The sequence below is a fragment of the Methanosarcina sp. 1.H.A.2.2 genome, assembly GCF_000979975.1.
In the GTDB taxonomy this organism is placed as follows: domain Archaea; phylum Halobacteriota; class Methanosarcinia; order Methanosarcinales; family Methanosarcinaceae; genus Methanosarcina.
In genome coordinates this window covers 1-42,457 of the sequence record NZ_JJQL01000015.1, presented here as the reverse complement: position 1 = coordinate 42,457, position 42,457 = coordinate 1, and the positions used below count along the sequence as shown (strand labels likewise).

Annotated in this window: 42 protein-coding genes, 1 tRNA gene and 1 pseudogene; 16 read left to right on the top strand and 28 right to left on the bottom strand. The window is 40.5% G+C overall.

Annotation, left to right across the window (positions count from 1 at the left end):
• The first annotated feature begins 809 nt into the window (after positions 1–809).
• The 6 genes and pseudogenes from EO93_RS02655 to EO93_RS02635 all read left to right on the top strand — a co-directional run bounded on the left by EO93_RS02655 (position 810) and on the right by EO93_RS02635 (position 7,557).
• Positions 810–1,733, top strand: a complete 924-nt coding sequence (locus EO93_RS02655) for an S-layer protein domain-containing protein (RefSeq protein WP_052735370.1) — start codon at positions 810–812, stop codon at positions 1,731–1,733.
• A gap of 48 nt (positions 1,734–1,781) precedes the next feature.
• Positions 1,782–2,021: a hypothetical protein gene (locus EO93_RS02650; protein WP_048161037.1), complete on the top strand. Its 240-nt coding sequence runs from the start codon at positions 1,782–1,784 to the stop codon at positions 2,019–2,021.
• A 1,054-nt stretch (positions 2,022–3,075) separates the two neighbouring features.
• Positions 3,076–3,255, top strand: a pseudogene (locus EO93_RS16705) (IS1634 family transposase); the annotation flags it as partial.
• A gap of 444 nt (positions 3,256–3,699) precedes the next feature.
• Positions 3,700–4,506 carry a winged helix-turn-helix domain-containing protein gene (locus tag EO93_RS02645; protein WP_052735369.1) on the top strand — a complete coding sequence of 269 codons (807 nt, stop codon included), beginning with the start codon at positions 3,700–3,702 and terminating at the stop codon, positions 4,504–4,506.
• 1,486 nt (positions 4,507–5,992) lie between these two features.
• Complete coding sequence (locus EO93_RS02640) at positions 5,993–6,184, top strand: hypothetical protein (RefSeq protein ID WP_048135965.1); 192 nt, start codon at positions 5,993–5,995, stop codon at positions 6,182–6,184.
• 965 nt (positions 6,185–7,149) lie between these two features.
• Positions 7,150–7,557: a DUF1699 family protein gene (locus tag EO93_RS02635; protein WP_048135963.1), complete on the top strand. Its 408-nt coding sequence runs from the start codon at positions 7,150–7,152 to the stop codon at positions 7,555–7,557.
• Between the two features lie 387 nt (positions 7,558–7,944).
• On the opposite strand, the gene EO93_RS17860 is transcribed toward EO93_RS02635, so the two are convergent.
• The 3 genes from EO93_RS17860 to EO93_RS02615 form a co-directional block, all read right to left on the bottom strand.
• Positions 7,945–8,154: a hypothetical protein gene (locus EO93_RS17860; protein ID WP_200898074.1), complete on the bottom strand. Its 210-nt coding sequence runs from the start codon at positions 8,152–8,154 to the stop codon at positions 7,945–7,947.
• A 111-nt stretch (positions 8,155–8,265) separates the two neighbouring features.
• Complete coding sequence (locus EO93_RS16445) at positions 8,266–9,300, bottom strand: ribonuclease HIII (protein WP_052735368.1); 1,035 nt, start codon at positions 9,298–9,300, stop codon at positions 8,266–8,268.
• A gap of 1,365 nt (positions 9,301–10,665) precedes the next feature.
• Positions 10,666–10,989, bottom strand: a complete 324-nt coding sequence (locus tag EO93_RS02615) for a hypothetical protein (protein ID WP_048161034.1) — start codon at positions 10,987–10,989, stop codon at positions 10,666–10,668.
• A gap of 327 nt (positions 10,990–11,316) precedes the next feature.
• On the opposite strand from EO93_RS02615, the gene EO93_RS02610 reads away from it, so the two are divergent.
• Positions 11,317–11,991: a hypothetical protein gene (locus EO93_RS02610; protein ID WP_048161033.1), complete on the top strand. Its 675-nt coding sequence runs from the start codon at positions 11,317–11,319 to the stop codon at positions 11,989–11,991.
• Positions 11,992–12,498: 507 nt separating this feature from the next.
• On the opposite strand, the gene EO93_RS02605 is transcribed toward EO93_RS02610, so the two are convergent.
• Positions 12,499–12,999, bottom strand: a complete 501-nt coding sequence (locus EO93_RS02605; RefSeq protein WP_048161032.1) for a DUF4352 domain-containing protein — start codon at positions 12,997–12,999, stop codon at positions 12,499–12,501.
• 375 nt (positions 13,000–13,374) lie between these two features.
• Between EO93_RS02605 and EO93_RS02600 the strand changes: the two genes are divergently transcribed.
• Positions 13,375–14,649: a hypothetical protein gene (locus EO93_RS02600; RefSeq protein WP_048161031.1), complete on the top strand. Its 1,275-nt coding sequence runs from the start codon at positions 13,375–13,377 to the stop codon at positions 14,647–14,649.
• A gap of 157 nt (positions 14,650–14,806) precedes the next feature.
• The gene (locus EO93_RS17855; RefSeq protein ID WP_200898073.1) at positions 14,807–15,700 is read left to right on the top strand and encodes an HNH endonuclease; all 894 of its coding nucleotides are present in this window, start codon (positions 14,807–14,809) and stop codon (positions 15,698–15,700) included.
• 61 nt (positions 15,701–15,761) lie between these two features.
• Here the strand turns inward: EO93_RS17855 and EO93_RS02590 are convergent, their stop codons facing one another.
• The gene (locus EO93_RS02590) at positions 15,762–16,547 is read right to left on the bottom strand and encodes an endonuclease/exonuclease/phosphatase family protein (RefSeq protein ID WP_048161030.1); all 786 of its coding nucleotides are present in this window, start codon (positions 16,545–16,547) and stop codon (positions 15,762–15,764) included.
• Between the two features lie 141 nt (positions 16,548–16,688).
• Here EO93_RS02590 and EO93_RS02585 point away from each other — a divergent pair, with 141 nt between their 5' ends.
• Together EO93_RS02585 and EO93_RS02580 are read left to right on the top strand one after the other, a co-directional pair.
• Positions 16,689–17,258, top strand: a complete 570-nt coding sequence (locus EO93_RS02585; RefSeq protein WP_048161029.1) for a tyrosine-type recombinase/integrase — start codon at positions 16,689–16,691, stop codon at positions 17,256–17,258.
• 438 nt (positions 17,259–17,696) lie between these two features.
• Positions 17,697–18,275: a hypothetical protein gene (locus tag EO93_RS02580; protein WP_048161028.1), complete on the top strand. Its 579-nt coding sequence runs from the start codon at positions 17,697–17,699 to the stop codon at positions 18,273–18,275.
• Positions 18,276–18,875: 600 nt separating this feature from the next.
• Here the strand turns inward: EO93_RS02580 and EO93_RS02575 are convergent.
• The 10 genes from EO93_RS02575 to EO93_RS02530 form a co-directional block, all read right to left on the bottom strand.
• Positions 18,876–19,124: a hypothetical protein gene (locus EO93_RS02575; RefSeq protein ID WP_048161027.1), complete on the bottom strand. Its 249-nt coding sequence runs from the start codon at positions 19,122–19,124 to the stop codon at positions 18,876–18,878.
• 10 nt (positions 19,125–19,134) lie between these two features.
• Positions 19,135–19,608 (bottom strand): hypothetical protein, encoded by a 474-nt coding sequence (locus EO93_RS02570; protein ID WP_048161026.1) that lies wholly within the window; start codon positions 19,606–19,608, stop codon positions 19,135–19,137.
• A 491-nt stretch (positions 19,609–20,099) separates the two neighbouring features.
• Positions 20,100–21,560, bottom strand: coding sequence for a PGF-pre-PGF domain-containing protein (locus EO93_RS16440; RefSeq protein ID WP_052735367.1), 1,461 nt, complete (start codon positions 21,558–21,560; stop codon positions 20,100–20,102).
• Positions 21,561–22,868: 1,308 nt separating this feature from the next.
• Positions 22,869–24,353, bottom strand: a complete 1,485-nt coding sequence (locus EO93_RS02555; protein WP_048161024.1) for a phage/plasmid primase, P4 family — start codon at positions 24,351–24,353, stop codon at positions 22,869–22,871.
• 1,102 nt (positions 24,354–25,455) lie between these two features.
• Positions 25,456–25,617 carry a hypothetical protein gene (locus EO93_RS17190; protein WP_156161214.1) on the bottom strand — a complete coding sequence of 54 codons (162 nt, stop codon included), beginning with the start codon at positions 25,615–25,617 and terminating at the stop codon, positions 25,456–25,458.
• 55 nt (positions 25,618–25,672) lie between these two features.
• Positions 25,673–25,972: a hypothetical protein gene (locus EO93_RS02550; RefSeq protein WP_048161023.1), complete on the bottom strand. Its 300-nt coding sequence runs from the start codon at positions 25,970–25,972 to the stop codon at positions 25,673–25,675.
• A 365-nt stretch (positions 25,973–26,337) separates the two neighbouring features.
• Entirely contained in the window at positions 26,338–27,405 is a 1,068-nt protein-coding gene (locus EO93_RS16435) for a tyrosine-type recombinase/integrase (RefSeq protein WP_052735366.1), read from the bottom strand.
• A gap of 67 nt (positions 27,406–27,472) precedes the next feature.
• Positions 27,473–27,544: transfer RNA gene (locus tag EO93_RS02540), tRNA-Thr, on the bottom strand.
• A gap of 185 nt (positions 27,545–27,729) precedes the next feature.
• Positions 27,730–28,203 carry a chorismate pyruvate-lyase family protein gene (locus EO93_RS02535; RefSeq protein ID WP_311135566.1) on the bottom strand — a complete coding sequence of 158 codons (474 nt, stop codon included), beginning with the start codon at positions 28,201–28,203 and terminating at the stop codon, positions 27,730–27,732.
• A gap of 108 nt (positions 28,204–28,311) precedes the next feature.
• Complete coding sequence (locus EO93_RS02530) at positions 28,312–28,626, bottom strand: DUF5611 family protein (RefSeq protein ID WP_048135960.1); 315 nt, start codon at positions 28,624–28,626, stop codon at positions 28,312–28,314.
• Between the two features lie 439 nt (positions 28,627–29,065).
• On the opposite strand from EO93_RS02530, the gene EO93_RS18045 reads away from it, so the two are divergent.
• A complete protein-coding gene (locus EO93_RS18045) occupies positions 29,066–29,230 on the top strand; it encodes a hypothetical protein (protein ID WP_235284082.1) in 165 nt (54 codons plus the stop codon).
• 198 nt (positions 29,231–29,428) lie between these two features.
• On the opposite strand, the gene EO93_RS16430 is transcribed toward EO93_RS18045, so the two are convergent.
• The 5 genes from EO93_RS16430 to EO93_RS02500 all read right to left on the bottom strand — a co-directional run bounded on the left by EO93_RS16430 (position 29,429) and on the right by EO93_RS02500 (position 33,399).
• A complete protein-coding gene (locus tag EO93_RS16430) occupies positions 29,429–30,844 on the bottom strand; it encodes an ATP-binding protein (protein WP_156161213.1) in 1,416 nt (471 codons plus the stop codon).
• Between the two features lie 8 nt (positions 30,845–30,852).
• A complete protein-coding gene (locus tag EO93_RS02515) occupies positions 30,853–31,467 on the bottom strand; it encodes a SpoIIE family protein phosphatase (RefSeq protein ID WP_156161212.1) in 615 nt (204 codons plus the stop codon).
• Between the two features lie 172 nt (positions 31,468–31,639).
• Complete coding sequence (locus tag EO93_RS02510; protein WP_048135956.1) at positions 31,640–32,038, bottom strand: anti-sigma regulatory factor; 399 nt, start codon at positions 32,036–32,038, stop codon at positions 31,640–31,642.
• Between the two features lie 172 nt (positions 32,039–32,210).
• Complete coding sequence (locus tag EO93_RS02505; protein ID WP_048161021.1) at positions 32,211–32,585, bottom strand: STAS domain-containing protein; 375 nt, start codon at positions 32,583–32,585, stop codon at positions 32,211–32,213.
• Between the two features lie 7 nt (positions 32,586–32,592).
• Positions 32,593–33,399: a PAS domain-containing protein gene (locus EO93_RS02500; RefSeq protein ID WP_048161020.1), complete on the bottom strand. Its 807-nt coding sequence runs from the start codon at positions 33,397–33,399 to the stop codon at positions 32,593–32,595.
• Between the two features lie 432 nt (positions 33,400–33,831).
• Between EO93_RS02500 and EO93_RS02495 the strand changes: the two genes are divergently transcribed.
• Positions 33,832–34,134, top strand: coding sequence for a hypothetical protein (locus EO93_RS02495; RefSeq protein WP_048161019.1), 303 nt, complete (start codon positions 33,832–33,834; stop codon positions 34,132–34,134).
• Positions 34,135–34,261: 127 nt separating this feature from the next.
• Here the strand turns inward: EO93_RS02495 and EO93_RS02490 are convergent, their stop codons facing one another.
• Complete coding sequence (locus EO93_RS02490) at positions 34,262–35,242, bottom strand: methanogenesis marker 2 protein (RefSeq protein ID WP_048161018.1); 981 nt, start codon at positions 35,240–35,242, stop codon at positions 34,262–34,264.
• A 382-nt stretch (positions 35,243–35,624) separates the two neighbouring features.
• Between EO93_RS02490 and EO93_RS02485 the strand changes: the two genes are divergently transcribed.
• Positions 35,625–35,801, top strand: coding sequence for a 4Fe-4S binding protein (locus tag EO93_RS02485; RefSeq protein WP_048161017.1), 177 nt, complete (start codon positions 35,625–35,627; stop codon positions 35,799–35,801).
• Between the two features lie 100 nt (positions 35,802–35,901).
• Here the strand turns inward: EO93_RS02485 and nifB are convergent, their stop codons facing one another.
• The 5 genes from nifB to queC all read right to left on the bottom strand — a co-directional run bounded on the left by nifB (position 35,902) and on the right by queC (position 39,652).
• On the bottom strand, positions 35,902–36,873 hold the full coding sequence (gene nifB / locus EO93_RS02480) for a nitrogenase cofactor biosynthesis protein NifB (protein ID WP_048161016.1): 972 nt from the start codon (positions 36,871–36,873) through the stop codon (positions 35,902–35,904).
• A gap of 197 nt (positions 36,874–37,070) precedes the next feature.
• Positions 37,071–37,424 carry a 6-carboxytetrahydropterin synthase QueD gene (gene queD / locus EO93_RS02475; RefSeq protein WP_048161015.1) on the bottom strand — a complete coding sequence of 118 codons (354 nt, stop codon included), beginning with the start codon at positions 37,422–37,424 and terminating at the stop codon, positions 37,071–37,073.
• A 114-nt stretch (positions 37,425–37,538) separates the two neighbouring features.
• Positions 37,539–38,306 (bottom strand): 7-carboxy-7-deazaguanine synthase QueE, encoded by a 768-nt coding sequence (locus tag EO93_RS02470; RefSeq protein ID WP_048161014.1) that lies wholly within the window; start codon positions 38,304–38,306, stop codon positions 37,539–37,541.
• Positions 38,307–38,867: a DUF366 family protein gene (locus EO93_RS02465; RefSeq protein WP_048161013.1), complete on the bottom strand. Its 561-nt coding sequence runs from the start codon at positions 38,865–38,867 to the stop codon at positions 38,307–38,309.
• Positions 38,868–38,956: 89 nt separating this feature from the next.
• Complete coding sequence (gene queC / locus EO93_RS02460; protein ID WP_048161012.1) at positions 38,957–39,652, bottom strand: 7-cyano-7-deazaguanine synthase QueC; 696 nt, start codon at positions 39,650–39,652, stop codon at positions 38,957–38,959.
• Between the two features lie 211 nt (positions 39,653–39,863).
• Between queC and EO93_RS02455 the strand changes: the two genes are divergently transcribed.
• Together EO93_RS02455 and EO93_RS02450 are read left to right on the top strand one after the other, a co-directional pair.
• The gene (locus EO93_RS02455) at positions 39,864–40,364 is read left to right on the top strand and encodes a metallophosphoesterase (protein WP_048161011.1); all 501 of its coding nucleotides are present in this window, start codon (positions 39,864–39,866) and stop codon (positions 40,362–40,364) included.
• A gap of 265 nt (positions 40,365–40,629) precedes the next feature.
• Positions 40,630–41,028 carry a putative zinc-binding protein gene (locus tag EO93_RS02450; RefSeq protein WP_235284081.1) on the top strand — a complete coding sequence of 133 codons (399 nt, stop codon included), beginning with the start codon at positions 40,630–40,632 and terminating at the stop codon, positions 41,026–41,028.
• Positions 41,029–41,039: 11 nt separating this feature from the next.
• Here EO93_RS02450 and EO93_RS02445 read toward each other — a convergent pair whose 3' ends face one another.
• Together EO93_RS02445 and EO93_RS02440 are read right to left on the bottom strand one after the other, a co-directional pair.
• Complete coding sequence (locus tag EO93_RS02445) at positions 41,040–41,741, bottom strand: metallophosphoesterase (protein ID WP_048161009.1); 702 nt, start codon at positions 41,739–41,741, stop codon at positions 41,040–41,042.
• 166 nt (positions 41,742–41,907) lie between these two features.
• Complete coding sequence (locus EO93_RS02440) at positions 41,908–42,372, bottom strand: hypothetical protein (protein WP_048161008.1); 465 nt, start codon at positions 42,370–42,372, stop codon at positions 41,908–41,910.
• Positions 42,373–42,457 lie beyond the last annotated feature (85 nt).

Genomic DNA, 42,457 nt, shown 5'->3' with positions numbered 1-42,457 from the left:
CGTCCTACAAAACTAATTGAAAAACGTCCTAAAAAACTAATTGAAAAACGTCCTAAAAAACTAATTGAAAAACGTCCTAAAAACTAATTGAAAAACGTCCTAAAAACTAATTGAAAAACGTCCTAAAAACTAATTGAAAAACGTCCCCAAAACGAATTGAAAAAAAGGGCTGTAAAGTCGCTATTAATATCAAAAATACCCCAATACACCCCAAATATCACGTTGATGGCGGTGCTCGTCACATCCCTCTCTCAGAGGGCACTGTTATCATACATCCCCCCGAAGTGAGCAGTAAGGCCTGCAACAACTCCACTGCGCAGCCGCATATTTGCCATTTTTGTGGCTGCACAAGAATGTTGTGTCTATATTCACAGAATCCCGGGAACAGTTCCCCGGTTCCGTCCAGGTGTTGCCATTACCTGGCTTACGGATGCTTGGTGAAGGCCCCTGGTTCTGGAAATAGGTTCGGTGCCCCGCACCTTCAAACCTCCATGCGAAAAAGGGGGTCATCGCAGCCATCGCTGGCTTCGGGTTAATTTCCCAGTGCTTCCGGCCCGGTTCGCCATTTTACCGGTTCAATGAGGCATTGTATCTGAGGCCAGCGGCATAAATGATCGGTTTTAATGCTCCTGTTCCCCAACCTCCGGATACGGGAGCATTTCCCGATTATACCTGTATCATACGTTTAGAGTTAGAAATGGTAACCAATACCTCCTGAGTGACAAATTGCCCGATTTTTATGAACCTGTTTCCTACTTGAAAAGTTAAAAAAATTCTCTGGCAAAAAATTAAAAATGGAGAACATATACATGAAAAAATATGGAGTGTTTCCTACTATTTTTATGCTCGCTGCATTTATGTTGCTGATTTCTCCCGGATTGGCAGCTTCAGTTGAAATCCCTGGTGAGATCTTTGCTGTCGGTTCGGATGAACTTTCCTGGGACGCCACAAACTGGGGCACCATGTACGCAGACCTCACCAATAACAAGTCTTGGACCGAGCGCTTATACTATGAAAATTCCGCTGGTGAGAACGCCGAGCCTCTTGGTATCGATAATGAAAATACCATTGACGACGGGGAACTGATCTACTCCACAAGTCCCTATGTTAAGCAGTACAAAGCCATGAGCAAGTGCGGGGTTTTGGTGGATGAAGACGGCAGCTATACCCTTCTTCCCTGGTTAGGGCAAAAGTACGTTGCAATTGATGGGGACGCGACCACCATTACAAAACTCCTCCTTGAGCAGGGTTCTGACGATGTCCAGACTCTCGGGGCAGGCGAGACCTGGGACCTTGGAGCCGGATACACCCTCGAATGCAAGCAGGTAGACGTTGACGGGAACAAGGTTTGGCTCGCTCTCCTGAAAGACGGGAAGGATCTCGACTCAGAGATCCTTAACACGGATACCGGGGAGGACAGCGACGAAAGGATTTTCATAGCAAGCGCGGATTTTGCAGGCCAAGACGATGCAGTATACTTTGTCACGTATGCAGACCAGGTATTCCAGTCAGCAACAGACGGTATTGTGAGGTTGAAATACACCTGGCTCATTGATAAAGAAGAAGTCCAGACCATAGATACCGACTACAGCATTGGAGTATTTGAGTGCACAAGAGCCGAAGCTGATGAAATCTTCCTCAAGAACGAAAACTCCATTAGCCTGAACATGAACGATATCACATCCCTCACGGACGACCTTTACTTTACCACTTCAGATGTGGACGACGCCTGAACCGGGAAATATTATATCTACCCCGCCAAAGCGGTTAACATTGAATGTGTGGTCGTAGAAGCGGCTCTTGTAGACGGGGAAATCCAAATTCCGGAGGATGAACCTGAAACAATTGAAATTGCTCCGGAATTTGAAGGAGATGTCGGGAGCGAAACTCCTGCAGATGAAATATCCACAGGAGAAAATGAAGAGAAAGGAGATGGAACTGCAGCAAAATCTCCTGGTTTCGGGATCCTGGCAGGTGTACTTGGGCTCTGCCTTTTAGCCGCATACTCGATGAAAAAGTAAGTGGGAATCTCAAGCAATGTTTAAATTTTCCACAAATCTGATATTAACTCTTATTTCCGAAATAAATCGGAGCCGTAAACAATAGTCAAAGGGTTAATAGAAAAGGAATCGCAGAATTTTTAATTCATTGCCTCTTCCCTCTTTTCATTTTTAAATTATTTACACACATTCTATAATCTTTGTGGTCATATTATATAATTATATATTTTAAAATGTTCAAAAAAATAGAACCATAGTATTTTTCGTTAGTTTTTGTGCCCTCACTTGTGCATCTTTCTCCTATTTCTCAGTCCCCTTCTAACATTTTTTAAGTGGGGTCTTTTCAAAGCTTTCATTTAGCCTTCAATTTCATGAAAACTACATATTTCAATTTATGGGAAATTAATTAATTTTCAATCTCATTTGACTTGATTATCAAAAAATATACATTTAATATACTTCCTCATGCGTCTTCGGTTAAGTGAGGAATCATGATAAATTGCATCCATTTCCACAACATATGTTCAAAATTTTAACCAAGCAGGGATGGAGAATGCGTCGATTTTAGGTAAATTGGGCAAAATTTGAGGCAGACATCGGGTACAAAATCGATAGCTCTCATGCAAGAAAATTCCTTCACAGATGACCAATGTATACTTCCTATAATACAGGACTAGATATTTTGCTTATTTTTCATTAAAATCGCATGCATAGGGATTGAATTTACTTATAAAAAAGTTGAATTTAGTGAATTCCCTACAAAAATTCGGATTTAAGGTTCTAAAACCAATTCCAAAAACGTCATCCTTATTAAGGATTATTCGGTAGTTCCGATTTGCTGTAGGTCCGAATGACTACTCTCACTCATTTTCTATTTTTCCTTAATATTTCACAAGAAAAGCCTTCATTTCATCTATCCTGATTATATTTTTGAGCATGTAATCTAAAAATTTCAGTATTGTAAAGTCCTGAAGTAAAATTTGTGCATAGTCTCCACTAACCGATTTTATTATTTTTGACGCTTCGCTGTTTTGTATGGGTTAAAAATAATTGCGTAGTCAGAGAGTTATCATATCAAAAAGGGAAGCCAACAAAAAGACCTACAATGAGATGGATATTTTTCAATTTCCAGGGAAATACAGAACTTAGGACTCAGAAAGAAGGGAAAATATAATCCGAAATATTGAATATGGAGGAGGTTCACTGGAATATATTGGGTCTCATGGGAGATAAATCTGAAACGATCTCTCTCTAATTATATTAACCTCTGCCGAATGTATTATAAATAGTTCTGTTTATATATTATGTCCCATCATGCTAATATTATGTAATTTATGTTTGAAAGAGCACGTTGGAAATGTTTTGGGTCTGTAGTTATAGTAAACTCATGAATTAATCTCACTTGTTAGACACAAATTATATGCATCTTGCTTAGTTTTGGAAGTGTTGATTTTTACTGTGAGGACTATAATCACACACAGTCTTTGAACTTCAACTCTATAAATAGGGATCATGTGGCATTATTGGATTCATTAACATTATATTAAATGCAAAAGTTGGTGTAATTATAGGCGTCTTAGACGTTCGTTTGAAAATGTGTCATACGACTTCTCCAGATTCGTATTAGGTTCTATGGTGATTGAGAGTGGACCCATCTAGTCTTATTAATACAATATTTTTATCTGAAAAAAGGAAAAATGTGCTGGTCTTACTTCTGAATGAAGGGCCCCAGAACATAGACGATCTAAAGGAAGCCCTTGGTATCAGTTCAAGTGCATTGATGCCCCAGATCAAAAAACTTCTTAAGTGGGATATTGTTATCTATAATCCGGAGACAGATGTATACAGTTTGTCTGAAATGGGGGCTTTGATAGTTGAAAAACTTGACGATTTCCTTAATCTCATAAATATTTATGTGGAGAACCATGAGTACTGGGAGGCGCGGGATCTCAGTGATGTCCCCTACCATATGCGAAAATGCATAGGCAATCTGACGCACTGTGAACTGCTGGAAGCGGACCGTGGAAGCCTGTTCGAGTTTCATCCTACTTTTGTCGAAAATATCCTGAACTCTAAATATATCATGATGGCCAGTTCCACTTTCCAACCTCAAACTGTTGATATTTTTTCAAAAACCCTGCAAAACAATTTAAAAATCTCATGTGTATTTACGGAGCAGATTTTTGACAAATTCTTGAAAGAGTTCCCCGATCAATTTAAATGCTTTATTTCTCATGACAATATGACCATTTCCATTCGTAGCGGTCACATTGGCCCCCTTACATTGGTTGTTACGGACACGTTCATGAGCCTCTGGCTTTTTGACAAGAAAGGAAGGTTTGATGGAACTACCCTGATAAGTTATGAGGATAGTGCTATCAAGTGGGGGAGAGCGCTTTTTACGTACTATTCAAGTATCTCCAATCTTGTTTATATTGACGCGGAAACCGACAAAGTGGAACTTTCTGGGTATAATGTCACGAAGGCCCGCAATTGCTGGCTGTGACATTACGAAGGCAAACAAGTTCTGAACATATCTTTTAACGCTCAGGCGGGAAGTCCCCTTCCTCGGCAGGTGTTAGCCTGACAGGTGGGGGTAGTTCACAGAGCTAATAAGCAGATCGAAAGAGTTCAGATCTGTAAGACTAATCATACAAGAGGTATTCAAACTGACAAGAAAGCATACTCTAGTGTCGCGTCAATCCTCAAAGATTTAGTGATTCTAAATAGTTGCAATCAATTTTATACGACCTTTTACTGTTGATGTGATACTAGGGGGATTACACAGATAGATGAGGAGGTATGTCCATAAGTATCGTTTTTTAGCTGTCTTTTTGGGACAACTGTAAGCTATGGGATTAATAAAAGAAAGGAATTTCAAGTAACTTCTGAGCAAATAAATAAATTAAGGAGTGTATAAAATTCATTTTTCAAAAAATTACTATTATTATTAAAAATCTATTTTTTATATCATACTATATTTAGTTTCTAATAATTTTTAGAAAGATTTATATAAAATATTTACATAAGTTAAATCATATTATCTCCAGAAGATAATATAAAAAATATGTACTATATTAAATAGAGAATATTTATGACCCCCCTCGTAATTTGCCTGGTGGCGAATTTGCGGTTTGCAATTAATAGGTATATTTCTGATGCTCCGGGCTGACTTACCAGTTCAGGTAATAAAAATAGGGTTAGTTCGTAATTCCCCCTACTGCTGCGCAATAATAATGGGATTAAGATTTATCGCTTCAGAGGTCGAAGCTACCACACTCCTGCCAGAAAAGGCTTAGGGAGGATGGCTTTCTTGTCCACTAATCTAGAATAATATAGATCAGGTTGATTAAATATCGGAGGTGAGGTGAAAAGCAGTTTTGCATATATGAACTGTACAAAAACTGTATATTTTTTACAGTCTTGTTTTATTTAATTTTGAAGGGATAATTAATTTCAGTATTTCTCGACTGTTTATAGGATTGTGTTCTAACTAACTGGAATCTACTACAACTCGCGAACTTTAAAAAATTATTTAGTATAATATAATTTTTGATGTCACCCCCTGTACATCAACGAGAACCAGATAATCAATTGAGGAGGAAAACTAATTTGGGAAAGTTTAGGGTAAGTGCCTGGGTCGTAGATCTGGTTTTTATGCACATTTTGTTCATTGTGATCCTGTGTATAGTCTACTATTTCATCGTACCAGTAATAGTTCCGGGTTGATTGCAGAGTAAATGAATATCAGACTAAAGGTATCATCTTTAAATTCAAGGGAGAATTTTCCAATCAGAAAAATATGCAACAATTCTATCGTACATTTGTGAAGTTGAATGTGCCTTTTGAGCATGTTTTTCATACCTTGTTAAATTCTTAAATTTTCAGTAAATATGTGAAATTTACTTTTACCCCTACAATTTGAAGATGATGCGACTAAAGAGTTGTATATACTCAAAAAGGATATAAAATCGGATTCAAGGTGGTCTCAAGTGATAGAAGGAATGAAATCTCAGATAGGCGACAATGGCGCGAAAAAAAGGAAACAAGAGCCGACTAATGAGGATGACAGACCAAACGGAATGAAGGCAAAAGGTTACTATCTTGATGTGATCTTCATTCAGCTTTTGCTTCTGTTACTTCTTTATGGAGTAGCTAAATTTGTTGTGCCGATGCTTTCTTGAAGTTCTTCAATTTGACTGAAAAAGGTGCTGGTTTTCTTCGGTGAAGTTTTTCTATCTCTTCCCGAAGCAGTACCACTCTATTTTAAGTGGATTTTCCTTCCGAGAAAGGAGGGCGAAAGCTCCTATGCTTTAGCTTGGAGATGAACCCCGTTCACTTCCCCAACATTCTTTTCATCATCCGCTACCCATTATATTCTTCAAACCCTATTCTCGGTTCTGCAGTTCCTGTAGTTCTTCCTGACACTGTAGCTCTTCTGAACTACTGTACTAAATGGATAACTTTATTAAAGATTGTTCTATAGATAACAGACTAAAGTAAGATCCAGGGAAAACCGATACCTGTTCAGTTTTCTCCAGATACCCTTCTTTTATTTAAAAAAGAGTGTCCAATTGAATACAGAAAAATTCGGTTCTGAAAAATGCCAGGAGACTATAAGAGTTCGCTGAAGTTTTAGCTGGAAATTAACACATTTTAGGAATTATATATGTATAATCCGGATAGTTGAATATATCTGGATAGTTGAATATATATTCTCAGTTTAACCATAACTTTATAATAGTAAATAAGTGGAGGATTGGATCTATTGAGACCTTTAGCAAATGAGAGATCCAAAGAATGTATTCATAATATGCCGGTTTCAGCTGGAATTTATCAAGTTACATAACAAAATATTGAAAATGCCCTGACCTGCGACAAAACAAATATTGTTTTGATAATATTCTGATTTTTTGTTGATTTTGTTCCTCATGCTTTTCAGAATGTCTGAGTGACTATTTATTCATTTGCTAAATTAACATGTGCTACTCATATCGATTTATATTGTTGGTTTATAAAATATACAAAAATAAATGAAAGAATGTAAATACTAGTTCTCTCTAAATAAATCCTGTAATTATAGAAAAATATTTAATGAAGAATTTTTTACTATCAAATAAAAAAAATCAATAAATAGGGAGGACAAACTTTGAAAATAAGGGTTGTGAGTTCTAGAGAAGAAATCTTTACTTTAAATCCAAACGAAAGAATAGTTCATCTGGCTTTTAGGCCTTCGAACAAGGACATTTTTTCCCTGGTCGAGAACTGCCCGAAGATTGAGGTTATACAGTTACCGAAATCATACAGGCGCACGGTCTCAAAGTCCATAGAAATGTTCCTTGAAATGCAGCGTATCCAGCTCATAGAAGGAGATGTCTGGGGCCACAGAAAGGACATAAACGAATATTACCGTATTCCTACCTCTATAATTGAGGAGATAAAGGAACTGAAGATTGAAGGTAAATCCACTGAGGCTATTGAAGAAAAAGTCTCAAGGGAAAGCAAACTGAACCCTGAAATGGTTGCTTACATCCTCAGAAAGGATGTTAGTGCATGAGCCTCTGAAACATATTTTCAGGCTCTTCCCATTTTATTTTCTTCTAACTTCTATTGCTTCGTAATTTTTATTATTCTTTTATTGATGTTAATTTTTAAGTTTGATGTTTTACAGTTTTATTACTTTTCAAGTTTTGTTTCGTTTTTATTTTTATCACTCTTTATTTTTAATTACGTTTTTATTTTTGTGATTTTTGTACACTCGTATAAGGGTAATATGCGGCTTTAATTTTATAGCTACTTTTTTATAAAACAAACGTAAGCTGAGAGGGTAGTTTTTGTAACTTACGGCATTTTCCGGTTTGAATAGAATACCACCCTCCACTCCTGCGGCTTTCCGGCAATTTAACATGTAACAAAACCCCACAATTTTCGACAGCCACACGGCTTATATGGCTAATTGCATCCCAACTTTGACAGTTAAAAGTAATATAAGTGAAGACAGGAACAAATTCCCTGTCTGTCTTTTATCCCCGATCATTATATGATCTTTCGGATCAAGGGGGAGCAAAAATGTGAAAATCCTACCTTCTCCAACTTTGTTTTCAACCCGGATTTTGCCACCGTGCTTTGGCAGACCGGACTTTGATAACCCCATGCCAGGAAACAGGTGATGATATCAAACGGAAGAGATTTTTTTACATATTTAATAAGGGTTTGAATTGTTTGATTTTGTTTCTTTCTGGGTTTGACGGGATAGCTTTTGTTCTTACAGGAGGCGAGATTTCCCCCTCATAAATTCCTTTACGGGAGTGAAGTGAAGCTTTGCTACTTCTCCGATGTCGTGTTTGTTGTGCACTCTGGCCAGGAAGCTGCCTACCATATTTGCTCCCTTGGGAACTGTAACTCCAATCTCTTTGGACCTCTCGTCCATGACACTCAGGAATGCATCTCTGGCAAGTACGGATGCTGCAGCTACTGCCATAGACTTCTCTTCGGCCCTGGTGGTCTCGATGAGGTTTACTTTGTTCAACAAATTTCTCTGAGACAGGGCTTCAGACACAACATTGTTACTTGCAAACTGGTCGACGACGACAGTTGGACACTCGATGTTGATCAGTTCCACGGCTTCTGCAATGTTGCGTGCGTGGGCCTGGGCAAGGAGAACATTCAGGTTGCCGTACTTTGCATACATTGCATTATACTCGCATGGGTTATACGTGTGAATTACATACTTTCCAGCACAGTACTTCTTAATGAGCTGAGCAACCTGCCTGATCTTGCCATCAGTCAGGGTCTTGGAATCCGCAACCATGTGCTTCAGGATGGACATTGCTTCCTGAGACAGTGAATTATCGATGCAGAATGCAGCTGTGACCAGAGTCTCACATGCTCCGCCCTTTCCAACTTCATCTGCTCCTATACAGAACAGGGGAAACTTCTCCGAGACGGTTGGGTTACTGATTACATTTTCCGAAGCCTGGGAAGCTACTACCTCGGACAGCCGCTGCAGGCAGATGGTAGGAATTGTAATCTTATGCTTGAATTCGCTCAGGTCGATGTTCTGGATAAGCTCTATGATTTTTGCAGATTCGGGGTTATCTCCAAACCTGGACATGTCGATGGTAAACCCATTTTTCTTGGACGAATAGATGTTAATCTGACCTACCCAGTTGCTGAAGCTAGTCCTGAACTGGATAAATTCTGCAGTGTTCTGCATCATCTTTATGTCCGAGACTACAATACCATGAGCCTTAAGCCCATTTGAAACCAGTGTAAACATCTCTTTTAGGGTCATGATCATCGAAAAGTGGGTTGTGGTTTTGGGAGGAAGAACCCTTTGATCCGGATATAGATGAAAAAACTGCAATTAAATATCTACTGTAGACTCCTGTTTGCGCTAAAACATGCACAAAAAAGTAAGGATTATTTCCACAAACATCACATAAAGCTCTATGGCTTAGCATGTCATTGGTAAGGATGAGGACACCGGGTGAAAATACAATTCATCGCTCGTATATCGAGCGACTGGATACTCGCATTCAAGTACTCAAGCAGTCTAAATGAATGACGTTTCAGTTTTTAAGGGATCCTGACATAATCCTGAATACTTGACCTGACAAAGGGGGGGGTCAATGTCAAGTATTGAGTATCTGACCCGCAGGATATACCTTTGAAAATCCCTACGTGGAAATTACTCATGGCTTCCATGGGTTCGCCCTGGAAACATGGGCAAAGTGTAACAGTTGCTTTTTTGGATTGTTCTTGGTGTGTTAGTTTCGATTGAGGGGCTCGTCTACAAACATGAGGCATATGTGTGTAATCAAGCGTGCCTCAATAAAACTGAATACATGCCTTGCCACAGCGCGTCTTTGGTAAGGACGAGTGTAGGGAAATGAGGTTCATTCCATGTTTCGATCCTTCCCAACATCATTCTGATACGCACACCCCAGAAAAAGAGTCCTGAAAATTCGCCTGAACTGTTACAATTCTGTTGGGTAATATTCAAAAAAAAGTTCCGTAGAAATTGTTCTATTCACACAGGAGAAAAGTATAGTGGGAGGTGGACTTGTAGCCCACATATTCCCTAAAAATATTTTTAAGCCTCGGGCGGGATTTTCAGGTGCTCCTGTCGTCGCTTTTGCCTTACGGCCCCGGCAACCTAGTCCTAACCAATTACGCGCTATACCCCTAAGCCACCAAGGCACTGTTGCTGTAAGAGCATCTCCAAAATATAGCATAGATTCGAAGCCTAAATTCTTTATTTTCTACTGAATTTCAGTTTATATGGCTTGCTACATATACCTTTCATTCTTGATTTATTTGCAATGTATCCGGCTGTACAAATCGTGCGAGAATGTACTGCCACTGTCTTTGAGTTGAGTTAACATGAGTTCATCAAGTCTTCAATGAATTCATATCAGAGTCTCTCTCAAAACGATCCCTAAAAATCTCAGGCTTCAGGAATTATCCTTAATGCCCTGAAGAACTAAAACCTGGGCAGCCTCGTCTCGTGATATGTTTTTAGCCTTTGCAAAAGAATCTATTACCTTTATATCCGAGTCCTGCATGAACACAGGCTCTGCCCGATCTGCACCTGACGTGGAAATGTCCTTAACTTCTATTAAGTATCAAATGTTACTTCTACAGTCAATTATTCATTACCTGCTTATTCCAGGACCTTTTGTGAATTATCCTGAGTTTTCTGCAACTCTCCTTTACAAAAAGAAGCAAACAACTTTTGTCCTTCCTCGGTTTGTAGTATAGAATTAAGCAGCAATTCATTACCTTTTATTTCGCTTGTAGACTTCTCAATTTGTTTTGCTTCGTACTTGGTAAGAAACTCTGTCAGAGCAGTAGTGATTACATCAGAAATAGAGCTGAATTTGCCAGCTTTAACTAATGCATTTGCACCCTCTAAGAGATATTCATTTAATGCAACGGATTGAACTTTCGTCTTCCTTTTTTGAGTCATACTACCATTGTAATACAATGTCCGTTCCCTAATATGAGAGTATTTATTACATATGTATTACTATTGTAGTCAATATTATATAGTTTGCTGCCATATTACAATAGAACTACAATATGCTTACAATAAGGGGAGTAATGACTACTCCAATCATTACCGAAAAAGGAGGATAACAATGACCTCAAAATCGCAACCTGAAAAAACGACCACTCAGAAAAGTGCCCTAAGAGGTGAACAAGATGTTGAGTGAATTACCAATACACAAAGTGCCAACCAGTGATTCGCAACTCACTCTACAGCAGAACAATTGCCTTGATTTAATATCTACCTTTTGCAGGGGTGAGTACTGTGGCCTATTCCAATGATTCTGGGGTGATGGTCGAGCCATACGTAAGCCTGCTGGAAGAAATTGATCCTGAAGTCCAAAAACTACAGAGCCTGCTGAACCATCCCACCGTAAGGATGGAAATTGAAGGGATCATCACTCGGGTAATTGCAAAAGAGCACAACCTCCTCGAACGGCTGGATCTGCTGGAAGGATACCTCGGGGTAAGTGCAAAGACTCATTTTGTGGATATAGATCTGGACTGGGAAGAAATGGACGACCACGAAAGGATGATGAATCCCCAGAATAAACGAAAAACATTCATTCCACTTCCTGAGCGCCTCTCAGAGCTCGAAAAAAAGATTATTGAAGGAAACGTGCCAAGGAGTGAAAACTCCCTTCTGAGCGGCAATAAAACAGTTGTCAGGGCAAAACTGGTAATGGAGGAGTTGCAGAACACAAAGCCTAATATGGCTGGGAAGATGCTCACATCCTCAGAAATTTATCTATTTCTTAGCTCTGAATCGGTCTCCGAAGAGTGCCGTATACTCGTGAAGAGGTCCAGCAGCAGAGCCATGATTCAAACAATAATGGAGAAAGTCGTAGAGCTGTATCCTGACAATGTCAGAAAGGGCAAGAAGAGGAAGGGAAAAGGAACTTCCTTTCTGATTTTGAAGGAGGAAGATGACGGTTATTGAGGTTACAGTACTTGGTAGGTACGGTTTTCCGTACTTTGCCATGTTTAGTACGTACTTCTTCGAGGATCGGTGAGTGGAAAAATGGTGTTTTTGAGACTGAAATGACAGAAGATTAGCCCATCTGAAGGGCAAGTTGGAAAAGAGAATGAATCTCTTCTCACAATAAGTTATAGAGATTGACACGGTTAGATGAGATTGTAAAAAGCTTTCATGATATTAATTGGTAAGAAGTTTGTTTCCCATGCTTTCTTTTAGGCTTGTCCGTACGTACTCAGTACGGTAACTTGAGCCGAATTGAGAGTTATTTTTCGGTATATAGCAACCAGAACCCCCCGTCAGTATCTTGCAAAACTTTTTCTTGAATACCGTGACCCTGGTGATTTCGCTCGATACGCAAAGGATGAACAGATCGAGAAGCTGAGGAGAACATGAGTAAGCAAGCTGTCCATATTGAAATCTTGATCTAGGAAAGCAGTAAATTAAAACAGACAAAATAAAAAAAGGGGATTATTCCCCCAAATAAACTATGCTGTATTCAGGATTTGGCTCCGTGGATAAGGCGCTCTGCAATTGATAAACGATTTGGAATATTTTATGCCCACCAGGACTCACTAATAATTCATTGTCCGCTATTGTCTGAGGATGATTTATTCCATCAGCGTAGGTAGCTGGTATATCTGGACTGTACATCATTTCATCCCATTCCAACGCCCACATATTAGGATTTATGTTATAAGTAGTGTTCCCAGTGTTGTTCATTTCAATAGTTGCGATTACAAAAAAACATCCCGGGTCTGCAGTTTTGAGTTTGTTTAGAAAGGTTGTTTTCAAGACTGTTACTTTGATATCATCGTCTAAAGTATGTTCTTTTATCACTGGTTGAACCGATGTGGACGCAAGTGTTTGATTTCCTTCGCTGTTATCTACATCAGTCTGGATTTTCTCAGTACATCCAATACAAGACATTGCAAACAATATTAACAATATAATTGGGATCAATTTTGCCATGGTTTAGTTTCTCCGATTCGGTAAGAGATTAATAAACCAACTGGATTACTTAAGTCATTCTTTTTGCTTCTTACGTGGTATACATACACTATTTTCCTTTTGTTCACTTCCAGGATTTCTAAAGCTTGTCAGAACCTACTTTAAAGACCTGAGAAGTCAGATTCAAGCCCTACAATTTAACCAAATTTAAAAAGATTTTTATATAAAGTGATTTCAGATTATTACAAGTAAAGTCAGTTAACTTATCTGCAGGAAGGAAGTCCTGACATCGAGGGCATGAAGGCACAATAAACCAACCCGAAAAACAGACCGCAATCCGGAAACTCTTTTCTACTCTCTTAGGTCAGGTGCATTCATTAAGCAAAGCGAGAAGTCATGGCAAATGTACCGCTGAAAAATCGGATGTACGGATATGAATTGTCTGGAAGCGAATATCAACTTATTTTCGAGAAAGACAACATGGGTTACGTCAGGTACACTGACAAGAAGAATGGAATCTTCTGTCTTGACCCGTCTCCATTTTTGAACGATCCACGCAATGAAATCTACGTTATAAGGGACAGGAGAACATGCGAACTGCCACCAAAAGGACAGCTCATAGAAGCAACTGTCAGTGAGACTGAAAAATTTGATGAAGTTGCAAATAACGAGATCCAGTCAACGATGATTAAATATGTGTCCGGCTGGCAGTTTGTGGACCCAAACAAAATCCGAAGCAATAGGCTGTTGAACAAAGAAGAGTTTTTGGACTACATGGCAATTCCATTTGCGAAGAAAAGCAGCAAGGAAGAGAAATATTTCTGGGAACATATCGCCTTTGCTATGGGATTGTACTGTGTATCATCCCCACAGTTGTTTGATTTTGAACCCGGTGGAATTAACACCATCGTGATGGGAAAGGACATAGGACGGAGTGACTGGAATATATTCAAGCGGGTTGCCAATGTTGTGCCGAAAGAGTTCAGGAACTCAACTTATCCGAATTTTTATAAATCTCTGGAAACGCCTGAGCAGCCCTGTCCTGTGAACAGTACGGAAGTTAACTTGGCATATTTCAATATCAAGGAAGTACCTATCCATATCCCAATGCCATTGGATGTGGAATTCCGAAGCTACCTCTCGTACAAAGATGAACTAATAGATTCATTACCGCTGGCGAGAGGATTCATGCTCGATGCATTGCTTTTCCAACCTCAGATCTCAGACAAGCTTCAGAGACGGATAGACGAAGCAATGTATTTCGTTATGGAAGAGATCATTCACGCAGATGCATTGCCATACCAACAAGATATTGGTTCTGTTATACCGAAGTTAACTACTGCTTTTGCTCGCCTTGATACTCAAACAAATGTGACCCTTGAGAACTTGAATGAGGGTAAGTTTTTATGGGCAGATTTAATGACCCAGACAAAGTTTGTCGTAACAGCGACAGTCGATATTGATGAACTGTACAGACAGACTCCTTATGAGGTTCGAGTACTTGGAGAGCTTAAGGAACTCAATGAGACAGGCATGATTCTCACAATCGAAAACATCAAGAAACATACGAAGATCCCTGAGTGGGAAGTTGAAAAAGCGTTAAAGAAACTGAGTACAAGCGGGTACATATATTACAGATGTGATGGCACGATTGGAATTATCGAGTTTTAACTGAAGGGTGATAGATTGGTCTGTAATCTCCTTTGCCAATTTCTGGATGGAGAAAAGAAAAAATTGTGGAATTTGAGTCTATTTCAGAAATACCTGCAGAAGATTCCAAACGATGTTAAACATAGGCCAGAATTAATCGACTGTTTTGGAGGAGTTTATGACCGACTCTGATATTGATAAAACTAACGAAGCAATGAATTCACTTCTTCCAGATGGAGAATATAGAAAAATTTGTTTGCCTTTATTCCTTGAAGCACTCAAAAAAGCTAACTCATATGGTAGTAACAAGTGGGGTGCATATTACTATGATGAGGGTGTTCGTCTCCTAGTTGGCAATCTCATTGTTTTTACCGTTCACAAAAAAAGAATTTGGTTGGCTCTTGATAAACAATTGTTAAATGAAAGAAAGGACCTATGGAAGTTATTAGATGAAAGTGATTTATGGCACTGGGAGACTGGAGATTATTCAGAGTATAAACCGGTTCCATCAATGAATGGATACTATACTCCTTCCAATAAGGATTCAGATATTTGGCCTATAGTAAGGGATCTACATTTTAATTATTTGGAAAAACTTGCAAACAAATATACATGGTTAAACATTAAAAGCCAGCCGAAGCATTCGGATAAATTATTGGATTATTTAAAGCATGAACTTGGATTAAGAAGTATTCCTTTTCCAAATTATGGTGAAGCAGAAATCGCAGAAGAGATATCTTCTGAAGAAAGTAGTAATTTGTATGAAGGTGCAAAAAAACAAATTACAGTAAATGCTTATGAAAGGAATCCAACTGCCAGGAAAAAATGCCTCCAGAAATATGGCTTTAAATGCAGTGTGTGTGGATTCGATTTTGAAGAAGTTTATGGAGATATTGGAAGTAGATATATTCATGTTCATCATCTAAAGCCTTTAAATGAAATTAATGAAGAATATAAAGTAGATCCTATCAATGATTTAAGACCTGTATGTCCCAATTGCCATTCTATGCTGCATAAAGCTAAATTTTCAATTGAGCAGCTGAGGGAACAATTGAGAATACATGCCATCTGAATGCATAAGCAAGTGGTTCATAAATTTCCTCTTATGTAATCTCTAGCCATGTCCTAAACGCTCATTGACCACCGGATTTCATATTAACTTCAATTAACAGGACTGCATGATCTGACATTGCTTCAGATTTCTTCCCTGCGAATACATAGCTACTTGATTCGGAGATATATTCTGTAGCCATAACGTCAAAATGCCTGCTGACAAAAGCATGGTCAAGCCGCCTTCCACTACCATTTCTAATGGCCCAGTAACTTGCACCTGAGCTGGGCATTGAATGTTGCCAGCCATTGTCCCTGAGTTGGTTTATCCGATCGCCGCACTTTGCTTTTGAGTCGACAGGATCGGTGTTGAAATCGCCCATGATCACGAACGGAAGATCCACATTCTCTTCTGCGATCTTCTGAATCCAGTCCCAGCATTGGCGTTTGATTTTGGGCAGCTTGCTGTAATCGGGCATACGCAAGCCAAGAATATTGAAACCCTTCTCCGGCAGGAGAACATGAAGCACATTTGATGGGAGTGATTTATCAATATTCGTCGGAGCTAAGATATTCCCACATTCCAGTTTCGTATTTGCGGCGATGAATACTTGATTTTCTTTTAATGCCCGCTTCGACATAAAGTGATGTGTGAATCCATATGAATCAAGTTGTTCAATGAATATTTGATGTGACGAGCCAGGCACATATTCGGTAAGTACAATGACATCCGGCGTTAGTGAGGCAATTGCCTTAGCCATATGATAGGGAATTTTTTTATTGCATGTGCGATGATTGATGTTCCATGTGAGCAGTTTCATTGTTGGTTGATCCTCTTTGATTTGAAATTGGATATGCAATTTTTTCATTTCAGCTTCTATTTATGGTAGCAACGTTTTACCGTAAAATGTTGTTGTTTCTTCTATTTTCAGGGTTGTTTCTTGCAGTTTTTCATACCTGCAAAATTGATTATAGCAATGTTTTAGTATTTTGTTGCTATAATACTTGACATGGAAAATGGTCTTGTTACTGGAGACGGAACAAAAGTTCTCACGGTTGAAGAGTATGACAAATTTATACAGGCAATCCCCGAATCAAAGAGGGCCATCTTTGAGATTAACACAATAACGGGAGTAAGGTATGTAGAGCTGCAGAGGCTCTATGATAATCCTGCTTGGTATTACAAAGAGCGAAACCAGATTATTCTGCCAAAAGAGGCTCAGAAGAAGGCGAAGCAGAAGCAAATCAAGAGAACTATAGATAGACTGCCTTCAACTTTCCCTTATATCTTCAAGCAATTCTGTGAAGGGCATAGACCACCTGAAAGAAGTTCGTGGAATAGAGATTTAGCCAGATGGTCAGAGAAAGCAGGAATAGATCCAAAAGTAGGGCCAAAGACTCCTCGGAAGACCATAGAAAGCTGGATGCTAAAATCTGGAATTCCAGAAATTGAAATCTACTCTCGACAAGGGCATGATCCAATAACATCTCTTATGCATTATCAGAGTCTTTCATTCACCGAATATGAAATGCGAGATATTGAAAAGAGGCTCACTGAATGGGGAATTCTAAGAAAGTAAAATCAGACTAAACAATAACTGCAGACGCCCCCCATTCAAAAGTCACTAACTTTTTTTGCCCTATGAGTACTCCTGATTGTTTCATACAGAATTGCGATTCTTGTTTTAATCTTACTATAAAATATAGAAAATGTCAGATAGGCTCTGAAGTTGTCGAATACACTCAGCGAAATTGCAAGACTGCCTGCATTATGGGAGTAGAAACTCGCTTTGACGATAACTATTGCCTATTCGGACAGTAAGAAACTAATAAACTTAGGGATTCGGAAAAATGGGACTCCGCTTTTCCAGAAACTAGTTTATCCTTTATTAGACAAACTATTCCAATAATAATTATACTTATCAAAATTGAAAATTTTTTTATATCTTTATCATTATGTACCATTGAAATGCCAGAGATAAAATGGTGTTTAAAACTAAAAATATAAAGGAGGAAAAATGAAAGGAAATATCAAAAATATTGATCCTTCGGGACCCATAGAAGACGTGATATATAAACTATTATTACTGTATAAACAACCACTTCATTATAAGAAGATAAAAGAACTTCTTATTGAGGCGGGATATTATGAGCTAAATGGAAGAAAAGCTCCTAGAGACTATACAGGAATATTTCGTTCGCTAAGATTGGACGGAAGATTCATCCGACTCGAAAGAGGCTATTATGGTCTTAAAGAGGTTAATCTTGGATTATATCTCTCTACAGAACTCAACATAGACTGTGAAGATTCTGAAGACATAACATCTCAAGATCCTGAAATTGAAGTAAAAATGAATTCTGAAACTGAAAATACAAGAGAAATTGTGGAATTGGAGAATGAAAGTATGAATGCCGAAGAAATAATTAATCCAGAAATATTTGCGCAAGTGGGAATACTTGATGTAATCAAAGAAAATTACAGCACAGAAGAGATTAAAGAGATGATAGAAAGGGCAAGAAAAGAATATTATGGACATTTCCTACCCCAATTTATTGCTAGTGAAATGAACATAATTATGGAGAAAAATAAAGTGTAAGTAATCTTTAAAAGCCTGATAAATAGGAATATAAAGGAAAGGTAAAGTATAAAATTACAGGAGATCTTCTGGACTTTATTCAGTTGGTTAAATTAATTGCATAAAATAGGTGCAAGATCTCTAAATCGCTAATTCATTCGCAATTTCAGTTAATTAACTCAACAATCGATGTCTTAGACACTAAAAATTAAATTCACACTCTTTCTCCAATATCATGGATTAAAATCATAGAGTTTACTCATACTGTTTTCATAAAATTTCACAAACTGTTCTCATAGATCTAAAGAACTATCACAGAACACATTTCAAATGGTATTTAATGAACGTGTTGAAAGATGAGCGTCATTCCCCAACATAAATCGTGAAGACTTCGGGCTCAATGTACTCAAAAAACATATAAAGTTAAAAATTCGAAAAAATTAGTAACTAAATTGATATTGATTTTTACGAAACAGAGAAGTCTGATTACTAACGGGTGAGAAATGAAAAAAGTGATCAATGGCTAACAATTTAATAAAATTAACTCTCAGAAATTTGCCCATTGAATCTTAATTAAGATGGCAATTGATGTTGTTTTGCCTGGGCTGAATAGTTACTAAATTAATAAGAGACTAAATACAACTTAAATGGAATGAGTGTGCCATAATATTCATCTATAACTTCTTCGACAATCGCTATAAGATCATCTCTGGTATACTCATCAGTTTCTTTTATGAATTGTTTTATCTGTGTCTGGATGGCTATTACACCTTCCATTGGAAAGTCTTCTTCTTTCACAAGGAAGTATAGATCTTTTTGTTTTTCTTTTGTGTTACCTAGACAATCTTTTAGGGCGATTACAGATGGCATAATACACTCCTCATAGTTCGATTATGTCACTTTTTGTTTTTAGTATAGCGTGGTCAACGAACTCTATATATTTTATAGCAATAGAAATTGTTAAGTTTAATGCCAACATTGAACTAAGTTCAGCACTAACATTCGATAAAAATCTACTTTTATCGTAAAACAAATCGAAATCAAAATCTATATCATGCTCTTTGAAAAAATTACGCAATACCAACTTAAAATTGTTGAGATTCAATCTGAATGTAAAGGTGTATTCTAAATCAAATGGATCATCGTCCGCTTTATTTAAATATATATTAGCATATGAATCTTTGAACCGCACACACTCACCTTCAGTTGGCAATCGTAACTTTTTATTAATCAATTCTGCATGATGTTTTGTAAGATATCTAAACTGCGGTTTCCATTTATTATATATTAAACTAGGAATTTGACTATAAATATCTTCGGGAATCTCCTCAATTCGCTTTACGACTCTGCTCATCAACTTCACCTAGTATGCTCAGTACCTTCTTTTGTTCATGTACTGATATCTTATAAATATGTCTCTGGTGTTTTCTATCAAACCCCGCTATACGTATTACGTTTTTTCTAACCATCAATCCTAATGTTCTGCCGTCTACACCTACCGAACCACTCGTAAAAGTGTTGCTACTGGATACGTTTTGTAGTATTTTTTTGAACTCAATTTTGTGAACTAATACAGATGTCTTGTTCATTGTAAAATTGCAATGCCTTTGATTTCAAGCACAAAAAATATACAGCCTGTAGAACTATTTAGCAACGCTCCAAAACCCACAAACATTATAACTAAAAGTATAAAGTAATACAGAAGAATATGACCCGGTTCCCTTTACAACTGGCCCAAACCTGGCACTAAGAATGAGAGAACAGCTGCAATGTGGGCATTATTTTCCATAGTTACACCTCATAAAAATAAATAGAAAAAATGGAAGGGAGTGGTAGTTGACTCCCTTACTTCTTCATGCTCTTCAGAATAAATGCTCCAACCAGGAGAGCCCCTGTGACAATCCCAATGCTTAACAGGGTGTTCCCCTTCGGATTTGATTCTGCTTCTTCAGTTTCACTACCTTCCTGGATATCTCCAACAGCCCGGTTCTCAGCAGTGATTTTCTCATCTTCTTCTTGGACCCGCTGTGTAGATTTCCCGATGATTACAAATGAAGAAAAGCCTTTGACATCTGCTGTAAAGTACAGGAATTCTTCATCCTCACTAACCTGAGTAGTCTGAAGCTTTACCCATTCTTTATCATATTCATACAGGCTAACGGAAGTTATGTCATTCTCCTGCATCCATGACTTGTCCACCCTGAAACTCACCGAAGCGTTCAGAATGTTATCTGAGCTGCCATATCCGGCATTACCAACCCATACGTTGAAAGACTTGTAGACAAGCCCTTCAGGAAGGTCCGGAACAATAGTAGACTTCTCTTTCAGGTCCTCTGTGATTGCCGTCGTCTTGCCCATCGTTTTCTTAGAAGTGAAGCTGATAGACTCTACAGTCGTTACATGATTCGTGAAGTTGAATGTCACCGGCTTGTCGTTCTGGATGAAGACTTTACTTGTGTCTTTCACCTGGACATTACTGGCAGGCTCAGGAGAACCGCCACCGCCTCCAGATGATCCAGAACTGCTACTGTGAGAGCTACCACCTGAACTACTTCCAGTATCTTCTACTGGAGTTTCTATTGGAGTTTCTACTGGAGTGGGATTCGAGACAGGTTCTGTAGGCTCAGAGACAGGCACCGTGGGTTCCACCGGGTCATCTACAGGCGTGGCATTGTTTGCAGGTGGCTGATCTTTTGTATTTATTATTTTACTGTTTGTAAGTTCTACTGTTGCCATGTCATCTTCGGCGCGTGAAACAATTTCACCGCAGTCTATGAATGTGTTATCACGCCCAGATATGGCTACAAATTCTCCAACCCCTATACCTGATTTACAATTTATGAATATAGTGTTTATAATATCGATTGTACCAACCATACCAGATACAACGCCACAATTTTGATTAATTATTTTACAATTTTCAACCGTGACACTATAAGCATCGAAACCATAAATTGCATATGCGTCATCACCAACACCTTTTATTGTAATACCTTTAAAAGTTATAGGCCCAGATTCATGTTCTATGAAAAATGTGAAACCATATACTTCAGTGACTTGAATTATAACATCATCTGGATTTCCAGTCGAAGACTTTATTGTAATATCGTACAAATCACTGTTGATAGTAACATTCTGATTGTACGTGCCAGGCTCCAAGATAATCACAGAACCATTACCACCACTGTTCACAGCAGCCTGGATAGACTCACCATTATGAACGATTATCTCAGCGGCGGCTCCTACTCCAACACTTGATATTAATATTAATAATGTTGATAGAACTACAACAAATCGTGTATCCATATCGTATCCCTCCAAAATAAGTCAGATAAGGACAGCTCAAACGTGAGTCGTCTTATTCTGATAGTGCTCAACTATCGTGTCGATGTGCTCGATTGTATCCATCGCAGAGCCTACTAAACAATCTCCGTCAGAATCGCATGCCCAAATCGGTACGATTTATTAATATGGGCTTGGCATCAATGGGGCAGTCAAACACTAATTTCAAGATCTTTGATGTATATATTGAAGATTATTATAAAAATGGGCAATCTTATTTAATTTTATCTAATTGGATTTATTATATTAACCAGTTTATATATATAATCGAATGCTCAAAAATACTTATTGGACCTAAAAATGTGTGGCTTACAATGCTTGGATTATATGTAAATCAGGTATGCTTGATTTAAAAACAAGTTTACTTGTCACACGTGGTTAGTATTTCCCGATTAATATAGGGTATCATGCCTGCCAAGGATAGACCCCTCCGAACTTGAAAACCGAAAATAATTCCACGGTCATCCTGGAGATTTCACGCAAAAAGAAGTGAGTCGGTATTGGGAAGGCCCTGGGAACTGACGAACATATTATTAATATTCTTAGAGAAATAATTAAGTAGCTTAATAAAAGTGTATAACATAATCATTTCATGATAAGGGCTGTCAAGCTTGTTTTTATCCTACTGTAAAAGATAGAAAATGTCAAGAAGGCCCTGCAAGCAACAACATGACTACATGCCATTAATGCGAAGCAGTCTCGCATGTCCAGATGCGATTCTTCTTGGAAGAAGCACTGGTAGCAGATATAGAATTTAACATGAACACACATCATGTCTGCTAACATGCTTAGATATTTGTGTGTTGCCAGCGCCTCCTTAGCCTTTAAATGAACATGTGTCTGACATGCATCTGACCTGCAAGCAGGCAACAACCTGTAAACAGGTAACATGGCATGTAGAATGTCCAGATACGATTTTATTGCCTCTACAATAATAAGGAAAAAATCTGTATACTGGCATCCTGGAAAGTTCGTGTGGAAAATCCGTGTGGTTATGTTGAGGTGGGTTCTGTGGGTTTCAAGGGCATCCTCAAAAATATCTTTGTAATTTTCCTGTGGTAAACAATTACAACCTTAATAGAATTGCATATCGAATCATCATTTCATGATAACAAATGATATGCATGAAGGACACAGCACCTTATATAATGTTTTTATAGAATTCTATGTCTGACTGTCTAAGCAAATATACACTTCTCTAAAAAATAAAATAATAAATAATATAATAGAGTGTAAGATTGCCTAGACAGACGGACAGAGCGATTACTTGTTTTAACTTATGATTGAAACATCAACCCAATAATAATCTCTTTTGCCGTTCTCATTTACAGTAGGGTCTCTACCAGTTTTAATTCCCCTATCCCCAAGCTGTTCTCCGAACTTGCTATTTGAAGCCGGGTTTACACCAGGTGGACACCACTCGATGTATTTCTGATGCATTTCCTTTTTGTACACCGTTCCACCTGTACCCATCTCAACGTATTCCTCAAGAAAAGCCGAAACACTGTCACTGTTTACCATGTATGTTCTCTTGATTTCTTCGACAGTCCTGCCGTCTGAGAACTCACCCTTAGCTAACAGCTCTTTTAATGACTTCATAGCCTCGTTAAGGAACCCTGAAAGTTCCTCATCTGCAGTTAGCTTCTCCAACAGATTTTCATCCGCATTTTCCCCTTTGAATTTATTTGGAAATGTTATAAGGATCCATCTGTTAAAGAATGCATTGTCATTTTTGTCCTTTGGCCCAGGTAGTTTATTAGCCGCAAAGATTAATCTGGCAGTATTTGCAAAGTCAAATGCAGTTTGAAACTTTCTTTCCCCACGAATTTTATCTCCGCCGGTAAGAGCCTTAAATATGTTTGTTTGATATAGTTTGGAGTCACCTATATCTGAAGCTATATTCAATAGTTTTCCGTACAAGTTGGCAGTTGAGTTCTTGTTATTAGTTAGATCCTGTAGACTTTCTGAAGAAGCATTCTCTTCTCCTATAAACGTTCTTAGGAATTCTAAATATACTGTCTTTCCATTATCTCCAGTACCCAAGAGCATGAAAGATTTTTTCATTTTGTTTTCTGGAATTAATGCATATCCAGCAAACTCCAGCAGTGCTTTTCGGTCCATTTCGGATACGACTTCAGACAGGAATTTATCGATCAGAGGGCAATGTGCATTAGGGTCATAATTTACTGGAACCTGTACAGTTGACAGGAACTTTGGAGTATGTGACCTGAATTCTCCAGTTTTTAAGTCATACAATCCATTTTTGAGATTGATGACTCTTGTTTCCCTGTTTAGATCTTCTCGGCTTTTTATGACATGTCTATCGTTTTTGATGTAGTTTACGACCTCATTTAAGCGGTATGTGGTTGCCTTGTCTTTCAGCTTTTCCTGAGCAAGCTGCCTTATGCAGTATTCTCCGCCTTCTTTGTAAACTCCATTATCGTAAACGTAGATTTCCTTTGTGTCACTCAATGTGACAACTGAAAGTTTCCTCAAGATCTCTTGGGCAAGACGCATAGGGACAAATGTGTTCCCATCGAAGTATTTTTTCTTTGGATCTTCTTGTTCCTGCGCCAATTGTTGTGCAACTCTTTCTTGAACCAATTTTTCGAGAAGTTCCGGAGGCACAACACTATTGATGGGATCATTGGACTGTTTAAGCATATGCATTTCTACAGGTGTTTCATCTGCGTTAGCAGAGGACGATTCAAAGTCGAAAAGATTTTCGACACTATTTGTTGTAATACCGTTTTTCATTCTAATACATCCGTTTTTCAGAAATTACACCGTATCCCACTTCCAAAATTCAAAGTATAAACTAAACTAAGGCGTAATTTCTATGTTTTTAAAGGAAATAGATATACACGATTTTATAAAATATGAAATCAACACATTTCCCACCATTGTAAAGAACAAGATCCCTTCCACAATGATAGTCTGAACTAAAGATACAGGATTACATCTCCAGAACAGATTTTTAGCAAGAGCCCAAAATAACAGCTCCGCTATAACTTTTCATACACCTAATCACAGATTCGCCACAGCAAAAGCTACCGATTCTCAACATATAAAAAAATTACAACACCCACGGGTATGCTCCGTAGTCTTCGAAATAATAGATGCACTGACCCAATAAAGAGATTAGAGTACTGCAAATCGGAGAACGAGGAAAGAGAAGAAATCACTCTAAGGCACTTATTTTGAAAAATAGAAGCTATATGCTCCTAAAATCAGAAATAGACCAAAATTCTTTCACATAGCTGATCAGAATTATTTCGTTCATTTTACACAGGAAAAAGCTACGCTAAGCCATTTTTATTTAGTGTTATTACCTGCGAATAGATAAACGCAATGCTAGGTAATTTTATTGCGTATTATAGATAAAAGAAAAGCTCTTTCACCCTAATCTTACTGGTTCTTAACGCTCGTCTCGAACGCTGGTAAGACCGCTGATAACACCAGTGATAACACCAGTGGTGACTTGTGAACACCGATAAATCATGAACGTCAATAGAATATGTATAATAACGTTATTCTATATAAATATTTCTATTTATAGAAAAGCTCCGCTAGATCCTAACATGTTTAGGTCTAAAATGGCTTTTGAACTATATATAAGTTTACATCAGAGCACAGATGGTGATGTAATTTTTCTGATAATCAGGGATTTGGATGGGATCAAACTCAACTCACAGCCCCTCCATATAAAAAAACGAACACGGCTTCAAAAGCACAGCTTCAATTATTGACTCATATGCAGAGTTCTTGATAAAAAAGTTAAATTGAAGGAAGCTATGGTGGAACGTTCCTATGAGTCATGACCTTACGTTAATTACCCAGCAATTCCGCGATCTCCACTTCAATACGTTGCCTTCAAACGAGAGCCAAAGTCATGTCCGAGTGTGGTAATTACATCACCGTCAAGGGATTGACTATGGAACGTATCCGCATTGCAGGGCCCCTCGACGTACTCTGACCCACCCTTAATTATCAGGGCATCTGAAGGCATGAGACAATTCACTCATCTGATCACATCTCGAAGGTTATAAAATGACCTTCGAAAATAAAGGGGAAGATTAGTTGGTCTTCCCTGTGATCATGCCGTCTTCTGCAATGGATTCTGCAAGCCTCTGTGCACGTTCTTCGTTGATACCATCAAGTGATGCGAGATTCATCAGGAGGGTTACTGCAAATTCAATGGGTATGGGTCCACTTTTGACTGCCTTACCCATCAGCATGGCGAGTGCAGCCTTCTCAGCTGGTTCAACTTCGAGATCCAGCTCACCAACCTTCTTGAATGTGTATGTGGTGCCTGCAGTCTCGATATTTTCAACCCTGGTAATTCCAGTAATCACCTGGTTCTCTTCCAGACCCATTGAAGCAAGCTTCTGAGAGTACAGGTCAAGGTTCTTCTGGGCTCCAAATGGAATCGTGAGAGTGTATTCTTTCTCAGGATCTTCGTGTTCAAAGGTCAGAGTGTACTGAGACTTACATTTAATCTTCTCGCCAGTAGTTGTGTCGGTGAATCCCCATTTGTAATCACATTCGGCACATTCACGCTCTTCCTTGTAGCCAGATTCAACAGTCCTGCCTATTACTCCATCCCAGGACCTGCAGCCAGTCTTCTTTGTAAGGAATAGCTGCCTGGACGGATGAGGTAATGAGCACTTCCCACAGCAAGAGGTGCTCTACCTTGAATAAAGTCTCATACGCTTTCTGTCATACCTTCCTTAACAAAGTATTACGACCCGAGCAGCTCTGCAATCTTCGCTTCAACCAGCTTGCCGATTTTAGATTCCATTATTGAGGACAGATCGAGTTTTGCACTTTCTGTTTCCTGTTGAATGTTTACTACAGCAGTGTCTTTCTCGGCAACTCCGTTTGCTTTCAAAATAGCATCATCAATGTCACGCCCTGATAGATGGACATAAATGCTGGGCATATCAGACCCCTGAACCCAACCAAAGTATGCATTCATCTGAGCTTCTGTCAAATAGTTTGCCATATATGTGCAGCGAGAGTGTCGGAAAAGATGCGGATGAATTTTTTTGTTAATTCCTGCTTTCTCCGAGATCTTATTCAACCTCATTCGAATCGCATCATATCTCATCGGCTCCAGAACCTCCCTTTTTTTGGCAAAGTTAAACCAAAGGGGAGCTTCAGGATCATTTCTACCTGGATGATCTTCAAGCCAATCTTTAAGAAAATCAACACTCCATACAGCTCTTACACGCCGAGGTCCTGTCTTTCCATCAACACTAAATACCGCACCCAGGTCATCAAACTTCAGATGTTTTATTCGTAAATTGCCGATTTCCCCTACTCTAGCTCCAATGTCCCATAAAAGCGCAATTATTGCTTTATCCCGCTTGTTAGTTGCCGCGTCAATCATCAGCTTAACTTCATCTTCCGTCAGCATCTCTTCGGGAAGCTTGCGGTTCTTGTCTTTAAGGGATGTGTTGATCCATTTTACTAGTGATGGCTCTTCACCATCATTCAACCATCTGTAAAACTTTTTCAGCACTACTTTGTAGTCATGTTTGGTCCATTGGCTGAAGTCAGATCTTTCAAGACTCGAGACATATCCTCTTATATCCCTCTCGGTTGCATCCTCAAAATCAACTTGAAGGGACAATGCGATGTATTTCAAGGTTGTTATGTACTTAAGGATCCTATGTTCTCCCAAGCCTTCAGAAAAACAGTAATCGATGAAATCCACAATTAGTTCTTTATTCTTTTCAGAAATAGAAAAATCTTTAACAGACTTCAAGCGTGAAGAAACATTTAGTTTATATATACCTACTGTCACCAAGATACCTCACAGCGAAAGTAGGCTTTGAACCCGTCTATATATCGGAGAACTTAAAAAAGAAAAAAGCCTCGGGCGGGATTTGAACCCGCGACCTCGTCCTTACCAAGGACGCGCTATACCCCTAAGCCACCAAGGCACTGTTGCTGTAAGAGCATCTCCAAAATATCACACCAGAGATATAAAGGTTTCGACTGATCAGGTTGCAGACAGGGAAAAAGCCCCTGACTGTCTGAAGATCTAAACATCTATTTTGGAAAATCTGGAGAACTTTCCTGTAAAAATACCCGCGCCTTAGCATTTGTTTTCCGGTATTGCAGGTTTTTAAAGGTTCCAGCGCTCATCGATGGGGAAGCGTTCATTGATCCACATCAGGACATAGTTGTTATGGACGATTTTATAGGAGCGGGAAAGGACTGGAATGCCGTCAAAAGTGGTTTCTTCTTCCAGGACTTCGAGTTCTCCCATGTCGCGCCTGGTCTCGAGGTTGTGGCTGCGCAGGATCCTGCCTATGGGGATGTCTGCGCGCATTAGCTGTTCCTTCATAGTTGCAGGCATGCGTTCCAGAGGAGAGAGTGACCTTGCCTGGACGAATACCGTATCCCCTGCATAGAGCCGGACTGTCCTGTTATTTACCTCACTGCCCTCTTCCACACCAAGAAATGCAGCCATTTCCTTATCGGCTTTGATTATGTGCTGGGACTCGGTTTTTACATTAACCGGTTTTCGGGTCATGATCTCGAGGAGAAAGGTTACGGAACCATCGGTCCCACAGCAGACCCGAAGGCAGGTGGGAATTTCGAGGCATTTCAGTTTATCAAGGAAATCTACTTCCAGAATGATACCTCCAGGTAAGGGCTGCCTGATGTTATTGATAATTTGAAATAAGAATGAGAGGTAAGGAGTTTATTCCTCTCCGACTTCTTTTTTTGCATTTTTCAACCGCTCTTTTGCCGTGTATCCGGTAGCCTTTAAGAGAAACTCCCGGTAGGCTTTGTTAGTCTGCAGGATCGTTTCATCATCTTTGATAGTAACATCGGAAACAGTGTCCACAAAGAGCATTTTGTTTTCTATCCAGACCGTTATCTTTGACATTGCTCCATAGGAAGTTTCAATATGGTCCCCGTTCCGGGAGATCTCAGTCGGGAAGCATTCCTGCATTGCCGAGTAGATTCTATCAATTTCAGGTTTAAAACCGCGCTTTAATTTATACTGCTGCATTGCTTATCCTCTTATAAGATATTTTCATTTCAGATAAAGTTTGCTTAGAATCGTTTTGTCTGGAACCCGCATTGGTAATCCGAAGCAGTCAAAATATAGGGTCCCGAGAGGTGGATTTCTCCCCCATAATTGATCTTCATGTATTTTTGCTTCAGGTATATCCGCTAATTATCTATCTAATAACGCTGGTTTTCTGTTTATTGCCATTGATTCCAGGCTATATTAACACTTTCTATTTATTTGAATATTAGTTTAATCATTATCAAATTAATTATAATTATGTATTTGCCCTACTCTAATATTGAACTAAAAAATCACAGGGGAAACCGGATATGGTAATGCTTCCTGCAAATGTAAAAGAAGCGCTTGAAAATCAGCAGGATGCCTCCCTGTAACCACAGACAAAAACGGTGTTTCAAACGTATGCTTGATGGGTTTTGTGAAAGTAAGAAACGACGAGACCCTTATCATGGCAAACGTTTTCTGGAAAAAGACCAAAGCAAACCTGAACGATAACCCGAAAGCTGCCCTCAGCACTTACATACTTTCGATGAAAGCCTGCCAGATGAAAGGAAATGTAGAACTGATCAGTAAGGTCTTCTAATGAATGGGGTTACCGACTGGTCGCTTCCAAGATGGCAAATCTCAAACCAAAAGGTGCAGCCCTTCTCCATGCAGAGGAGATATACAGTGTTTCCCCCGGCCCGAGTGCAGGGGAAAGAATCTCATAAAAATTTCATAAGAATTTTTTCCGAATTTTTCATTTCTACTGTGTTCCGGCACAGCTCACTTTTTTCCCGAATCATTTTATCGGTAATGTGAACATGAATGTGCTGCCTTTTCCCACTTCGCTCTCTATCCCGATTTTCCCGCCATGCAGTTCCACAAGTTTCTGGACAATGGTAAGTCCAAGTCCGCTTCCCTGATACGTGCGTGCCTCCTCGGTGTCTATCTGGCTGAAAGGCTTAAATAGCTTCTTCTGGTCCTCCTGCGAGATCCCAACACCACTATCCCTTACAGAGATTTCTGCAAAGTCTCCGCCAATCTGGGCCCCGATGGTCACTGAGCCTTCACAAGGCGTGAACTTGATTGCGTTGCTTGTAAGGTTGTAGAGGACCTCTTTGAATTTTTCTCTGTCTGCATGGAGAACCCGGAGCTGGGGGTCGAGATCTTTCTCAAGGCGGATATTCTTTTTTGATGCCAGAGGAAGGAGTGTTGTCACGACCTCACAAATCGATTCCGGTACCGATATCTCTGTGTATCGCAGCTCCATCTTTCCTGCTTCGATCTTCGAAAGGTCAAGGATATCATTGATTAGAGACAGCTGGTGTTTTCCGTTCATGGAAATATTGCCAACATACTTTCTTTGCTTCTCATTCAGCGGCCCGATCACCTGCTCAAGCAAAAAATCCGAATACCCAATAATAGAGTTCAGAGGTGTCCTCAATTCATGGCTCACGTTGGCCAGAAACTTAGACTTGGTGTTGTTTGCCTCTTCAGCGGCCAGTTTGGCTCGAACCATCATCTCTTCTGCCCGCATCTGATCTGTTACATCGATCCCCAGGCCTCCGTACACTGTTGCTCCTTCGTCCTGATTGATAGGAAACCTTATGGTGCGGTAGAAAAGTTCGTTTCCTTCCGGATCTACAAGAGCTTCTGTCTTTGTGCTGCTGTCTTTTTCTTCAGCTCTCGCATCTCTGATCCACTCCTCTATCCGGAAGTATTCTTTCAGATAATTATTTGAATTCAGATAATTATTTGAATATACAACAAGTCCTGCGTCATCTTTTATGAATGCAGCAGCAGGTAAATTATCCATAAATGTGGCAAATTGTTTTTTGCTCTGCTGTAGTTTTTTGGAGTATTTTTTTAGTTCTTTATTCGTCTGCTCCAGTTCTTCAGCATATCTCTGTAGTTCTTTCCTGCTTTTTTCGGAAGCTTCGATCCATTCTCTGAAGGCAAGGCCATAGGCCATCATCATTTCCATCAGAGGGGTTGAAAGATAACGTGCGGATTCGATGAGTTTCGCGTCTGGATACGTTTCTGCAAGGCGAGCTATTGCTTCCTCATGGATCTCTGCGAGATCCTCAGGAGGTATGTTTTCTCGGACCAGCTCTCTACCGAGTTTCTCTATTTCAAAAAGGTATTTTTCATCAGGGTCATCAAAATAATTTTTTAGAAGAATGTGGTATCGGTGTTTGAATTTTTGCAGTGGCATAGGGTAAATCACTCATTATATCTGTTATAGATTAGAATTGTAGCATCGTCTGTTTCTTTTGCATGATCCCTAAGTATTTGATTTGCCAGTTTTTGCACATCCCTGCAGAGGAACTCGTCATAACCGGAAATATCAAGACGTTCTGAGATGCCGTCAGTCCACATGAGCACAAGGTCACCATCAGCCAGGTCTACAGTATTTGTATTTAATTTCCTGTACCCACCCCCAACGATACCCCAATCACTGCTCAAATTCATTTTTTTTCTACCCCTTATTACTACATTGATATTTCCTATTCCCCCATGAGTCAATGTAGAATTGTTTTTATCAACAATGACTATGCTCATTGCCGTTCCTCTGGTATGTTTTATCTCCCGGTCACACTTTTCAAATATATGGTGCAGTGGTTCACAGAGGTTACGAGATATACAGTCTATAGCTGCTTTTGCAGCTGTTTCAGCCTCTATTCCATGCCCGAGGCCATCAACCATGCATAGTGTGATACTATCCTCGTTTTCCCACCACCTACACTGATCTCCACAATGTGGGTCGTTGAATAAAGAATGAGTTGCAGTACCTATGTTCATGTGTTCCATTCTCTTTTCCAGGTCCTCTGATTCCACCTTAAATGGCCGTTCTCTTTTCCCAACTCTTTGACGGTTTATCCTGGTTCCGGACTTTACCTTCTGCAGGATTCAGGTGCTAATATCTTCACAGCGCCCGGTTCAACAAATTAAATGGTTCCCCCATTTCGAGGATGAATTTTTTATGTTAGGATTTTTGCGTCACATCAAATTATTTCCGGGCCCTTTTGATCTCCAGGGTAATTTTTGTATATCCTGGCTCTGATGCTATGTCAAAATTGTTTACAAGCCGTCTGGCTCCCGGAAGCCCTGCCCCCAGTCCATTTCCCGTAGTGAACCCGTCTTCCATTGCCTGCTCAATATCCCCAATTCCGGGGCCGTTGTCTTCTACAACTACTTTAATACCCATTTCCCTTTCATCCTGTTCTTCACAAATGGAACAGCTTCCTTCTCCTGCATATTTCAGGACATTCCTGGCCAGTTCTGAAATGGCCGTGGCCATACGTGTCTGATCTGCCGAACCAAACCCCAATTCCTTCATGATCTCCTTTGCTGTCTGCCTTGCGAACAGGAGATCACTCTCGGTTTTAATCGGTATCTTCTTATTCATTGCTTATTCCCTCTCAGGTTATCCCCCATCATTAATCTGGTATTTCCCATAATTTACCCATACCAGGATTCTGCCTGCAATTTCCCACTCCTCTTATTATCCTGTTGCTGTGGCACAGGTAAGTATGGAAAATACATCTCCACAGGTAAGAATTTATACAATTTTTAATTCTTCAATTGTTTAATGAGGTCTGATTCCCTTTTGTGGAAATGAGTATTTTGTCAATCCCCTTGCCGAGGTTAAGTGCTGTCTGCACACCTATCAGTTCGCGCCCCATTTCAACAAGGGTCAGAGCAACCATAGGCTGCATGCCGCAGAGTACCACTTTCGCCCCCATAATTTGCGCCATATTTGCCGTTTCATTGATAACTCTCGCCATAAATGAATCGACAATCTCCATACCTGTTATATCAATCAGGACTCCTATAGCTTCGGTTTTTTCAAGCATGTTCAGCAACTGGGCCTGATATTCAAGTACCTCTTTGTCTGTAAGGTCTCCCGGTATCGATGACAGCAAAACGTTCTTCACTTTCAATATCGGAATCATTTTTTCATTACCTCTCACAGGAGACTACTTTCTTTCCCATTATACCGAAGGCTTTTGAGATCCCTGCTTTCAGTGAACCGCAGGTCGTGATATTGCTCAGGTCTATTCCGAGTGTGACCAGGGTCTGTGAGACTTCAGGGCTGAAACCAGTTAGAATCGTCTTTGCCCCGAGCATTTTTGCTGCATTTACTGCCTTGATGATATGCATTGCAACTGCAGTGTCTACTACTGGCACTCCTGTGAGGTCCAGGATCGCCAATTCTGCTTCATTTTCCACAATTGAATTTAGCAGGTTTTCTATAATCTGCTGTGCACGTGCTGTATCGATGGCTCCTACCAGAGGCAGCAACAGGATCCCATCCCATATTTTGATCACAGGGGTTGCAAGCTCCAGAATCGTCCGGGTCTGTACACGAAGGTCATTTTCCAGCTTCACTCTGTTAGTAATATCCGCAATATATTCGAGCCCTCCAACAATGTTTCCTTCCTCGTCTTTTAAGGGCATAGCCGTTATCTCTACGTTGATTGTTTCTCTCTGACACGGAATTTCATAATGGCCTGCATATTTTTTGCCGCTGTCCATTGCTTGCTTGATCCCACACTTAGCTACACTGCAGCACTTTGCTTCAAGGACTTCATAGCATTTTTTTCCTTTGACTTCTCTCAATTCTTTTTTATGCCAGTCACAACCCGCCGGGTTGATAAACAAAATATTAAAGTCCTTATCTACAGCTATTACAGGAATCGGGATTGATTCCAGAAGAGCATGTTCCAGGTCTCGTGCCTCTATGTTGGATTTATTTGCAGTGTTCATTTTTCATCCTCTATTGCCGGATTTTATTACCTTTAAAAGCAATGTTTCATGGCCTTTTTTATTTAAAATGAGATTAAAACCAATTATTGGAGGTCTTCAATTTTTGCTGTATTAAATTTAAATCTCTTACCATTATATTATATACTTTTATTTTCTATTTAATATATTGGTCAGTATTGTACTTAAATTTTTTTATACACTGAGTTGCTATACTTCATGCTTTAATTTAATATTAAAGATACTCTTCTATTACAATGGAGGAAAATTAGATTCTGAATCAGGTTTTCAAAGGAGTAGGGGGTACTCTAAATTTGGGAAACAACATAAATATGATCATACTTATCAGTAATTTACTGAATTGTACACAAAATTCGGATGGGCAAACAAACTTATATCCCATAATCCTAACAAAAAGAGGAAGGTGACCCCTGGATGCACAAAACACTCAACCTTGAAGATTTAATCGCCAAAAAGAATAAAGAGAATGTAGAGAAAGATGCCGATCTGGAGTATGAAGAGCTCTACGATCTGATTATCCCCCCTGGAACGGTTGTGTCCATCATCTACGATATCGTGGAAGAATTTGGTCTTGAACCCGTAACGCGGAAGATGCCTGTTGGTATTGTAAACAGTGAGGAAAGGGAAATTCTTGTCCTTCGTGGCCCTCTTGAAAAGGTTCAGGCCGCAGAAGAATTTCTCTATAATGAAATGAAGGCCTGGGTCGAAGATAAGTAAACCTGCACAGGCCCGGTCAAACGGGGGTAAAAAATAGAAACAGGTGCTGGATAAGTAAAATAACAACTTTTCAGCAAACTAATATTTTTTCTTTGAAACAAGTACAAGACATGCAGAAGGGTTCCGATTATTCGGAACCGATGCCTGTAATACTGTCTTTTGAAAAGTCAAAAACAGTTACCCTGCCTGTGTTATCGTATATATCGAGTTTTGAGCCTTCTTCGATTTTTCCTATAACTGCAGCTGTGAGCCCTGCATTTTCAAACACATTTACGCATTCTTCTGCTTTTTTCGGGTCTGCAGTAAATACATAGCCTGTTCCAGGATGCACTTTCAGCCACTGTTCAAAGTCCACATCCTCCGGTCTGGGGACTTTTTCCAGATCCACTGAGGCTCCCACCTTGCTTGTCTCACAAAGCATTCCAAGCGTTCCTATTAGCCCTGGATTGCTTATGTCCTTGCCAGCTGTTGCAAGTTTTCTCTTTGCTATTTCCTGGGTTACGAGATAGCTTTCCCTTACCACTGAAGGCTCTTTGAAAGAAGTCGTATCCCAGCTGTAAGGGGAATTTGGGCCGATTTTTCCGTCCATATCATAGGCTGCAATTACCAGATCTCCAGGGTTTGCAGTATCACTCCTGATTACGCAGTCTCTTTTGACAATCCCTATAATAGCAACGGAAAGGGAATTGTACCGTGTATCGGGATGTACATGCCCTCCTACCACAGGAACTCCGAATTTCCTGACTCCCTCAGCCAGCCCTTCCATCAGTTCCCTGCAGGCATCCGAAGAATTTGCAGAGGCGATATCCACCATGGCAAGGGGTTTTCCACCCATCGCTGCAATGTCATTTATATTTACGACCACAGCCCCGTAACCTGCCCACCAGGGGCTCGCATCTAGCAGCCGCCCCCAGATGCCATCCGCTGCAAAGAGGATAACGTCATCTCCTCCAATATCGATCACTGCAGCATCATCCCCGAAATCAACGATAGCGTCCCCATATTCCGGGCGGACGGCTTCGAAGATGGAAACTATATCCTCTATCTGTTTTTTTCGGGTAACTCCTTCGAAATTCTTTATCCCTTCTGCTAGCTCTTCCAGATTCAATCAAAGGCTTCCTGTTTGTTTTTTAATTGTATCAATGATAGTTTCAAAAATTAATAATAAGCTAATGATAAGCTAATGATAAGCTAATGATAAGCTAATGATAAGCTAATGATAAGCTAATGATAAGCTAATGATAAGCTAATGATAAGCTAATGGTAATCAATGCCACATTTATAAGCTTGCCCTCTCCATTTTCCTCATAGCCAGGCAATGCGATGTATTATGGTCAGTAAATAATTCAGGTTATCCTTTATCTGTTTTTTCTTTGTACCGGAGAATGGAAGCGAAAGCTTTTTATTAAATTATTATATCCTAATATGTCAACCTAATATAATTCAAACGTTATAATAGTCCCGAATTGATGAAATAAGGAGTGAAAAACATGGTAGCTAAAATCGATGCAGATGCCTGCACAGGCTGTGGAAGCTGTATAGATGAATGCCCTGCAGCTGCAATCTCCCTAAGTGACGATGATATTGCAGTTGTAGACGAAGATGAATGTCTTGACTGCGGTGCATGTGAAGATGCCTGCTCGAATGGGGCAATCACCATCGAGTAATGCTTTCAAAATAAGTTTGAGAAGCGGAGTTCTTGAACTCCGCCTTTTAGGCTCCCGGTTTCAGAGCTTTTTAACCCGGGACTGAATATTCTCGAGTTTTTCAGGCTTCTTCTTTTCCGTTCTTTTCCAGAATTTCTCTTGCTTTTTCCATATCTTCTTTTGTCTGGATTTTTATAACCTTTCTGCGCTCTTCGCTCATCTGCGACATGTCCTGGGCAAGGAGTCCGTAAGCATCGGCTCTGCACTGCCTGCAGTGGCGCATCTGCATAACGTAAGGCTCGCAGGCTTCCTGAACGGCTTTCCTTTCTTCGGCTGTAGGGGGCTCAATGTCTGCAAAGGCTCCCTGGTTGATCAGGGGCATGACGTTCATAATGTAAACCCCGAGTTCATTGAGTTTTCTGGCAATCTCAACTACGTGTTTGTCATTGATGCCAGGGGTGAGCACGGTGTTGACCTTGACAACAATTCCTGCATCAACAGCTGCTTTTATTCCCTGAAGCTGGTTTTTAATCTGGATCTCTGCAGCTTCAACTCCCCTGTAGACTTCACCGTGGTAAACTATATGATTCACTATCTTTGCCTGGATTTCGGGGTCGATTGCATTTACCGTAACCGTTAGTGTGGAAACTCCCACACGCAACATGTCCTGCAGTTTTTCGGGAAGCAGGAGTCCATTTGTGCTCATGCAGAGGGTTACTTCAGGGAACTCTTTTCTTATAAGTTCAAAGGTCTCAAAGGTCGCATCATTAGCCAGAGGGTCGCCCGGCCCTGCAATTGCAACTACCTTGATGAATGGATATTCTGCCAGGATCTGCTTTGTCTTTTCAAGGGCTTCCTCCGGAGTCAGGACCTTACTAGTAACCCCGGGCCGGCTCTCGTTTACGCAGTCGAATTCTCGGACGCAGAAGTTGCACTGGATATTGCACTTCGGGGCCACAGCCAGGTGAATTCTCCCGTATTTATGCTGAGCTTTCTTGTCGTAACAGGGGTGCTCGGCAATCTTTCTCAGGAGCTCCTCCCCAAGTATGGGACCGTTATTGGGCTCTTCTATAGATTGGTTTTTTTCTGGCAAATTATTCTCCTCCGTTCGGAATTTAAAAGTGAAGTAGATCTCATTAAAGGGAAATTTTTGAATGTCTAAAGCACCTATGATACAGACCCTTGATATACATTTTGGAATCATTTAGGAATATCTGTGAAACTTTTTTGTAATTTCTATTACACTATTTTAAAACTATTGTGGAGTCCGTGGTAAGTTATTTCACCTTTTCAGTCCGAAAAATTGTCCATCTCGCACCACTTACCTTCTCCTTCCCAGACTCTTACTAGAAGGGAAAAGCCGAACCTTTCCAGAAGGCGGGAATGGATCTGCTGGCAGAGATGTTCGGAACTGGGAAATTCTATGAGGTCGTTTAACAGGGTATGGTCATATTCCTGAAGGGTTTCCTTGATGCCTTTTTTCAGGTCATAAAAATCAATTACCATCCCGTTATCCCTTACTTCTCCTTCTACCACTACCTCTATTTTGTATGTATGGCCATGTACTCGTCCGCATTTCCCGTGTCCTGGGAGGTAATGGGCGCTGTCGATATAATCAATAATTCCCAATCTCATATTTGTCATTTTATTCACCCCTTTTTGATTTAACTGCTCTTGCCATTTAATCGCTTGCTGTCTATTGTTTCTTATTTTACGTTTTGACTGTTATTTTACGCTTTATCTGATCCTCTTTTGTGGTTATAAGCACCCCCACATCCTGTGGGTCTGGGGAATGATGCGCGTATCGGTCAGTTCAAGCAGGGTTTTCTGCAGTTCTATAATGGCCTGCACAGATGCCTGTGTAAACCCTGGTGTCCTTACTGCACTGCCAATTGGCGTTTCGGGCTGGAGTATTATACAGGATACATAGGGGGCTATTGCTTCTGCAGCCAGAAACACAGTTTCGGGTTTTGTGTTCCTGCCTACAACAATCTTGCAAAAGCAGTCTCTTGAACTGTTTTTTCTCAGGAGCCTGAAACACTCTATCGTATTTTCCACATGCACTTCACGGGTTTCAGGGGAAATTTCCCTGATAGCTTCCGGAAGTTTAAAGTCCCCTGCAACATATGAGATGTTTTCACGCAGCTTCCTCGCCTGCTCCGGCAGAGTCATATTGGATTCCAGGTACAGAGGCACGGAGAGGTTCAGTTTTTCTATAAAATCTGCATTCAGGAGAGGCTCTCCTCCTGTAAGGGATACAGAGTGGAGTCTATTGAAAGGCTGCAGCATGGACTCCAGATTTTCTACACTTACAGGATTTGGAACCTTTTCGAAAATTCCACTTCCCTCGACTTTTTCATAATCGCATGTCCCGGAGTTTTCAAAGGCCGTATCACAGTAGTTGCAATTAAGGTTGCAGCCTGAAAATCGGACAAAAGCCTGCCTTGTGCCAACGTACGGGCCTTCTCCCTGCACAGAGCAGAAAATCTCTTTTATGTGAGCAGATTCCCTGTCTGAAGAGGGCATTTATACCACTCCGAGAGGCCGGGATTTCCTGAGGTCCTTTTCTATGTCCTCGAATTCCCTTACGTAAGCTTCCCCGATTTCCTGCATGAACCGCACAATGCCTTCATCGTCCCCTATTCCGGCTTCTCTCAGGTTTCCATATACTTCGTGGGAGACATTGATGCCGAAGTGGATCTTCTGGGAAACAGCCGAGGTACTGGCAATTGATACGGTCAATTTTTTACCTTTGATGAAAAGGTCATCTCCTTCTCTTGCTGTGTGGACTCCCAACCCGGCAAGGTGTTCCCTTACAAGGGCGGTAAAAAAGCGCTGACGTGCATAAATCAATTTCAGGTCAGTAGAATCGAAATGTTCTATAATAAAACTCACCATGTCTTCGGACCAGATGGACTCGTTTGCCCTACGGTCTTCGAGGTCAATCATGTGCTCGATTTTTACGTCACATACACCTCTGAAACCAATAATCGAGTCTTCCTTCACTCCAAAGCTGTTGTATGCCCAGAGGGAAGAAATCTGGCTCCCGTCATAGTCAAGTTTTTCGGGTAGTATAATGCACTTCATGGAACTCTCTCTGCAATTCTTTCTTTAACGTATTCTATTGTATTCTATTCAGTATCGTATCTGTTCCTGCTCCGGACGATTTTTCTGATTTAGATCCCAGGTCTTTCCAGAAGCGGGTCTTTTACACCTGCATTTTTGAATGCTCTGGCTCTTCGCATACAGCTTTCACACTCCCCACAGGGAGTTTCTCCACCGTGGTAGCAGCTCCAGCTGTATTCCAGGGGAGCCTTTACTTCAAGAGCCTTTCTTAAGATCTCAGTTTTTCCGAGTTTGATCAGGGGGGCCAGTACATGGACTCCATTCTGAGTAGAATAAGAAAAGGCATGGTCCATTGCCTGTACGTAGTCCAGGGAATTATCAGGGAAGGTCCCGGCTTCTTCTCCATTGAAACCTACTATCAGGTAGTCACAACCCCTGCTTTCGGCAAAGCTTCCTGCAATATTCAACATGGCCCCATTCCTGTTCGGGACCCAGACAGCCTTTGCAGAAGCTTCGGTAATTGTAGCAGGAGCAGTTGCATCAATGTCTTCAAAGGACAGAGAAGGAACGTCTTCATCCCTGTTTACGAGGGATGTGTGTGTTATTTCTGCAAGCCAGTCCAGCTTGATCACCTTGTGTTCTATTCCGAAATGTTCGCAGACCTTTCGGGAGTACTCGATTTCCCGCTCACAGGCCCGCTGCCCGTAATCAAAGGTAAGCGCCATCTCAATTTCCAGGCTCTCAGCTGCAATCGCAAGAGCTGCAACAGAATCAAGCCCACTGCTCAGGAGGGTTATAGCTTTCATTCCGACTCACTAACTCTAATTTTATGGAAAATTCCCCTTTATTTGTTACTCCCACAGGGTGCTCATAGTATTCTTCAGGGATTCCCTTGATAATACCTATAACTTATATTTAAAAATAGCTGACTTTCTGGCTGGAGAATCTTCCTTTCGGAGAACCCCGGGGCATGTATTAAATATTTAGGACATCTAATATTAACAGAGGTGGGATTATTTGATAGGGATCATTTCGGATTCGCACGATAACCTGACAGCTATCCGGAAAGCTGTGGAGTTCTTCAACAAAAAACAGGTAAAAGCGGTGCTGCACGCAGGGGATGTTGTCTCTCCTTTCACGGCAAGGGCCTTTAAAGAACTAAGTCCAAAACTCTATTTTGTCTTCGGGAATAACGATGGAGATAAAGTAACCCTAACAAAATGGTTTGATGAAATAGGGGCCGTCTCCTGCGGGGAGTTTGGGGACCTGACAATCGACGGGCTACATATCGCCCTCCTGCATGGGACAAATGAGGCGCTGGTCAAAGCCCTTGCCAGATCAGGGGATTTTGACGTGGTGGTCCGGGGCCACACCCACGACCCGGGCGTCAAAATGATCGATGGGACGCCGGTGATAAATCCCGGGGAATGCTCAGGGGTGCTTTCAGGAAAAGCCACGGTTGCAATCCTTGAGATTGCAAACCTGAACGTTGAGATTATGGAACTTGAGATTTATTGATTGATTGATTGATTTATTGATTTATTGATTTATTGATTGATTGATTGATTGATTGATTTATTGATTGATTGATTGATTGATTGATTGATTGATTGATCGATCGCTCCTGATCTTTCCTTATCTTTTCAGTACATTCTACTGTCAGATGGGTCTGTCAGGCTGGTAAAATATCGTAAATTATATCAGGTCTCAAGTAAATTTTAATTTCAATATTTTTTGAAACCATTTTTTATTATAATTTGTAATATGCATGGGATCTGCAAGAATGAAAAATAATGAGCTTCTGCCTGACAGGGCAAAAGAAAAGGAAAGCACAGTCGGAAGAAGTAAGAATATCCTTATTTTTGCCTGTTCAGGTCTTTCGAATACCGGAAAACTTACAATGCAGGCAGCTTCTGCTCTCGCTTTCAGGAGGCCGGATATGTACAGGGCTGCAGCTGCTCACAAAGGGGTCGACACGGTAGAAGATGCAGCCTCCGAAGGCTTCCGAATTCTTGCCCTTGACGGCTGCACGGACCGTTGTGCTACGAAAAAACTCGATGAAGCCGGCCTGAAGGCAGATTTCTACATGCTGGTTACGGAACTCGGGATTGAAAAAACCAGGCCTTCGGATGTGAAGCCCGAATACGTGGAAAAAATCATACGTGCGATAAGGGATGCCTGAATTTTTGATTTTCAGTATCCCCGCTTAAGAATACCTGTTAGTTCTTCTGCATATGGCATCCGTTCTTCTATTTTTGCGCAGACTGCATCGATATCATACTCCAGGCGGAAGAATTCCACATCTCCTGTTTCGGTATCGAAAACCGCACAGCCTGCCCGGGTGTCCCCGTCCCTCGGCTGGCCCACTGATCCCGGGTTTATAATTGTCAGGTCTTCCAGTTTCCGGTTCATTGGAATATGGGAGTGTCCGACTACGAGGAATTCGGCATCAACAGGTTCCATCGGGTCTGCAATCATTGCCAGGATATCTTCGTCCGGAGTCTCGGGCTTTATGTACTCGAACATGGAGCGGGGGCTCGCGTGGGTTAAAAAGAGCTTCTTTCCGTTGATTTCTTCCTTGATGACAAGAGGAAGCTTCTGCAGGTACTCCATCCGTGAGTCGTCAAGGACTCCCCAGGTATACTCCCGGGTCGCGATTGAGAGGTGCTTGTACTTATACCCGCACTGGCAGTCCATCTTAAAGGCTACGGCATTATCGTGGTTTCCTCTTATGGTTGGAATGTTCTTTTTTTGCAGGAAATCTATACATTTGTCCGGGTCAGGCCCGTAGTCCACTATGTCTCCCAGGCAGATTGCCCTGTCATGCGGAACATCAAGGACTGTCCGGAGGGCTTCAAGGTTTGCGTGGATATCGGCTATCAGCAGGATCTTCATGTTTTTTCTCCTATCTAATAATGGCCTGATCTTAGAAAATATTCGGGTATACTAATTTATCTATGGATTCAATCCTTACCTATCTTATCTATTATTCTGGTCTTCCGGTCTTCAAAATAAGAAATAAAGGAACGAGAAGAAGAGTCTGAAATCTGAAGGATTTGTTTCAGGCAGGCAGCCCTCGCATTCCTACTCCCATTACCAGCAGATTTGTCTCCATTGGGGGATGGTTCCAGCCGTCAGGCGAGATGGTCTTTTTTTCAATGGATATTTCAACCTGGTTTCCGCTGAGGCCGCAGTCTTTCATATAGTCTGCAACAATCTTTTTTCCGAGTTCTGTTGCTGCGTTCAGGGCTTCTGCATATAAATCGAACCTCAGCCTGCTGCCGGGTGCAAATACAAGGAAATCCGTTTCAGGTACCATCAGGCTTGCAGGCCTGATCAGAATTTCCACTCTTTTGATGCCTTTTCCTGCAAGAGCTCCTACTGCATTTCCTACTTCAGCGTGTTCGGGGATCAGGATCTCGGCGTCGATGATTTCTTTTAACTCTTCCCGGTACGCCCGGACCGGGCCTCCGAGCAGGACAACCGGGGTTCCAAGCTTGAACTTTGCGGGGTAGTGTCGTGGCAACTTAATTTTGAGTCCTATTTATAAGCTTTGAATCCCATCTGTATCTTCATTCATGGCAAAAATAAAACTTGAAGAAGATGAAGTG

Bases quoted from the DNA above. Each gene is read 5' to 3' on its own strand.
- EO93_RS02655 (WP_052735370.1), top strand. From the start codon at position 810: ATGAAAAAATATGGAGTGTTTCCTACTATTTTTATGCTCGCTGCATTT.
- EO93_RS17860 (WP_200898074.1), bottom strand. From the start codon at position 8,154: ATGGGGTTATCAAAGTCCGGTCTGCCAAAGCACGGTGGCAAAATCCGG.
- EO93_RS16445 (WP_052735368.1), bottom strand. From the start codon at position 9,300: ATGATCATGACCCTAAAAGAGATGTTTACACTGGTTTCAAATGGGCTT.
- EO93_RS02605 (WP_048161032.1), bottom strand. From the start codon at position 12,999: ATGGCAAAATTGATCCCAATTATATTGTTAATATTGTTTGCAATGTCT.
- EO93_RS02600 (WP_048161031.1), top strand. From the start codon at position 13,375: ATGGCAAATGTACCGCTGAAAAATCGGATGTACGGATATGAATTGTCT.
- EO93_RS17855 (WP_200898073.1), top strand. From the start codon at position 14,807: ATGACCGACTCTGATATTGATAAAACTAACGAAGCAATGAATTCACTT.
- EO93_RS02590 (WP_048161030.1), bottom strand. From the start codon at position 16,547: ATGAAAAAATTGCATATCCAATTTCAAATCAAAGAGGATCAACCAACA.
- EO93_RS02585 (WP_048161029.1), top strand. From the start codon at position 16,689: ATGGAAAATGGTCTTGTTACTGGAGACGGAACAAAAGTTCTCACGGTT.
- EO93_RS02580 (WP_048161028.1), top strand. From the start codon at position 17,697: ATGAAAGGAAATATCAAAAATATTGATCCTTCGGGACCCATAGAAGAC.
- EO93_RS02575 (WP_048161027.1), bottom strand. From the start codon at position 19,124: ATGCCATCTGTAATCGCCCTAAAAGATTGTCTAGGTAACACAAAAGAA.
- EO93_RS02570 (WP_048161026.1), bottom strand. From the start codon at position 19,608: ATGAGCAGAGTCGTAAAGCGAATTGAGGAGATTCCCGAAGATATTTAT.
- EO93_RS16440 (WP_052735367.1), bottom strand. From the start codon at position 21,560: ATGGATACACGATTTGTTGTAGTTCTATCAACATTATTAATATTAATA.
- EO93_RS02555 (WP_048161024.1), bottom strand. From the start codon at position 24,353: ATGAAAAACGGTATTACAACAAATAGTGTCGAAAATCTTTTCGACTTT.
- EO93_RS02550 (WP_048161023.1), bottom strand. From the start codon at position 25,972: ATGGGTCTGGAAGAGAACCAGGTGATTACTGGAATTACCAGGGTTGAA.
- EO93_RS02530 (WP_048135960.1), bottom strand. From the start codon at position 28,626: ATGCAGCAGTATAAATTAAAGCGCGGTTTTAAACCTGAAATTGATAGA.
- EO93_RS16430 (WP_156161213.1), bottom strand. From the start codon at position 30,844: ATGCCACTGCAAAAATTCAAACACCGATACCACATTCTTCTAAAAAAT.
- EO93_RS02510 (WP_048135956.1), bottom strand. From the start codon at position 32,038: ATGAATAAGAAGATACCGATTAAAACCGAGAGTGATCTCCTGTTCGCA.
- EO93_RS02505 (WP_048161021.1), bottom strand. From the start codon at position 32,585: ATGATTCCGATATTGAAAGTGAAGAACGTTTTGCTGTCATCGATACCG.
- EO93_RS02500 (WP_048161020.1), bottom strand. From the start codon at position 33,399: ATGAACACTGCAAATAAATCCAACATAGAGGCACGAGACCTGGAACAT.
- EO93_RS02495 (WP_048161019.1), top strand. From the start codon at position 33,832: ATGCACAAAACACTCAACCTTGAAGATTTAATCGCCAAAAAGAATAAA.
- EO93_RS02485 (WP_048161017.1), top strand. From the start codon at position 35,625: ATGGTAGCTAAAATCGATGCAGATGCCTGCACAGGCTGTGGAAGCTGT.
- queD (WP_048161015.1), bottom strand. From the start codon at position 37,424: ATGACAAATATGAGATTGGGAATTATTGATTATATCGACAGCGCCCAT.
- EO93_RS02470 (WP_048161014.1), bottom strand. From the start codon at position 38,306: ATGCCCTCTTCAGACAGGGAATCTGCTCACATAAAAGAGATTTTCTGC.
- EO93_RS02465 (WP_048161013.1), bottom strand. From the start codon at position 38,867: ATGAAGTGCATTATACTACCCGAAAAACTTGACTATGACGGGAGCCAG.
- queC (WP_048161012.1), bottom strand. From the start codon at position 39,652: ATGAAAGCTATAACCCTCCTGAGCAGTGGGCTTGATTCTGTTGCAGCT.
- EO93_RS02450 (WP_235284081.1), top strand. From the start codon at position 40,630: ATGAAAAATAATGAGCTTCTGCCTGACAGGGCAAAAGAAAAGGAAAGC.
- EO93_RS02445 (WP_048161009.1), bottom strand. From the start codon at position 41,741: ATGAAGATCCTGCTGATAGCCGATATCCACGCAAACCTTGAAGCCCTC.